General features: G+C 68.3%; 35 protein-coding genes, 1 tRNA gene and 5 pseudogenes. 16 read left to right on the forward strand and 25 right to left on the reverse strand.

Going from position 1 to position 45,103, the window contains the following annotated elements; translation table 11 throughout:
• Together MJ777_RS09920 and MJ777_RS09925 are read left to right on the forward strand one after the other, a co-directional pair.
• The coding region (locus MJ777_RS09920) for an ATP-binding cassette domain-containing protein (RefSeq protein WP_239375476.1) at window positions 1-956 on the forward strand (956 nt) is incomplete at its 5' end.
• Window positions 953-1,738: an ABC transporter permease subunit gene (locus MJ777_RS09925; protein WP_239346177.1), complete on the forward strand. Its 786-nt coding sequence runs from the start codon at window positions 953-955 to the stop codon at window positions 1,736-1,738. The genes MJ777_RS09920 and MJ777_RS09925, both read left to right, overlap by 4 nt.
• A gap of 233 nt (window positions 1,739-1,971) precedes the next feature.
• Here the strand turns inward: MJ777_RS09925 and MJ777_RS09930 are convergent, their stop codons facing one another.
• Both MJ777_RS09930 and MJ777_RS09935 read right to left on the reverse strand, forming a co-directional pair.
• Window positions 1,972-3,843 (reverse strand): hypothetical protein, encoded by a 1,872-nt coding sequence (locus tag MJ777_RS09930; protein ID WP_239310096.1) that lies wholly within the window; start codon window positions 3,841-3,843, stop codon window positions 1,972-1,974.
• Between the two features lie 64 nt (window positions 3,844-3,907).
• Window positions 3,908-5,347 (reverse strand): lipopolysaccharide biosynthesis protein, encoded by a 1,440-nt coding sequence (locus tag MJ777_RS09935; RefSeq protein ID WP_239310095.1) that lies wholly within the window; start codon window positions 5,345-5,347, stop codon window positions 3,908-3,910.
• A gap of 231 nt (window positions 5,348-5,578) precedes the next feature.
• On the opposite strand from MJ777_RS09935, the gene MJ777_RS09940 reads away from it, so the two are divergent.
• On the forward strand, window positions 5,579-7,132 hold the full coding sequence (locus MJ777_RS09940; RefSeq protein ID WP_239310094.1) for a glycosyltransferase family 4 protein: 1,554 nt from the start codon (window positions 5,579-5,581) through the stop codon (window positions 7,130-7,132).
• A 66-nt stretch (window positions 7,133-7,198) separates the two neighbouring features.
• On the opposite strand, the gene MJ777_RS09945 is transcribed toward MJ777_RS09940, so the two are convergent.
• The 3 genes from MJ777_RS09945 to MJ777_RS09955 form a co-directional block, all read right to left on the reverse strand.
• Entirely contained in the window at window positions 7,199-8,533 is a 1,335-nt protein-coding gene (locus MJ777_RS09945; protein ID WP_239310093.1) for a condensation domain-containing protein, read from the reverse strand.
• 567 nt (window positions 8,534-9,100) lie between these two features.
• Complete coding sequence (locus MJ777_RS09950) at window positions 9,101-13,246, reverse strand: alpha-(1->3)-arabinofuranosyltransferase family protein (RefSeq protein ID WP_239375478.1); 4,146 nt, start codon at window positions 13,244-13,246, stop codon at window positions 9,101-9,103.
• Window positions 13,200-14,207 carry a dolichyl-phosphate beta-glucosyltransferase gene (locus tag MJ777_RS09955; protein ID WP_239346168.1) on the reverse strand — a complete coding sequence of 336 codons (1,008 nt, stop codon included), beginning with the start codon at window positions 14,205-14,207 and terminating at the stop codon, window positions 13,200-13,202. The genes MJ777_RS09950 and MJ777_RS09955 overlap by 47 nt, the downstream gene beginning before the upstream one ends.
• 1,429 nt (window positions 14,208-15,636) lie before the next feature.
• Here MJ777_RS09955 and MJ777_RS09960 point away from each other — a divergent pair.
• Entirely contained in the window at window positions 15,637-15,933 is a 297-nt protein-coding gene (locus MJ777_RS09960; RefSeq protein ID WP_239313184.1) for a hypothetical protein, read from the forward strand.
• Between the two features lie 270 nt (window positions 15,934-16,203).
• Here MJ777_RS09960 and MJ777_RS09965 read toward each other — a convergent pair whose 3' ends face one another.
• Together MJ777_RS09965 and MJ777_RS09970 are read right to left on the reverse strand one after the other, a co-directional pair.
• Entirely contained in the window at window positions 16,204-16,686 is a 483-nt protein-coding gene (locus tag MJ777_RS09965) for a ribose-5-phosphate isomerase (RefSeq protein ID WP_239375499.1), read from the reverse strand.
• A 205-nt stretch (window positions 16,687-16,891) separates the two neighbouring features.
• The gene (locus MJ777_RS09970; RefSeq protein ID WP_370652688.1) at window positions 16,892-18,124 is read right to left on the reverse strand and encodes an AI-2E family transporter; all 1,233 of its coding nucleotides are present in this window, start codon (window positions 18,122-18,124) and stop codon (window positions 16,892-16,894) included.
• A gap of 253 nt (window positions 18,125-18,377) precedes the next feature.
• On the opposite strand from MJ777_RS09970, the gene pepN reads away from it, so the two are divergent.
• Entirely contained in the window at window positions 18,378-20,936 is a 2,559-nt protein-coding gene (gene pepN / locus MJ777_RS09975; protein WP_239375480.1) for an aminopeptidase N, read from the forward strand.
• 76 nt (window positions 20,937-21,012) lie between these two features.
• Here the strand turns inward: pepN and MJ777_RS09980 are convergent, their stop codons facing one another.
• From MJ777_RS09980 to MJ777_RS10005, 6 genes are all read right to left on the reverse strand, one after another.
• Window positions 21,013-21,444: a DUF5130 family protein gene (locus MJ777_RS09980; RefSeq protein ID WP_239310918.1), complete on the reverse strand. Its 432-nt coding sequence runs from the start codon at window positions 21,442-21,444 to the stop codon at window positions 21,013-21,015.
• The gene (locus tag MJ777_RS09985; RefSeq protein ID WP_239310917.1) at window positions 21,431-21,793 is read right to left on the reverse strand and encodes a hypothetical protein; all 363 of its coding nucleotides are present in this window, start codon (window positions 21,791-21,793) and stop codon (window positions 21,431-21,433) included. The genes MJ777_RS09980 and MJ777_RS09985 overlap by 14 nt, the downstream gene beginning before the upstream one ends.
• 119 nt (window positions 21,794-21,912) lie before the next feature.
• Window positions 21,913-24,336, reverse strand: coding sequence for a 4-alpha-glucanotransferase (gene malQ, locus MJ777_RS09990; protein ID WP_370652689.1), 2,424 nt, complete (start codon window positions 24,334-24,336; stop codon window positions 21,913-21,915).
• Window positions 24,326-25,906, reverse strand: coding sequence for a HAMP domain-containing sensor histidine kinase (locus MJ777_RS09995; protein WP_239375482.1), 1,581 nt, complete (start codon window positions 25,904-25,906; stop codon window positions 24,326-24,328). The genes malQ and MJ777_RS09995 overlap by 11 nt, the downstream gene beginning before the upstream one ends.
• A gap of 249 nt (window positions 25,907-26,155) precedes the next feature.
• Window positions 26,156-26,899, reverse strand: coding sequence for a response regulator transcription factor (locus tag MJ777_RS10000; protein WP_239310915.1), 744 nt, complete (start codon window positions 26,897-26,899; stop codon window positions 26,156-26,158).
• 186 nt (window positions 26,900-27,085) lie between these two features.
• On the reverse strand, window positions 27,086-28,354 hold the full coding sequence (locus MJ777_RS10005) for a mechanosensitive ion channel family protein (protein ID WP_239375484.1): 1,269 nt from the start codon (window positions 28,352-28,354) through the stop codon (window positions 27,086-27,088).
• Between the two features lie 322 nt (window positions 28,355-28,676).
• On the opposite strand from MJ777_RS10005, the gene MJ777_RS10010 reads away from it, so the two are divergent.
• Both MJ777_RS10010 and MJ777_RS10015 read left to right on the forward strand, forming a co-directional pair.
• Window positions 28,677-29,192 (forward strand): HNH endonuclease, encoded by a 516-nt coding sequence (locus MJ777_RS10010; RefSeq protein ID WP_239310913.1) that lies wholly within the window; start codon window positions 28,677-28,679, stop codon window positions 29,190-29,192.
• A gap of 357 nt (window positions 29,193-29,549) precedes the next feature.
• The gene (locus tag MJ777_RS10015; RefSeq protein ID WP_239310922.1) at window positions 29,550-29,963 is read left to right on the forward strand and encodes a globin; all 414 of its coding nucleotides are present in this window, start codon (window positions 29,550-29,552) and stop codon (window positions 29,961-29,963) included.
• A gap of 139 nt (window positions 29,964-30,102) precedes the next feature.
• Here the strand turns inward: MJ777_RS10015 and MJ777_RS10020 are convergent, their stop codons facing one another.
• The 4 genes from MJ777_RS10020 to ssb form a co-directional block, all read right to left on the reverse strand.
• A complete protein-coding gene (locus tag MJ777_RS10020) occupies window positions 30,103-30,426 on the reverse strand; it encodes a YciI family protein (protein ID WP_239310912.1) in 324 nt (107 codons plus the stop codon).
• 49 nt (window positions 30,427-30,475) lie between these two features.
• The gene (gene ettA, locus MJ777_RS10025) at window positions 30,476-32,158 is read right to left on the reverse strand and encodes an energy-dependent translational throttle protein EttA (protein WP_239375486.1); all 1,683 of its coding nucleotides are present in this window, start codon (window positions 32,156-32,158) and stop codon (window positions 30,476-30,478) included.
• Between the two features lie 219 nt (window positions 32,159-32,377).
• Window positions 32,378-34,282 carry a hypothetical protein gene (locus tag MJ777_RS10030; protein WP_239310910.1) on the reverse strand — a complete coding sequence of 635 codons (1,905 nt, stop codon included), beginning with the start codon at window positions 34,280-34,282 and terminating at the stop codon, window positions 32,378-32,380.
• Window positions 34,283-34,633: 351 nt separating this feature from the next.
• Entirely contained in the window at window positions 34,634-35,272 is a 639-nt protein-coding gene (ssb, locus tag MJ777_RS10035) for a single-stranded DNA-binding protein (protein WP_239310909.1), read from the reverse strand.
• 405 nt (window positions 35,273-35,677) lie between these two features.
• On the opposite strand from ssb, the gene MJ777_RS10040 reads away from it, so the two are divergent.
• Window positions 35,678-35,750: transfer RNA gene (locus MJ777_RS10040), tRNA-Arg, on the forward strand.
• Window positions 35,751-35,907: 157 nt separating this feature from the next.
• On the opposite strand, the pseudogene MJ777_RS10045 reads toward MJ777_RS10040, so the two are convergent.
• Window positions 35,908-36,060, reverse strand: a pseudogene (locus MJ777_RS10045) (site-specific integrase); the annotation flags it as partial.
• 270 nt (window positions 36,061-36,330) lie between these two features.
• Complete coding sequence (locus MJ777_RS10050; protein WP_239346164.1) at window positions 36,331-36,708, reverse strand: hypothetical protein; 378 nt, start codon at window positions 36,706-36,708, stop codon at window positions 36,331-36,333.
• 166 nt (window positions 36,709-36,874) lie between these two features.
• On the opposite strand from MJ777_RS10050, the gene MJ777_RS10055 reads away from it, so the two are divergent.
• Window positions 36,875-37,057: an AlpA family transcriptional regulator gene (locus tag MJ777_RS10055; RefSeq protein WP_239346163.1), complete on the forward strand. Its 183-nt coding sequence runs from the start codon at window positions 36,875-36,877 to the stop codon at window positions 37,055-37,057.
• Between the two features lie 6 nt (window positions 37,058-37,063).
• On the opposite strand, the gene MJ777_RS10060 is transcribed toward MJ777_RS10055, so the two are convergent.
• Both MJ777_RS10060 and MJ777_RS10065 read right to left on the reverse strand, forming a co-directional pair.
• Window positions 37,064-37,258 (reverse strand): helix-turn-helix domain-containing protein, encoded by a 195-nt coding sequence (locus tag MJ777_RS10060; protein ID WP_239346162.1) that lies wholly within the window; start codon window positions 37,256-37,258, stop codon window positions 37,064-37,066.
• A gap of 38 nt (window positions 37,259-37,296) precedes the next feature.
• Window positions 37,297-37,910, reverse strand: a pseudogene (locus MJ777_RS10065) (replication initiator); the annotation flags it as partial.
• A 288-nt stretch (window positions 37,911-38,198) separates the two neighbouring features.
• Here MJ777_RS10065 and MJ777_RS10070 point away from each other — a divergent pair.
• The 3 genes and pseudogenes from MJ777_RS10070 to MJ777_RS10080 form a co-directional block, all read left to right on the forward strand.
• Complete coding sequence (locus MJ777_RS10070) at window positions 38,199-38,606, forward strand: hypothetical protein (RefSeq protein ID WP_239346161.1); 408 nt, start codon at window positions 38,199-38,201, stop codon at window positions 38,604-38,606.
• Window positions 38,603-38,980, forward strand: coding sequence for a helix-turn-helix domain-containing protein (locus MJ777_RS10075; RefSeq protein WP_239313898.1), 378 nt, complete (start codon window positions 38,603-38,605; stop codon window positions 38,978-38,980). The genes MJ777_RS10070 and MJ777_RS10075 overlap by 4 nt, the downstream gene beginning before the upstream one ends.
• A gap of 469 nt (window positions 38,981-39,449) precedes the next feature.
• Window positions 39,450-39,896, forward strand: a pseudogene (locus MJ777_RS10080) (DEAD/DEAH box helicase family protein); the annotation flags it as partial.
• A gap of 392 nt (window positions 39,897-40,288) precedes the next feature.
• Here the strand turns inward: MJ777_RS10080 and MJ777_RS10085 are convergent.
• From MJ777_RS10085 to MJ777_RS10095, 3 genes and pseudogenes are all read right to left on the reverse strand, one after another.
• Window positions 40,289-40,669 carry a type II toxin-antitoxin system death-on-curing family toxin gene (locus MJ777_RS10085; RefSeq protein ID WP_239336282.1) on the reverse strand — a complete coding sequence of 127 codons (381 nt, stop codon included), beginning with the start codon at window positions 40,667-40,669 and terminating at the stop codon, window positions 40,289-40,291.
• Window positions 40,666-40,863 carry a ribbon-helix-helix protein, CopG family gene (locus tag MJ777_RS10090; protein ID WP_239346158.1) on the reverse strand — a complete coding sequence of 66 codons (198 nt, stop codon included), beginning with the start codon at window positions 40,861-40,863 and terminating at the stop codon, window positions 40,666-40,668. The genes MJ777_RS10085 and MJ777_RS10090 overlap by 4 nt, the downstream gene beginning before the upstream one ends.
• Window positions 40,864-41,172: 309 nt before the next feature.
• Window positions 41,173-41,696, reverse strand: a pseudogene (locus MJ777_RS10095) (site-specific integrase); the annotation flags it as partial.
• A gap of 696 nt (window positions 41,697-42,392) precedes the next feature.
• On the opposite strand from MJ777_RS10095, the gene MJ777_RS10100 reads away from it, so the two are divergent.
• Window positions 42,393-42,617, forward strand: coding sequence for a hypothetical protein (locus tag MJ777_RS10100; protein WP_239375488.1), 225 nt, complete (start codon window positions 42,393-42,395; stop codon window positions 42,615-42,617).
• On the forward strand, window positions 42,614-43,024 hold the full coding sequence (locus MJ777_RS10105) for a type II toxin-antitoxin system VapC family toxin (RefSeq protein ID WP_239312271.1): 411 nt from the start codon (window positions 42,614-42,616) through the stop codon (window positions 43,022-43,024). Before MJ777_RS10100 ends, MJ777_RS10105 begins: the two co-directional genes overlap by 4 nt.
• Before the next feature lie 611 nt (window positions 43,025-43,635).
• Here the strand turns inward: MJ777_RS10105 and MJ777_RS10110 are convergent.
• Window positions 43,636-43,917 carry a hypothetical protein gene (locus MJ777_RS10110; protein WP_239375490.1) on the reverse strand — a complete coding sequence of 94 codons (282 nt, stop codon included), beginning with the start codon at window positions 43,915-43,917 and terminating at the stop codon, window positions 43,636-43,638.
• 180 nt (window positions 43,918-44,097) lie between these two features.
• Between MJ777_RS10110 and MJ777_RS10115 the strand changes: the two genes are divergently transcribed.
• The gene (locus MJ777_RS10115) at window positions 44,098-44,304 is read left to right on the forward strand and encodes a ferredoxin (RefSeq protein ID WP_239312275.1); all 207 of its coding nucleotides are present in this window, start codon (window positions 44,098-44,100) and stop codon (window positions 44,302-44,304) included.
• Window positions 44,305-44,828: 524 nt separating this feature from the next.
• Window positions 44,829-45,103, forward strand: a pseudogene (locus MJ777_RS10120) (pyridoxal phosphate-dependent aminotransferase family protein); the annotation flags it as partial.

The following is a 45,103-nucleotide window of genomic DNA, read 5'->3' on the forward strand; positions in this document are numbered from 1 at the left end:
CCGTGGACCGGATCAACCTGCATGTTCCCACCGGGGCGTTGTCGGGCTTCGTCGGGCCGAACGGAGCCGGTAAGACGACCACGCTGCGGATGCTGCTCGGGCTGATCCGCCCCACTGGCGGCCACGGTTTCGTGCTCGGGCACCCTGTCGGCAGCCCCGCGGGCTATCTGTCCCGGGTCGGCGCGATGATCGAGGGGCCGACCTTCCACCCCGGGCTCACCGGGCGCGCCAATCTGCTGCTGCTGGCCCGCCTGCGCCGGCTCGGCCCGGAACGGGTCGCCGAGACGTTGGACACGGTCGGCCTGACCAGCCGGGCCGACGACCGGTTCTCCCTCTACTCGCTGGGCATGAAACAGCGACTGGGAATTGCCGCCGCGCTGTTGCCCGGCCCCGAGCTCCTGATCCTCGACGAACCGACCAACGGGCTGGACCCAGCGGGCATCCGTGAGATCAGAAGCCTGCTGAAGGACCTCGCCGGGGCACGGATGACGGTTTTCGTTTCCAGCCACCTGCTGTCAGAGGTCGAGCAGATCTGTGACCATCTGGTCATGATCCGGACCGGCCGGCTGCTCTTCCAGGGGCATGTGACCGACCTGTTGGCCGCCGAGGATCCACGGCTCGTGCTGACGCCTGAGCATGCGGGAGACACCGAACGCCTCGCCGCTCTGCTGCGCGACCACGGCCTGCGGGTGGATCCGCCGGAGCCCTCGACCGAGTCAGTGAGCGTGCACGCCCCCGAGGCGGTGGCCGCGAACCTCAATAAGATCGCTATGAAAGCGGGGATCACGCTGCGCGCGCTGACCGCGTACCGGCCCACGCTGGAGGAGACCTTTCTGGTGGCGACCGGCGGGGTCGACGGGGATCTGATCCCGCGTAGCCGCAGTTCACCGGATGCCTCGGTCGGCTTCCACTCACCCCGCGTGCCGGCCCAGGACATCCCTGGACGTGTTTCATGACGCCGATGTTCCGAGCCGAGTGGGTCAAGATCGGCCGCCCTCGATTCTTCTTCGGCACGCTCGCGGCCATCGCCGCCGTGGCAGCGCTCGGCGCGGTATTGACCATGCTGTCGGTCGGGCACAGCGATTACGACGGCGTGCCCGTCACGGCAACCGCGCTGGCCGCTGCGGACGGGGTCATGCAGGGGCTGGAGGCCGTCAGCATCCTGCTCGGGGTGATGGCCCTCGCGGTCACCGCCGCCGTGATCGGCTCCGACTTCACCCATGGGACGCTGCGTAATCAGCTCATAGCCTATCCCCACCGGCTTCGCCTGCTCGCGGGCAAATGCCTTGCGCTGGCGGCTTTCGTCGCTGTGATGGTCACCGCGGCGATGGCGGTGGCCGCCGCCATGTCGTTCGCGATCGCGCCCGCGACGGGCGTGAGTACCGCGGCCTGGCACAGCAGCGCTGGTCTGGTCGAAATCGGCAAGGGATACCTGAACGTGCTCATGGCATCCCTGGGATACGCGACCATCGGCGTCCTGGCGGGGGTCGTGTTCCGTTCCCCCGCCGCGGCGGTGTCGGTGGGCCTTGCCTACGCCCTGCCGCTGGAGATGCTGGTATCGCGCATCTGGAGCCCGGCGGCGACCTGGTTGCCCGCGCGGCTCATGGACACCTTCGCCGCGGGCGCGCACGGGTATCACATCACCTACGCCGCGGCCGGCGGCCGGATTCTCCTCTTCTGCGCGGCGGCCGTGGTGGTCGCCGCCGGGCTGTTCAGGCACCGTGACATCACGTCCTGACCAGGTTTGGAGCGACCGGCAATAGGGGACGCGCCCTCGCGGGGCCAGGGCAGGCATCTCGCGTCATCGCTCCCCGTCCATCGCCGCGCGATGCACGGGTACCCCGGCTCGTCGGTCGCCACCCACCACCTCCGGTGGCTCCCTCCGCCGCCTCGCGATCCATCCACCCGGGCGCCGCTTCCTGATCGAACGCCCTATTGCCGGAGCCTGTGAGAGGCTCCGGCAGGTCGCTCTCAGGGCAGTACGGCACGCAGGTCGACACGCATCAGCCACTGGTCGAGCTTGAACGGTGGATACGGCCAGGGGATGGCGTCGAGCACCAGCTGGTTGACGGGGAGCCACATCACTCCGCGGTGCGCGTCGACAGCGCCTCGCCGGACACCGATGTAGCGGGTGGAGGGGCCGCGCAGGCCGCGCAGGCCGATATCCACCGGCCGGCCCACCACGAAGGTCATGTGCCGTCCCTGGCCCGACGGCCGGATGACCTGCACCGTACCGTCGAGCCCGGCGAGCACAACCGCCCCGCTGGCCGGATCGAAGACGATGCTGCGGATGAGGCCGCCCTCGCCGGTGCCCGCGACGAAGTACTCGGGCGGGTTCAGCGCTCCCCAGCTTTGCGCCGGCCAGCCGTCGACCGTCGGCGTGCGGCTGACCAGGCCGCGCTCACTGCCGATCTTGGGATAGACCGCGAGGGTGGCGGCACGCAGTCCGTCCGCCCTGGTACGGGCAACGTACAGGGTGCCGTTCCCGTCGAAGCAGGCGGTCTCCATCCGGGAGTTGTCCACCGCGGCACGTATCGGGAGGCTGCGCGGAGTGATTCTCCCGGCTGCCCGGCTCCCGGTGCCCGCGGCGTAGGAGAACTCCTGGATGGGAAACGAAACGACCCGGTTGTCCGCTGTCCGGCAATCGCTGATCAGCACAAACCGTTCATCGCCGGCCCTGCTGGTAGGATCAGCGACAACCTCGCGGGGGCTCACCACCACCGGTATACCGAAGACGTGGGTCTCGGGGTACTGCCAGCTGGCGCGTACCCGGCCCGCGGTGTCGACGACCAGCAACGCGCCTTGCTCCGTGCCGAGGCTCCCAGCGCCGAAGTACTGCGCGATCACCAGATGACCGCTGGCCGGCAGCTTGCTGATCGCCGCCGGGCCACGGGGCGATCGCGGTTCGCCCCTGGCCTCACGCGGAAAGGCCCTTCCCGACGTTTCCGGCGGCGCGGTCGCGGCCAGCTGGTCCGTCGTCCACGAATGGGCCGGGTCGTAACGCCACGATCCGCCCCGCGCCGGGCGGCGGATCTGCCCGAGCGTGGGCAGCTCCCCGTAGACAGCCGTGTCCCACCCGAAATAAGGCATGGCCGATACGAACATCACCCGTTCGTCCGGACCCGCACCGATCACGGCCACGTCGGCCACGTCGGCTCCGCCAACGCCGCGGAACCTCGTTTCGGCCCGCGGCAGCTCCGTCCGCCCAGTGCTCGACGGTATGACCAGCCGGGTGAAACTCACCGAAGCCGGCTCGAACACCGCGAGCTCCATGCCCGTCCCGGTCGGCTGTGCCTGGTTGTCCGAGAAGGGCGTGGTAGCGGTGAACACCGTCCCATCGGATGTGACCGTGGACATATAGGCGGCCTGGCCGGGACCAAAGCCCCAGCCCGCAACACCGACTGTCGCAAGCTGGGTGTCCCCGGCACGGTCCCCGAAGCTGCCGGGCGCGCCGAACAACACGAGCGCGTCGGACGGAGTGGCCGGCCGTGGCCCACCCAGTAGTTTTGCCAGGCCCGTAGCCGCGAGGGCACCGAGACCACTCGCGGCGGCACCGACCACGACCCGGCGGCGGGTCGCGCCCCGGTGCCTCCCCCGGGCCCCGCCCCGGCCGGTTTCCGGCGCCGCCGGCACCGCTGCCGGGACGGGGCCCGGGACAGCACCACCAGTCAGATCCGCCGCCGGCATGGGCCACGGCGCGGCCCGCTCCCCAGCTGCCACGGCGAGCCCGTGACCACCCGCGGCCCGGTCGATGCCGCCACCCGGCCCGATATTCTGAGCGGCGTCGCCGGATACATCCCTGGGCGCGGGCGGATAGTCCCCCGACGCGGATTTCCGACGCATGGCTCCTAGTCTCCGATGAAGACCGTGCCATGGATGCTCCGGACCAAAAAAACGGCGAGGTGAGCTACCGCTCGGCGCGAGAGCTGCTGGACAGTGCCGCGGACCGCGGCGGGCGTTGCGTCGGCAGCCCGGGATCCGCGACCGGCTGGTGGGTAGCAGGCCCGGCCGGCCGCTGTGCCGCGACCGGGACGCTCAGATCCGACGCTGCCGGCCGGTGTGCCCGCAGCATCATGAAACCGGTCATGGACGCGGTCACCGCCTGGCAGACGAGCGCGGCAACCGCCGTGGCGAACAGGTCGCCGCCGGCCGCGGCCAAGGCGGCGCCGGTGATGACCGTACCGGCCGCGAGCACGCCCACCACCTTCTGCTGGCCGGCCCCCAGCAGGTAGTTGGTGAACAGCAGCGTCACGGCGAGACAGGTCATGGCGAGCGCCAGAACCCACAGCGCGGGCGCGCCCGCGATCAGGTGCGGGCCGAAGACGACCGAAAGCATGGGGGCGGCCACGACCGCGCCCAGCCCCACCAGCAGCAGGCCGGGGGCGACCACCCAACCCACCGCCGCGAGCAGGGCCGCCGTGGCGGGACGGCCGCGCTGCCGGCGTTGGGCCGCCTCCGGAAGCAGGAAGTTCGCGACCGCCAGGCCGATGAACACCGGCACCTTGCAGGCGGTCGCGATAGCCGCGTACGCCCCGGCCTCGGCGGGGTTGAGCCAGCCGACGATGACCACATCCATGTTCTGCAGCATCGCCAGCGGCACGAGCGCCCCGAGCGCGGTTATCGTGTCGCGCCGGAGAGCGTGCCTGGTACGCACCCGTTGGCCGCTGGCCCGCCGGCGACCCCCATCCGCGGGCACGGATCGGGGGCCCGGCAGTTCATGCCTGCCATGCGCGCTCAGGGCCGTACGCCGACGGGCGTGTTCAGCGGCACACAACACACCGACAATCAGCCCAAGGCCCGCGCCGTTGACTCCGAATCCGGCGAACACCAGGGCAATGGTAACGACGATTCGGCCAATGCCCTCAAGTACGAAGTTGCCGGCGAGCTCCTGGTAGGCACGACCCGCCTGCAATAGTCCGCGCTCAACCGAAAGTGAGACCCAAATCGCTGCCGCCGCAATTGCCTCGGCAATCGCGAAGGGATGCGGATAAGACAGGATCGCGGCAACCGGCCCGTCTGCCAACAGACCGAGTACGCAGGTGACGGCAGCCGCGACAGCGCAGACAACACGCAGCCGGTGAATCCAGAAACCGCGCGCGTGCTGGCTGTCACCGGAACCGGGTATGCCCCGCCGCACCACCGCGACCTGCAACGCCGAGCCGCCCATCGAAAGTATCAGGAAAATTCCGGTCTGAACGACCAGCGCACCGTAACCGGTGGCATTGAGTACGCGCGCAAGCACCAGATTGGCCAGGAGATTTCCGCCATTGACGGCAACCCCGGCAACCGCGAGCGACCCAGGGCCGGAGAGCACCCGCGCAAACAGCCCACGCCCGGCGATCGCCATCCACCTTCCTCCCGCACACTTTGGTGCCCGGCCCGGTGCCGACGTTTTGCCGCCATTTCCCGAGCGTCGTCTACCCACCGTAGGCCAACGCCACACCCGGCCGGCATCGGGTACCGGCGATCTGGCACCATCGTCGCGCGGAGTATGGCGTGCTGCGTGCGCGGCGGCGCGGCCGGACTGTGCCGAAAACAACAGGGCAAGCTGGGAGCCCAGCTGAAGGGAGTAAACCGGATGCCCGCAATTGCGGCACCCGCGGGCGGCCTGGGCCGGCAGCTGGATGCGCTCGCCGGGCGCCACGTGGTGTTTCTCAACTGGCGTGACCTTGAACACCCCCAGGCCGGCGGCGCCGAGCTGTACTGCCAATCGGTCGCGGAACGGTTCGCCGCGGCCGGCGCGCGGGTGAGCCTGCTCACCTCCCGCCCGGCCGGCACACGACGATCGCAGATCGTACGGGGTATCACCATCAACCGCTCAGGCGGGACGTTCGGGGTGTATCCAGCCACGCTGGCTCGCCTTCTCCGTGACCGGCACAGCATCGACGCGGTGGTGGACTGCCAGAACGGCATCCCGTTCTTCAGTCCGCTGGTGCTGCCGGCCACCCCGGTCGTCCAGATTCTGCACCACGTCCACCAGCGCCAGTTCCCGCTCTACTTCCCGGCGCCGGTGGCCAGGATCGGACAGCTCCTGGAGACCCCGGGCAGCCGGTGGGTGTACCGGCGGTGTCCGGTGGCCGTCGTGTCACCCTCGACGCGGGACGAAGCGTGGGAGATCCTGAGGCTGCGCGGGCCGCGTTTCATCGTGCCCGGCGGTGTCGATACGCCCCGGGATGACGGGCCGAGCCGGCCCGCTGACCGGCCGACCATCGTCTGCGTGGGCCGGCTCGTCCCGCACAAACGACTGCATCTGCTGCTGGACGCCCTTCCCGCGCTTCGCGCAGCCCACCCCGGGCTGGTCGTCGACCTGGTCGGCGACGGACCGGACCGGGAACGCCTCGGCCGGCACGCGGCCGGGCTCGGTCTCGGCGACGACGTTGTGCGCTGGCATGGCTACGTGGAGGACAGGCAACGGGACCAGCTGCTCTCCACGGCCTGGTTGACCGTCAATCCGTCCCATGGCGAAGGATGGGGCCTGTCCGTGCTGGAGGCCAACGCCCATGGCGTACCGGCGGTGGCATTCCGGGTACCCGGGCTGCGCGATGCCGTCCGCCATGGCCATACCGGCTGGTTGGCGGACGATGCCGATGGGCTCGGACCCACGATCGACATGGCGCTCTCCGCGCTCGCGGACCCGGTCACGGCGGCCCGCTGGCGTGACCGGGCGCGTGCGTGGGCCGCGTGCTTCTCCTGGGACGCCACCGCCGAGCTGCTCGCCCGCGTGGTGACCACCGAGATCGACAGGCTGAGCAGCCGTGCGCCCGGCCGTCACCCGCGCGAGTCACGACGCGCTGACCTGCTGGTCACCCGTGCGGAGTTCCCGCTGCCGTCGACCCAGGCGCTACCAGCCCTGCGCCGTACCGACCTGATCTACCGCAATGTCCCCGACCGCGACGAGCCCTGCCAGAGCGGCACAGGCCGGGCCGGGGACGGCTTCGACCGCGCGGTCGCGGTCCTCTACGGTGCGGGGCCCGCCGACGCACGTGCCGCACTCGATCGGGCCGGTGTCACCGGCCCGATCGAGGTGCGAACCGCGACCGGGGAGGACCTGCTGATCGCCGCGGTCCGCTGCGCGCTTCCCGATGCCGTGCAAGCGGACAGTCCTGTTGCCGGAGCGTCCTCATCCTTCTGACGGGCTGGTGAGCGGCGTGTCGCCGACCGGGCCGGCCACACGGGTCGATCAGCCCACACGAGTCGATCAGCTCAGCTCACCGAGCGCCGTCCGGTACAGGGCGGCGAAGCGCCGCACCGCATATAGATCAAATAAGTCACGGTGGTAGCAGAATGTCAGATACAGCTCATCGCCGTAACCAACCGCGGTGATTACCAGCCCCTGCGGCATACCGGCGAACGCCGCGAAGTGAAACGACGTGACCTGTGGGCCAGCGGTGCCCGCTGCCGGCAGGTCGGGCATCCGGCCGAGATTCGTCACGCTGGCCGCCGGCATCAGCAGCGGCCGAGCCAGGGCCACGGCGACGCGCAGGAGCGCATGGCGCACCGGGCCTGGCAGGCTGGCCACAACGCCGGCTGGGACCCTGGCGCCCGCCGGCCGATCTGCCGCCTTGCTGGCTACGGTCTGCCTGCGTACCGCGGCCAGCAGGATGTCGGGACGCTGACGCTCCCGGGACGTCGTGGCTATCACCGCCTCGCCCGTGTGGTTGCCGAGCGCGACATCCCCATCCCGCTCCCGGATGTTGATCGGCATTCGCATCCGCAGCGTCCCGGTCGCCCGCCCAGCCGCGCTGTTCCAGCGCTCCACCGCGGCCTGGGCAGCGGCGAGCAAAAGATCATTGACGGTCGCCGCCGACCCGCCGCAGGTGGACTGACGGGGCTTCGGGACGGGAAGTGTCTCGCTGTGCACGCCATACGTCGGGTGATGACGCTCGGCGAGAGCGCGGTCATGGCGGGTCCGCCGAGCGGCTGTGACGGCAACCCGGCCGGGCAACCACTGCCGCGGCACCGCGAGATCGGGCAGACGCCCGCGGGCCGGGCGGCCCGGCCCGGCGGCGGCCGGGCGGCAGTCAGCCGGGCGGACGGGGTTCGCGACAGCCCGCTCGGCCGCCTTCGCTGTCGGCCCTCCCGCTTGGGGAGCCATCTCCGGTACGTCGCTCGACGGCGCGCTGAGCTCCAGGATCGCCCGCAACAACGTCGCCACGCTCAGCCCGTCCAGAGCGACGTGATGCGCAGCGAGCGCCACCGCGTCGCCGCCGGGAAGCCGCATGTGCAGCACCCGTAGCGGGGGTGCCGCGGCCAGGTCGAACGGGCGCGAACAGAGATCCGCGAACTGCGCCCACACATCATCGCCGTCGTCACCGGTCAGTACCGCCACCGTCGCTACCGCCGCGTCGTCGGTCGAGGCATCCGGAAACCACCATCGGCGGCCGGACGGACCCGTCCGCAACCGGGCGCGTGCCATGGGATGTCGGGCCAGGACACTGTGCACCGCCGCCCGCAGGCTCTCGGGGTCGATGGCCGCCCGGGTGCGGGCGATCATTCCCAGCGAGATCGGCGCGGAGCGGCGATCCGATGCCATGATCAAATCTTCCAGCACCGAAAAAGGCCGTTCCCGCACACGGTCCGCCGATCCCACCCTGGCCTCGCCAGTGGCAAACAGCCCCAACGAGTGGGACAGCAGTGATCCGGATCGGGGGTGCGGAAGCGGCGGGACAACTGATTCCGGAAGCGACGTGGGCCGTCGCATCGCGCGGGAGTCGATGCTGACACCTTCCTTCGGCTTGCCCGCCTGGCCCGCTCGAAAAACGGCCCAGCGGTGAAATGTCCCCACGGCACACCCCACCCGCACCGGTTTCCCATCCTCACGCCTGCCGCTGGGATCCAGCTCGGAACAGCGGCGGGCGTCTCGCCTGTCACCCGAACGCACGCCGGAAACCGATAGTGCGATAACCGGCAATGCCTTTCGGGACTTCCGGCCAAACTACACCACAAAACACGATCAAACGCAAAAATAACAATTGACAGCTAACTATAACACAATGAACAATCAATCGCCCGGCTCCACCAGCCGATCACCACCATGCGCTGTTCGGCGAAGCCCGGCGCTCCGGGCCCGCGGGCTGGGTGATGGACCGTGCTGATCCCACTACCCGCGATCCATCGGGCCGGGGACGGGCGCCGGGACAAGACCGGCTGGCCGCGCGCCACGGTGGACGGCCACGGAAGCCAGTACACACCCCAACGCGGCGGCGCCGCACAGCTGGACCTGCCAGCCAAAGGCCCCCCGGCCAGACCCGGGAAGGCTGCCGGGCGTCAGCGTCACCACGGCCGTGGCGACGCCCACGCAGCCAGCGGCAAGCCAGGACAGCCCTGTCGACGAACGCCGAGCGACTGCCACGAGCGCCGGGACCACAAGCGCGGCAGGGCCGGCGACCAACATAACCGCGCACATGCCGGCCAGCATGACGCCGTAGCGGAGCTGACCGTGCGCTTGCTCAACCGGCTGGCGGCGGACGCGCCTACCAGCGCCCCACCGGCGTGATACCCGGCCGGCCCGCCTGCGCCCAACGCTCGGGAACACCGCCAACGCGGCCAGCCCAGCGACCATGGCCATGCCAGCACCAAGATCACGACGGTAGGCCTGGCCGGGGAGGTTCCTAATAACGATCTTCCCGGCCGCGCCCGCTGGAATGATCCAGCCCTGCTGCCAGCCATCCAGCCTGATCGCCCGAAGCGACACCCCGTTCATGGTCGCCGTCCACGACGCGTTGGCGTTCTCCCGGACAGCAAGGTAGCTGCGCTCCCCCGCCGCGATCTCGACCGTGCGGCGCTCCGGCGTCCAACCGGTGATGCGGGTGGTCCGGACGGGCGACGGCGGAGGCGATGCGGCGACGGCGGAGGCGAGCGTGATGGAGTCGACGGCGAACGGTGCCGCACCGGGTGCGGTCGTCAGCAGATGCGGGCCAACGCTCAGGGAGACCGTGCCGCCATCGGTGCACAGAGCCATCCTGACGGGCCGGGACGCCTCGATGTCCTCCCGCGAGGCATCGAGCCGGGTGGCGTACCGCTGCCCGTCAATGGTGACGAACGGACCCGATCCGCAGGGAAGAGCCAACGCCCGCTTTTCCGGCTGGGCCGAGCTTGCGACCACCGTGCCCCGGACGGTGAGGCCGATGGGCCGTGGTACATCAAAACGCCGGCTGAGCTGCCGTTCCTCATCGTCCTCGAACGGTTGGGACGAATCGGCCCGGTTCCGGGTGAACGCATAGACGATGCGCCCGGAATTCGCCCCGGAGAACAGCAGCGCCGCGTCGAAGGGTGTCTGCAGATACCGCTGAAACGTGATCCCGGGAATCGTCAGCTCGCGGATTCCCGCGCCCAGAAAAGGGTCGCCATCCCCGCTGACCTGTTCGAAGCTGATCCGGAACCACCGGGTCGGGCCGGCGGGTACCGCAAGCCGCTGGGCGGCTTCGATCGGCTCGACCGGGGTCACGACCGAACCGGCCTGTGTGGTTACCCTCAGCGCACGCACAGCCGGGCGAGCCTGGCTCTCCGCGAGTAGTTGCACCGTCAATGCCGGCACCTCGATCATCCTCGCGACATCGACCTGCAGCCACTGCCCGACCGAGCCTTTGTCGTCTCTGACGCTCTGCCATGCGGTGCCGGGATCACCGTCCACGGCGTTGGCTGGTGCCAGATCGGTCGCGGCCACCAGTTCGAAGCCGTACGACGACGCGGTGACCGACATCCCACCGACGTAGCCGGCCGTCGTCTGATGCCCGGCCACCGGCCGGTCGGTCCACTGAGCGGGCGGCCCCGCGGCGCCGGCGGCGTACTCATGCGGACCGAGGACGTAGGACTGGCCGCCGTGGACGAGCCCGAACCGGTTGTCACGGCGAGTGAAGGTATCAGTCACCACCCAGGTGCTCTGTGGACCGACGACCTCGGCCGCGGCCGGGTCATCCACAGTGGGAGCGGAATCAGCCATGGCGCCGCGACGGGCAGCGGCATCACCAGCAACGGCATCAGCGCTGCCGACGGCATCAGCACCGCCGGCGGCATCAGCGCTGCCGGCGGCGCCCGCGACACCGACGGCGGACGCGAGCGAGACAGCGCTGTGCCCACCGAGATCGGCCAGGTCACTGGCCAGCACGACAGCCTGGTCGGGCAGGATCCGCTGCGCCGCCATCGCCACGGTCGCCTCGGCACCGCCGGAGACGATCAGAGCCGTGTCAGCCGGGTACGCCCGCACCGGACTGGCACCACCGGGAAGCGTCCACACCTGCAGCGCGGGCACCCGCAGGCCCGGATTGCGCAGTGCCGGAACCAGCCTGGCCTTCGCCGCGGAACGAGCCGGGAGCATCGGGCCGAACACCGCGCTCTGTCGCAGCCCGGACCCGCTCAGCGCGCGGTCGATCTGCTCGGATGACGGCGGCACGTCCCAGTCCTTGTTCTGCAGGTCATTACGGACAAGCACCTGTCCGACCCCGGCTCGGGCCAGCGCCTCGGCAAGCCCTGGCGCTGACCCGAGCGTGAGTTGGCGTTCGATCCCGTCCATCCACCGGGTAACTCCGACCCCGCCGAGCGGGACCAGGCTGCGTACCCCCCAGGGTGTCCGTGCCAACCACTGCATCGGCTCGTCCAGCGGGCGGCCCCAGTCGTACTCGCCGAACGCCGTCCCCGGCAGCACCAGGGTCCGGCCGCCGGCCGGATTGCGCGCCAGCCAGTCCGCGGCCTGCCCCCAGTAACCCGGAACCTCACGAAACGATCCAGCGGGGGTCATCGTGCCCGCGAGCGCGGGGGTCATTCCCATGATCACACAAGCGGCGGTGGCGATGACGACCGCGGCCCGGCCAGCCCGCCGCCCGGTCCCCCTGCCACGCCCGCCGGTGCCGGCACTCCGCCGGGCGATCCCGCCAGCCCCGCCGGCACCGGCGGCACCGGCGGCCCGGTCGGGAAGCCGCCATGAGGCCGCGACGGACAGGGCATGGGCGAGGCCGAGTGCCATCGGCAGCCGGATCACCGGCTGGAACTTGTACACATTACGGAGAAAGCCGAACGGGCTGCCGAGAAGGTCACGGACCGTACCAGCCAGCGGGCTTCCCGGCTGCCCGGGGTAAGCGGCGCAGACAGCAACGACTCCGATCCCGAACGTGAACACCAGAAAGTGCCGGGACGGCAGATCGGCGCGGGCAAGCCCCCAGACACCGAGCGCCGCGACCAGGCCTGACCCGATCACCGCCGCGGCGGTGGTGACGTACTCGGACGCCGCGGGCAGCCACGGGCTCGGCAGGCGCAGGTAGGCCATCCAGTCGCTGGCACCCCGCAAAGCCTCGCCGACCGATGTCGTGGCGGTCGTGATGCCGGCGGTCTCGGTATAGGGAAGAAAATTGAGCCCATACCGCCTCTGCACACCCAGCGCCAGGACCCACCAGCCGGTCGCCAGCAACACCGCCAGGACCCACCAGCCCCGCAGCGCCCAGGCACGCCGGTCGGTCCCGGCCAGGATGAGCCCGACAGCCGGACACAGCAGAACGTCCAGGATGACACTCGCGTTGACGCCGCCGGTAGCGAAGATCGCAAGACCGGACAGCGCCGCGGCCCGCCGCGGCGACAACCGCGGGAGTGATCCGGGCGCATCCCGCCGCATCGCGAGCACAAGCGGCAAGACCATCCACGGCAGCATCGCGCTCCCCGTCAGCGCGACGGAACTCGAGCCGATCTTTCCCAGCACAAACGGCGATGTGGAGTAGGCAAGTCCGCCGACCACCCGGGACGCCCGGTCACCGACACGCAACGCATCGGCGAGCCGGATCACTCCCCAGGCCGCCACCGTCAGGATCAGCGCCATCCACAGCCGCTGGGTGACCCATGGTGGCAGGGCCAGCACGTTCCCGATGGCGAAGAACGAGCCCATCGGGAACAGGTAGCCGACGTACTGGTTGGGGAACAGGCCGAAATCCGAGGCCGAACTCCACAGATGAGTGCTCCCCGCGAGGAAGCGGAGCGGATTCACCGCCAAGTCAATCTTGGTATCCGCGGCGATCCTGCCGGGCGCCTGAAGCAGACACAGTAGGATGAAACCGGCAGCCATCACCGCTATGGGCCACCGTGGCGTGCGGCCGGGGCCGCCGGGCGCGGGCACGCCGCGCCGCGGGCTCAGTGACGCCCCCCGGCCCACCCGCTCCGGCGCCCCCGGCGTCATCGCAGCCGCCGGAAAACCGAACCGCGCGGTCGAGCACAGTTCATACGACCTCGCGCGGAGCCGGCTGTAGACCGATGTCCCGTCCACCCCCGCTCCTCACCGACCCGGGCTTCTCCGCCGCGCAGGCGTCCGCCGCCAGAGCGCCCGCGCCCATGCTGATCACGCGCGCGACCGGGACCCGGGATGCCTCCGCCGTCAGTTCGGGATGGGAGTCGCTGCCGGCCGCCGCCACAGCCGGCCGCCGCACCGCGGCCAGCGGCGTGGGCACCGGCGTGGGCACCGGCTGCGCGACCACCGACGGTTGCGCCTCGCCGCTTCGCAGGCGCAACGGAGTGGGCATGGCGGGGCGGCGCCGCCGGTAGCGCCGGGCCCGCAACACGTCGACCAGCATCGCCGGGGTGTGCCTGGTGACACGGAAGGTCCCACCGGCCATCTCCGACCAGCGCACGGGGACCTCGGCGATCTGGTAACCCATGGACCGCGCGATTGAGAGAACCTCGACATCGAAGCCGAAACCGGTGGACCGCGACATGCTGAACAACAGCTTCGCCTCAGCATGCCGGAAGGCCTTGAAGCCGCACTGGGTGTCCGCGACGTCGAGTCCCGCGAGCGTACGGGTGATCTGGTTGAACGCCCAGCTCCCCATCCGCCGGCCGCTGGTGCGTAGCGCGCTGTCACCGATCCGGCGCGACCCCAACGCCACCTCGGCCTCCTGGAGCGCCGCGAGAAGCAGCGGAAGATCGTTGACGTCCGAGGCCATGTCCGCGTCCATGAACACGATCGACGCGCCCCGCGCTATCGCGACGCCCGTACGGATCGCGGTGCCTTTACCGGAATTCCACGGAAGCCGCACGACACGCGCTCGCGGCAGGTCACTCAGCAGCTTCTCGGCAACCTCTGCCGTGCGGTCGGTACTGCCGTCGTCAACAAGGATCACCTCCGCGCCGGCAAGCTTGCCCACGACGGCCACCAGCCGGGGCAACGCCTCCGGGAGCCGGTGCGCCTCGTTGAAGGCGGGGATGACGATACTGACGGGAACGTGGTCCAAGAGTCACTCCCAAGCTGCGTCGGCAACGGCACGGGCGGTTACAATCATCTGTCGATCGCGAATCACCTCGTGCCGCCCGAATAAGTCCGGCCGAAAGGTCGATACGGCATCGCCACGCCGGTGAGATCGAAGCCGCCGAATCGCTATTCACCGGGCGAAGGCCAACCGAGGGCCCATTGTTCGGCCGCCAACAGGTTGTCGGCACGTACTGGTCACGCGGGATGGACAGCAGGTATCGGTACATTCGCCCACCCATCCTTTGACGGCGTTGCCCGGGGCTGCCGGTAACACGCAATAGACCATGCTCGCAGCGCCGTCGGATATTGTGCTGGCACACCGTTTCTCGACGGTGTGAAACTCGGCCGACCGCCGGCACGCCGCCGGGGGCCCGGCGCGATCCCCGAACCGACCACCGCCATCCCAACCTCACTCTCGGTTACCCAGTAGGCCGAATGGCACACGATCACGGCTCTTCCTGCGTACTCGGCGGCCCGAGGGAATCTCGCGGCGGACGTCGTACTCGAGACAACGACTGGCGAGCGCACCCGCCCGCACGCCGGTCGGCACCCGCCTGAGGCACGTACACCTCCGGCATCCTCTCGCAGGCACGCCAGCTTCCTTCGCCCGCCACCCACACGTCACTGCGACGCACATCCGACACGTGGGACTCCGTCACATCAGATCACTCTTGAGAGTCAAACGATTACCAATCGACATGACCGCAAACAGCTGCCACTCGAAAGTCAACACGAGAATCCGCCCACGCCAACACCCCTCGATAGTCGACGACCTCCACCGCCAACACCATTGTTGTTCGTATGTTGTCAACCGGTCGTTTTGCCAAGAGTGCCGGACACGCACAGCCACGCACAGCCACGAACCGCCGCGAGCCGTCCGTTCGCGCACAGCCCGCGGGAATCCGGCCGCGGGCGGGTGGCTGAGACAGCTGCCGGCAGGTCATCATGGCGCTCCCGAGAGCCCAGGCGCGTAAAAGCCCATAATCATACCTGCTGGCCGAACCCCTCGTACCCACGGGCACCTCCAGCAGCGTTAGAACGCAAGGCAGCCAGAACAGGTCCGCCCCAAATCATCTAGCCGATATCGGTGCTACCGCCGGAATACCGGGGCCAGTACCCAATGGCACGAAATCGCCGTGCGGGATCCGCGTTGTGTCCCGCCCCGACATCTACCCGAAACAAGCATGGCAGAACCTCGTCACATCCAGTTCACCACTGGCCGGAAGCTTCAACGCAACAACGCAACAGCGCGGCACGCGGACACAAGCGCCCGGTGACAAGAGGCTCCGGCAACAGGGGCGCGGCGCCGCGGGGCTGGGGCAGGCGGGCAGCCGCCAGGTACCAGCACGGCAGCCGCCCCCGTCCTGGCGCATGCTGGATCCGGGATGTCCCCGGCTGAACAGGAGCGATCGATGATCGGATCTACCGGGACAGCCGCCGGAGGCGACGGGCCGGCCGCACCGAGCCCAGTCGGCTCCGGCAGCGATCAGAACCAACGGGCGGGTCATCGACGGGATACGAACGATCCCGGGCTGCGTGCCCTGGTCGGCGCTGGCCGTTCCCGGCTGCCGCCGGGAACGGCCATGCGAGCCCGTGACGTCGCCCGTCCCGGCCTCGACGACCTGGCCGAGGCCGAACGCACCCTCGTGATTCGGCGGCGGTCCTGGACCGGCCCCGCCACCGCCCCGCCGGCACAACGCCGACAGTAGATCGCGTCCGACGGCAGGCCTGGCGACCCGCCCGGCCGTACGACGGCTTCGAGCGACCGGCAATAGGGGACGCGGCGTCGCGGGGCTGGGGCACGCACCTCGCCGCGTTGTCATCAGTCGCCACCCAACACCAGGGTGGCTCCCTCCTCCGCCTCGCGATGCACGCACCCCAGCCCCACTCCTTGATCCACACCCCTATTGCCGGGCGCTCTTCGTTCCCGCCGTCCGGCCGAACGAGGGCAGGTCGGTGCCCCGGGTCAAGACCCCAGGTCAGGGCGCAGGCCGCGCGGACGCGACCGGCACCACGCCGGACCGCTCGTAGGCCGCGAGCATGGTGAGCCGGCGAACATGACGCTGTTCAGCACTGAACGACGTGTTGAGGAACACCTCGATGAAGCCGGTGGCCACCGAGACGCTGTGCATCCGCGCACCGACGCTCGCGATGTTCGCGTCGTTGTGCAACCGGGCGAGCCGAGCGGTTTCCGTGCTCCAGACAAGGGCGGCGCGCACACTGGTGACCTTGTTCGCGGCGATGGCCTCGCCGTTGCCGGAACCACCGATGACGACACCCAGGCTGTCCGGTTCGCCGGCGACGGCCGCGGCGGCCGCGATCACATATGGCGGGTAGTCGTCGTCTGGGTCGTAGACGACAGGCCCATGGTCAATAACCGAGTGGCCCAGATCGGTCAGTCGAGTGATCAATGAGGTCTTCAGCTGGAAGCCCGCGTGGTCAGAACCGAGATGGACGCGCATGGGACGAAATGATGCCCGCCCCGGGGCGTCGCTACTCCCACCCACTCCGATGATCTGAGAAAAGTGCCCCAGCCGGATGACGCCCGCGGCGCATCCGTCCTGGCGCCCGTCCACCGGACGGTCCTTGACCGGGTGACCCAGGCCGCGCGGTCCGGGATGCACGCGGCCCTGGGGCGCGAGCCGGACAGTCCTGGTGCCGGGCGCCCTAACCCTCGGCAGCCGATGGCTGCCTCCTGGACCGGGCGAGGTAGCCGGCCACCCGGTTGACCACGGCGACAAACGGCACGGCCGCGATCGCCCCGGGGATGCCAGCCAGCACGCCACCCGCGGCGAGGGAGATCACGATCGCGAGTGGATGCAGACGCACGGCCCGCCGCATCACCAACGGCTGCAACAGATGACCTTCAACCTGCTGGACCCCAAGCGCGACCCCGAAAATGACCAGAGCCGGCACCCAGCCGTTGGAGACGAGCGTGACCAGAACAGCGGCGCCGCCGGCCACGGTCGCTCCGACGATCGGGATGAACCCGCCCAGGAAGGTCAGCAGGGCCAGCGGGGCGATGAGCGGAACCCCGACGACCACCAGCCCGATCGTGATACCCGCGGCATCCGCGAGCGCCACGAACATGGTGCCGCGGACGTATCCGGTCAGCGTCGCCCATGCCTCCCGGCCCGCGCCGCGCACCCGTTCCTCGCCTTCGGGCGGGAAACGGGTGACGATCCAGTCCCAGATCCGCTCGCCGTCGTGGACGAAGAAGAACGTTGAGAACAGTGTGAGCAGAAGCCCCGTGACCACCTCGGCCGCAACCGTGGCCCCGGAGAGCACTCCCGAGACAAGGCGGCCTCGGTTGTTCGCCAACGTCTGGGTGATGTCGTTCGTAAAATCGTCCAGCTGCTTCTGCGACAAATGCAGCGGTCCGTCCTGTAAATAGTCACGGACCTGTTCCACGCCCTTGCTGACCTGGTCGGACAAACTGGGGAACTCATCAGCCGCGTTGAAGCCGACGCCCACGCCCACGCCCACCACAATGATCAGAAAACCAAAGATGGTCAGGAAGGACGACACGAGCCTCGGCACCCCGTGCCGGCGCAGAGCCGCCGCGATCGGGCGGATCAACGCGCTGATGAGCAGCCCGGCGATCACTGGGATCACCACGACACGGAGCCGGCCGACCGCCAGCAGCAGGATGTAGATCGCCGCTCCGATGATGAGAAGGCGCCAGGACCAGCCGGCGGCCACCCGCAGCGCCGCCGGGACCTGCGGATCGACCGCAGCGGCGGGTGTCCGCCGCTGCGGTACGCCCACCGGGCCGGGCATACCCACCGGCGCGGGCGGTTCCAGCGAGCTGGGCGGTTCCGGTTCCAGCGAGCTGGGCGGGCCGGCGGGCTCCGGGTCCCTCCGATGGCCAGGACGCCCGAAGCCGGCAACACGCCTCACCGGTGCTCCCCCTCATCGTCGCGGCACTTGGCGCGCCTGGACCGGTCATGCCTCCCGAATGTTCCAAGCCCGCATCAAACCCGACCGCGGGTGCGCCGGATAGCTGTTTGTCCGTTACCAGGCTCCGCCCGGTGGAGCCGACGTGGCCGGCGGCTGGGACGTGGGAGACTGGGAGCCCCGTCGTCGCGGACCGCGGCGTCCACCACCCTCGCCCCGGAGCGGGACACTTGTCCGGCCCTTCGAAAGGACCCGCGTGTCAGCCAACAACCTCACCCGCGACGAGGCGCGTGAGCGCGCCCGGCTGCTCAACGTGTCTTCCTACGAGACGAACCTCGATCTGACGACTGGCGACACCACGTTCGCCTCACGGACAACGGTGCGCTTCACCTGTACCGAGCCGGGTTCCACCACCTTCATCGAGCTGATCGCCACGGCTGTCGGCGCGGTGACCCTCAACGGCCAGCGCCTGGACCCGGCCGAGGTGTACGACGGGAACCGGATCACCCTCGCGAATCTGCGGGAGGTCAACGAGCTTGAGGTGGCGGCCGACTGCGCCTACTCGAAGACCGGCGAGGGCCTGCACCGCTTCGTCGACCCGGTTGACGGTGCCGGCTACCTGTACACCCAGTTCGAGACCTATGACGCCCACCGGATGTACGCCTGTTTCGACCAGCCGGACCTGAAGGCGGTATTCCAGCTCTCGGTGGTGGCCCCGGCCAGCTGGACGTGTATCTCGAACGGACGCCGGCTGGAGGCCACGGACTCCGGCTCCGGGCGGACGCTGTGGCTCTTCGAGGCCACGCCGGTCATCTCGACCTACATCACCGCGCTGGTCGCCGGCCCCTACCACGAGGTCCGGGACCACCACGACGGGATTGACCTCGGCCTGTACTGCCGGCAGTCCCTGGCCGAGTTCCTCGACCCGGACGAGATCCTCACGATCACCAAGGCCGGGTTCGACTTCTACCACCGGGTGTTCGACTACCGTTACCCGTTCGGCAAGTACGACCAGCTCTTCGTCCCCGAGTTCAACGCCGGAGCGATGGAGAACGCCGGTTGTGTGACGTTCCTGGAGGACTACGTCTTCCGCGCGAAGGTCACCGAGGCTCGCCGGGAGCGGCGGGCCGAGACGATCCTGCACGAGATGGCCCACATGTGGTTCGGCGACCTCGTGACGATGCGCTGGTGGGACGACCTGTGGCTGAACGAGTCGTTCGCCACGTTCATGTCGGTGCTCGCCCAGGTCTCCTCGACGCGGTTCACCAACGGTTGGACAACGTTCGCCAACGCCGAGAAGGGCTGGGCCTACCGGCAGGACCAGCTTTCCTCCACCCATCCCATCGTCGCCGACGCGACCGACATGGAGGCGGTACGGACGAACTTCGACGGAATCACCTACGCCAAGGGCGCATCCGTGCTCAAGCAGCTCGTGGCATGGGTGGGCCAGGAGGAGTTCCTGGCCGGGCTGCGGTCCTACTTCCGCCGTTACGAGTATGGCAACACCTCGCTGCGGGACCTGCTTGACGAACTGGAGAACGCAAGCGGCCGGGACCTGTCCGTGTGGGCCGCGGACTGGCTGGAGACCACCGGGGCGAACACGTTGCGGGCCCGCTTCGAGACTGACTCGTCCGGGTTGTTCACGGCCTTCGACGTGGTGCAGGAGCCGGCGTCGTCGCCGCCCACAGCGAGCCAGACGCTGCGGCCGCACCGGGTGGCGATCGGCCTGTACGACCGCGCCGCCGACGGGTCGCTGCTGCGCCGCGAGCGCATCGAGCTGGACGTCGTCGGCGAGCTGACCGAGATACCGAAGCTCATCGGTGCCCGCCGGCCAGACCTGATTCTGATCAATGACGACGACCTGACCTACGCCAAGATCCGCCTGGACGACCGCTCCCTGGCAACGTTGATCGACTCGATCGGCGCGATCCGCGCATCGCTCCCGCGGACGCTGTGCTGGGCGGCGGCCTGGGACATGACCCGCGACGCCGAGCTCGCCGCCCGGGACTATGTCAAGCTCGTGCTCTCCGGTGTGGACGCCGAGGATGACATCGGAGTCGTGCAGTCACTGCTGGCCAAGGCTCAGCTCACGATCGACACCTATGGTGACCCCGCGAACCGGTCGGCCGCGCTTCGGGACGTGTCCGCGCGGGCCGAGGCGCTGCTACGCACCGCCGCACCCGGCAGCGACCTACAGCTGGTCTACGCGACCACCTTCGCCCACGCGGAAGGACCCGACCAGGTCAGTCGGGTCCGCGCCATCTTCGAGGGTGCCGATGTCATCGACGGGCTCGCCCTCGACACCGAACTGCGCTGGACCCTGCTCATCCAGTTGGTTGCGCGGGGCGTGTACGGAGTCACCGAGATCGAGAACGAACTTGCCCGTGACAGCACCGCGACCGGCGAGAAGCGGGCCGCTACCGCCCGCTCGGCCCGGCCCACCGCCGAGGCGAAGGCTGCCGCGTGGACGGCGGTGATGGACTCCGACACGCTGTCGAACCACCTGCTGGTGGCGACCATGGGCGGCTTCTGGATACCCAGCCAGGAGGATCTGACCCGACCATATGTGAACCGTTTCTTCGCCGAGATCGAGCGGATCTGGCAGACCCGGACCTTCGACACGGCTCAGACGATTACGCAGATGCTGTTCCCATCCGCGATCATCGAACCGGACACGCTGGCGGCGGTGGACGCCTACCTCGCCGCGCACGACCCGCAGCCGGCTCTGCGCCGCGCCCTGGTCGAGGGCCGCGACGGCCTGGTGCGCGCGCTGCGCGCCCGTGCCAAAGACGCCGAGGCCGCGGCTGGTTCCTAACCACGCCGCCGCGGCCGGTGCGAGCGCAGGATCTGCTGCCGGCCGCCACGGATCCCAAACCGAGCGGGACCCGCTCTCAGCGGGCCCCGCTCGTCGACCCGGTCGGCACGTCAACAGCCGCGGTGGACCCACCGGACGCCGACGGGCCGGCCACGTCCGCCAGCTGACGGAGTCCGTTGACGATCCCACCGACGATGTCACCGAGCGCGAAACTGGAGATCATCGTGAGAACCGTGAGCCCGGCGGCCTGATCGGAGACGCGGCTCTTGGCCGCCTGTGTCGTCATGATGCGGGCGAAGCGCTGACCGGGCGAAACCAGCAGCAGAACGGCGGAGTCGCGCGTGGCGTCCACCAGGTTGGCCAATGCCCGCTCAGCGAAAAGATCGGCGTCACCGTCGACCGTACCCACCCGGACGGTGAACCGGATGCCGGTCTGGGCCTCCGCCGCGGCCTGGGCTCGGCCGAGCCGGTCAAGCTGGTCATGAGTGAACGCATCACCAGGTGCCACTGGCACCACCCGAGCCAGGGGCCGCCACGTGCGGACGCTCATCCTCGGCGACAGCGGGAGGAGCGCCGATCCACACCTCCGGGTGCGGCCACGGGCCTCCCGGACGGTAACGGGACGGGCCGCTGCCCCGGCTTGACAGCACCGTCAGGATGATCGCGACAGCGAACCCGACGGCGATCGTCCCACCGTAGACGATCCAGGCCTCGAGCGGCGTGAGCGGGTCGGGGCTGTAACTGTCTCCGATGTCCTGCGCGAACGCGGCACCGGAAAGCGCCGGGATCGTAAGGAAAGCGAGTGCCGCTACGGTAAGAGCACGGCGAGCGGTGTGCCGTAGACGTCGACGAGTCACGTTGCGAAGGTTACCGGGTGATTGACCCAAGGTCGTCCGAGAGGGCTTCCTACCGCGGTGGCGTGGGCCCGTGCGCCCCCGGAGGGGCGAACCCACGCCTGTCCTTTCACCCGCTGTCGTCACCCGCTGTCGGCCTGGTCACGGACACAGGCGAGCAGCCGCGCAAGCCGCTGTACCTGTGGGTCCACCCGTAACCGCTCGATGGTTACGGGCCGGCCGTCAGCGTCGGTGGCCGCAAGCCGCCAGTTCGGATAGGAGTCCACCGTGCCGGGCAGGTTCGGCTGGCGCAGGTCACCGACGGCGTCGCCGGGTGCCGCCAGCACGATCCGCGACTGTGACCGGGCGAGCAGACCGTGTAGAGCGAAGGCGATCTCACGGGTCACCGCAAGGTCCGACGTGGCGCCGCCAGAGCCGCCAGAGCCGCCAGAGCCGCCGGCTAGGCCGGGGGCGGACGCCGCCGACGCGGCCAGGTCGAGCGTGGCAAGATCCGCAGCGAGCAGCCCCTCGCCCCGCAGCAACGCGATCAACGCGTCCCGTTCCCGCCGCCAAGCGGCGAGTTCAGCCTCCCGCGACTGTCGCAGCAGGCCGCGGTCGGCGCGTACCCGCACATGCTCGCCGGTAAGGTAGCCGGCGACGGTAGGAAGATCATGAGTGGTAACGCTCGCCATCGCCGGTTCCCGCCACCTGCGCGGCGCGAGCGGGTCACCATGCGCGTCGCGTTCGAACCACGCGACAGTCGACCCGAGCACACCGGCCCGGTCCAGCGTCGCCGCCACCGAGGATTCGACCGTGCCCAGGTCCTCACCGACGACGAGCGCACCGGCCCGGCTCGCTTCCAGCGCGATGAGCCCGAGCATGGCCTCGGCGTCATAGCGGACATATGTACCGGCCGAGGCCGGGTTACCAGCCGGGATCCACCACAGCCGGAACAGCCCCAGGACATGGTCAATCCGCAGGCCACCGCCTCGACGGAGCACAGCGGCAACCAGCTGCCGAAACGGCGCGTAGCCGGACTCGGCCAGCCGGTCGGGCCGCCACGGCGGCAGCTGCCAGTCCTGGCCCTGCTGGCTGAACCCATCCGGAGGCGCGCCGATGGTCGCGCCGGTCGCGAAGACGTCCTGGCAGGCCCAGACATCCGCACCACCGGGATCAACGCCAACAGCAAGATCGTGAACGATACCGATGGTCATCCCAGCATGACGGGCAGCAGTCTGCGCGGCCATGAGCTGGGCATCACAGCACCGTTGCAACCAGCGGTGGAAGGCGATCCGTGCCCGCAGTTCAATCCGGGCCTCGGCCACCGCGGACCCGGCCGGGTCGTGGAGGTCCGCCGGCCAGCGCCGCCAGTCCCGGCCGTGCCGTTCCGCAAGGGCGCACCAGGTGGCGAAGTCGATGAGACCCTCCTCGCCTGCCCGGTCGGTGTCCACCCAGGCGCTGTCCGAGTCGCTGTCCGGGTCCCTGCCCCGCTCGGCCGCGACGGTGAACAGCAGCTCCAGCGCGGCGCTCTTGGCCCGCCACACCGCGTCCCGGTCAAGCAGATCGGGATCAGCCTCCGTGCGGGCAGCGGCGGCGAGCTGATCGACCCGCGCCCGGGTAGCGGCGTCCGCCAGCTGATATTCAGGCAGGTCCTCGGGACGCAGATACAGCGCCGAGGCGAACCTCCGGCTGGTCGGGTAGTACGGGGACGGCTCGACCGGAACCGTCGGCGCGACCGCGTGCACCGGGTTGACCAGTACAACGTCGGCGCGCCGGCCGTCAGCCGACCCGGACCACTCGGCGATCGCGGCGAGGTCGCCGTAGTCGCCCATCCCCCAGGAAGCCGCCGACCGCAGCGCGTACAGCTGGATCATCCATCCCCAGCCGCGGGCGTGGGCCGCGCCCGCTGGAGCGGGAAGCGCGTCCGGCACGACGACGACCTTCGTCGCGATCAGGGTCGTGCCGACCGCGATCCGCAACAAATGATCACCGAATGGCAGCCCGGCGGGCAGGTTCAGCGGGAGGCCGAGCATGGCCACACCATCGACCGTGCGCCGTTCGACCGCCTCGCCCCAGTCCGTCAGCTGACGTTTCCCGCCGCCTTCAAGGGCCAGCTCGGCGCTGCGGACCGAGCCGGCTGGCACCCGTAGGACGACCGGTGTGGCCGCGGAGCGCCGCACCACCACACAGGCGGGCAACGGACGCCGCCACAGCGCGTCGCGCGCCTGGGCAAGGGCCGTCGCCGGATTCGCGACGTCGACGTTGAGCAGCCCGAGCACGGTCCGCACGACGTCCGGCGCGACGGTGACCTCCTGGCCGTCCGCGTCGATGTAACGGGTAGCGACGCCATGCGCCTCCGCCAGCTGGGCGAGCACCTCATCGACCGGGCCGAAGCCGATCGTGGAGCCCGCGGTGACAGGGCCCGCGGCGGCGGGACCAGCAGGGGCCGGCAGGGGCCCAGCAGGGGCCGGCGCGGGACCGGGAGGAACGGAAGCGGGATCGTTCGCCGGGCCGTTCAGGGGGGCGCCGCCCGAGCTGACGGCGTGATCGGTGCTGTCAGAGGTCACGACCGGATCCTCTCGTCCACCAGGAGCGACGGTAAGCAGGCCGGGCTGGCGGCGATGCCAGTACGGAAGTCTCCTCCCGCAGCTGGGGAACGAGACTCGGCTCCCGCGGAACGGCCGCGCCCGGCTGGACCGCCGACGGCGCGCCTGCTGAGGATGGCCATGCCTCGTCCGGGGGAACCGGCAGCGACAGGCGCAGAAGCGCGCCGCCGGCCGGGCCTTCCTCAGCCCGCACCCAGCCGCCGTGCGCGGCGGCGGCATCCGCCACGATGGCCAGGCCAAGCCCGGACCCGGGCAGCCCACGCGCGGACGTCGCCCGGTAGAACCGGTTGAAGACCCGGGAGCGGTCCTCCGGCGCGATCCCCGGGCCCTCATCGGTGACGACAACCTCGCCGGGAGCCACGGTCACATGGACCCGCCCTTGTGCCGGGGAGAATTTCACCGCGTTGTCCAGCAGGTTCGTCACCGCCCGTTCCAGCATGTGCGGGCGTCCATCCACGGGCGACGGGACAGCGGTCACCACGATCTGCACGTCCTTGGCTTTGGCGCGCCTGCGCACCCGGTCGGCCGCGACATGGACGATCTCGGTCAGATCAGCGGGCTCGACGTCCTCGGCGGGCGCCTCATCACGGGCCAGCTCGACCAGTTCACTGACCAGTCCGCTCAGTTCCCGGATCTGCGCGTCCACGTCCCGCAGCAGGGCGTCCCGGTCGGCCGCGGGCAGTGCGCGCGCCGGATTGGCCTCGGCCCGCAGCAGTAGCTCGATGTTGGTCCGCAGACTGGTCAACGGGGTGCGCAGCTCGTGACTGGCATCGTCGACGAGCTCCCGCTGACGCGCGCGGGAGGCCTCCAGCGCCCGCAGCATGCTGTTGAGGCTGTTGGCCAACCGAGCTATTTCATCACTACCGGTCACTGGGATCAATGCGGAGAGGTCCTGTGTACGGGCGACCTCCTCAGCGGCCGCGGCGGCGGCATCCACCGGCTTGAGAGACGCGCGTGCGATCAGCCGACCGAGCAGCACCGATCCGGCCACGCCCACCACGCCCACACCCAGCAAAACCAGACCAAGATCGCGTAGTGTCTGATCGACGTCGGACATGTCCCGGGCCAGTTGCAGCGCGCCCAGGCCGACGCTGGGAATGCGGATGGGAACGGTGGCGACGCGATAGCGCCCCCCGCCGACAGTGACCGTGCGCAGTTGCTGGCCGACCACCCCGTGTGCCACGGCGATATCGGCGGAGTTGACCGGCAGCATCACCACCTGGTTGTCCGGCGCCGTCGGGGTGCCGTCGGTGCTGATGACCTGCGCGGGCAGGCCGAAGTTGAACACGATCAGCCCCTGGTCCCACTCGGGGCCCCACTCTTTCGGCTTGATCGTCTGAGCCGCCGTGTAGGCCTGTTGGATCAGCTGGTGGTCGATGGACCGACCGAGCACGATCCCGGTCGCGCCGAGTGCCACGCCTGCCACGACCGCTACCGTGGCGGTCACCGCAAGACCGATGAGCAACGCCATCCGGTTGCGCAACGGCAGATGCACAAGTGACAAACGAGGGTGGCGGGGCCGCGCTCTCATCCGGAGGCCCTCACAACGGGACCTGCTCCCGCCCGCCCTCGCCGGCTCTCCTAAGAGCGACCGGCAATAGGCACGCGGCGTCGCGGGGCTGGGGCACGCACCTCGCTGCGTTGTCGTCAGTCGACACCCCAAGGACCAGGGTGACTCCCTCCTCCGCCTTGCGATGTACGTGCCCCAGCCCCGCTCCTTGATCCGCACCCCTATTGCCGGGCGCTCTAAGCATTCCGATGATGGTCATGGGCAGAACGGTCACGAAGCCGCGTCCCGCAGAACATAACCCACCCCGCGGACCGTGTGCAGCAGGCGCGGCTCGCCACCGGCTTCCAGCTTGCGACGCAGGTAGCTGACGAACACCTCGAGCGAGTTCGATGACGGCCCGAAGTCGTATCCCCAGACTCGCTCCATGATCATGGAACGGGAGAGCACCTGCCGCTGGTGGACGAGAAACAGCTCCAACAGGTCGAACTCAGTCTTGGTGAGCGTCAGTTCCCGTCCCCCGCGGGTCACCTGCCGGCTGCTCTGATCAAGACGGATGTCCGCGAAGAGCAGCGCGGGGGGCACCCCCGGAGCGATCCCCGCCTGATCCGTTCCCGTGAGACCCGCGGCAGCCGACGCCGCGGCCCGGGCGGACAGCGACGCCCGGCGGGTCAGCGCGCGCAGCCGGGCGAACAGCTCCTCGAGGGCGAAGGGCTTGACCAGATAGTCATCCGCCCCCACGTCCAAGCCGTTTACCCGGTCGGCCAGCCCATCACGGGCGGTGAGCATCAGAATCGGCAGGTCGTCGCCACGGCCACGCAGCTGGCGACACGTTTCCAGGCCATCCACCCGGGGCATCATCACGTCCAGCACGACGATGTCCGGCCGGTCGCGAGCAACCGCGTCCAGCGCCTCCATACCGTCACGCGCTGAACTGACCTCGTAACCCTCGAACCGCAGCGACCGCTCAAGAGACTCCCGGACCGCCGGCTCGTCATCGACCACAAGTACGCGCACACCACACAGTCTGCCCCCCGAGTCACGCGGCGCAGGCCGTCCGGAAGGACTCTCAGCATCGTCTACCGAGATCCTTATTCACGGTTCAGCCAGGGCAGGCCTGCTGGATCTTTCGATCGCGCGCCTGGACCCCTGGACGCCGCCGTATCGGGCGATATCAACCGGGTGCGATATCAACCGGGTGCGCTAACGCGCCACCGACGCGGGGCCAGTTGATCGGCCGACCGGTGACGGAGCCGGCCCGTCGAGTTCGGGGAGGGGAGCGCTCTCGATCACACGGATGGCACCCGGAGCGGAACCGTCCTCATCGTCATCGCGATCGCTCAGCATCACGTCGTCATCGTCGTTGTCGACCATGACCACCTCGCTGCGCTGAACGCTGCCGAGCTCGATCCCCTCGGCGTCCAGCGCCGCCCGGACGCGCTCGCGCAGCGCGCGCGCGACATCCCACTGTTTAAGCGGCTGGGTCTTGGCGACCACCCGCAACGCGTACCCATCAGCGGTCATCGATTCCATGCCCCATATCTCGGGTTCGGCGATGATGATGGTGGCGAACTCCGGTTCCGCCCAGAGTTTGTCCGCGGTCGTCTTGAGAATCCGCTTGGCCTTGGCGACGTCGGTGTCGTAGTCCAGCGGGATGTCGAGCACCGTACGGGCCCATTGCTGGCCTTTGTTGCCCACCCGTGCGATCTCGCCGTTACGGACGTACCAGACCGTACCTTCGATGTCGCGCAGTCGTGTGACCCGCAGGCTCACCGCCTCGACGTTCCCGCTGACCGGTCCGACATCGATGACGTCGCCCACGCCGTACTGGTCCTCGAGCAGCATGAAGATGCCCGACAGGAAGTCCCGGACAAGATTCTGCGCGCCGAAACCAACAGCGACGCCAACCACTCCGGCGCTGGCCACGATGGGCGCGAGATTGATGTCCAACTCGCCGAGAATGGTCACGAACGCGATCCCGAACACAATCACCGACGTGATGCTGCGCAGCAGGGAACCGACCGTCTCGGCGCGTTGGCGGCGTCGCTCCAGCAGCACAGTGGGATCGCCGAAGGCGCCGAGAAGTATGGCGCGCCCGGACCGGAACAGCCCGCTCGGCCCACCGGCCGCGGCCCGCCGAGTTGTCCGGAAAATGAAGCGATGCAACATCGAGCGAACGAGGAAAGCAATCAGAAGAATCAACAAAATCTTCAGCGGCATGCCAAGAAAGACATTGGCGCCACCGGCGAGATACTCGCTGTGAGTCAGATCAAAAACCGTCCTGCACAGCACACCGGGCTTTTGCCCGCATGCGTTCTGGACCGCACCGAAGATCTGATCAAGACTGGGAGTGATGGGAGCGTCGGACGGGCTCGGGGTCGGCACGGGCGCCGCGGGCGAGGGTGACGCCTCGACCGCCGGAGTCAGTAACGACCCCAACGACTGAGCGAACACAGAGACGGAGTCGGCCACGACCGGATTCAGCTCCTCACAGATAATCGATCCTATAATTGATCTTCAAGCGGGACCGCATCCGCGGGCACCGCACGGTGCCCAGTCTTACCGACGCGCGACAGCCGCGGGCCAAGAGGTCGACGCCCGGAAATAACACGCAGCATCCGAACAGGCACGCAAAGTAGATCAAATGCGGGCAAAGTTGCGCAGTGTGTCAACGATTACCTGACGACAATCGCGAACCCACTCGCGTTCGGGCCCCGAAGGCGGTTGACTGTCTCAGTGTCACCGGTGGCTAGCTTGTGACGGCCGCCACCCGGTAGGGCGAGGAGGTCGGCGCGTGACAGAAGCGCTGGTTCTCAATGCCACGTATGAACCGTTATGCGTGGTCTCACAGAGGCGTGCGCTGGTGCTCGTGCTCACTGAGAAAGCAGTCATGGTCGAGGCCGGAGATCGGGTTCTCCACTCCGTGACGTACACGGTCGAAGTGCCCGTGGTAGTGCGCTTGGCCCGATTCGTCCGCGTGCCGTACCGGTCTCAGGTACCACTCACCCGTAAGGGAGTACTGGCGCGTGACCATCACCGCTGTGTCTACTGCGGTGCGCCTGCGACATCACTGGATCACGTCATCCCCCGCTCTCGTGGGGGCGCGCATGTATGGGAGAACGTGGTGGCGGCCTGCGGCCGCTGCAATCATTTGAAAGCCGACCGGGCTGTAGCCGATCTTGGCTGGCGGCTTCGCACGGCTCCCAGAGCGCCGAGCGGAGCCGCTTGGCGCATTCTTGGCAGCCGCCGGATGGATCCGCGCTGGTCGCGCTACCTCAGCTCGGACGGTGACGAAGCCGCATCCGCCTGACTCCCGCTCCTGCCTCTGCTCCTGCCTCTGCTCCTGGCCGGCCGGCCATGGGGGCGTGGCAACCGCCCGCCCCGCACGCCCCTCAGCACCGGCCCGCGGCCAGTCATCCCCACCACACGATGGGCGCGCAACGCACGATTGCTTCAGCATGCCGTACCTGCCGCTGGTCACCGCCGTGCTGACCAGCGGCAGGGCTTCACCGGCACGGCGGGCGGCGCGTCGCATGGCGGCGAGATCCCACCGGGGGACGCTCCGAGCGACCGCCATCGCGCGGTCCGCCCCAGCGAGCCGAACCTCATGGTCCGTACGGATCCCGTTCCCCGTATCACGCCGACGGCCCGCGATCCGGCGCGCAGAATAGTCAACGTGACTCAGCGACCGTCCATAACCCGCCCGACGGATACCTTCTACGACGCGGTCGGCGGTGAGGAGACGTTCCGCCGGCTGGTGGCCCATTTCTACGCAGGGGTCGCCGAGGACCCGTTGCTACGGCCGCTCTACCCCGACGAAGACCTGTCCGCGGCTCAGGAACGGCTGCGGATGTTCCTCGTCCAGTACTGGGGTGGACCATCGACCTACAGCGATCAGCGTGGTCACCCACGCCTGCGGCTGCGTCATGCCCCCTTCGCGATCGGCCCGGCTCAGCGGGACGCCTGGCTGATCCGCATGCGTGCCGCCGTCGACGAGCTGAAGCTGTCTCCGGAGTACTTTGAGCCGCTGTGGGATTACCTGACGATGGCGGCCAACTCACTGGTCAACCGCCCGGAATGAGCCGGCGGCCCCGGCCCCGGCCTTGGCCCCGATCCAGGCCCTGCCCGGTCTGGTGTTCGGGTGGCCGGGGCCGGCCGCGGTGCACAGCAGCATTACGTCACCGCACCATTACGTCACAGCACCGTCGCGGCCGGACCGCTCAGCCGGACCGACGCGGGGCACGGAAGCCCGAGACGAACGGGATGACCTCGATCACCAGATAGCCCGCCCGCACCAGCGGATCCGCCTCGGCAGCGGCACGGGCCTCGTCCAGCGAGCCGGCCTGGAACAACAGCACCGCCCGCAACCGCGTGCCAGGTTCGGCTGACCCGCCATACAGCACGAGCGACCCGGCGGCCCGAAGCGACTCCAGGTACTCCAGGTGCTCGGCATGCCGCCGGTCATACTCCGCATCCTCACCGGACGATGGATGCGCTCGCCCCTGCGTGAGTACGACCAGTTCGTAGCGGTTCAACGCGGCCATGGCTTTGCTTCGCGGCCAAGCGGTGGAACGACAGGCAACAGGGGCGCTCCTACTCGCGAGTGAGCTTACGGTAGGTCATCCGGTGTGGACGGGCCGCCTCAGCGCCAAGGCGTTCGATCTTGTTGACCTCGTAATCCGCGAAGTTCCCCTCAAACCAGAACCAGCGAGCCGGGTCGGCCTCCGTCCCCTCCCAGGCAAGAGTGTGCGTGGTGACACGATCCAGGAACCACCGGTCATGCGAGATCACAACCGCGCATCCCGGGAACTCCCCCAGCGCGTCCTCCAGCGACCGCAGCGTCTCGACATCAAGATCATTTGTTGGTTCGTCGAGCAGCAGAAGATTGCCGCCCCGCTTGAGGGTCAGCGCAAGGTTCAGCCGGTTACGCTCACCGCCGGACAGCACTCCGACCGGTTTCTGCTGGTCCGGTCCCTTAAAACCGAAGGACGACACGTAGGCCCGGCTCGGCAGCTCGATCTTGCCTACCACGATGTGGTCGAGCCCGTCGGAAACGACCTCCCATACGTTCTTCTTCGGGTCGAGGCCCGCGCGGCTCTGGTCGACGTAGGCGATATCGACCGTCTCACCGATGACCAGCTCGCCGGCATCGGGTGCCACCGCACCGGTCAGCATGGTGAACAGGGTGGTTTTTCCGACACCGTTCGGGCCGATCACGCCGACGATGCCACCACGCGGCAGGGAGAACGACAGATCATCGATGAGGACCCGGTCGCCGAATCCCTTGCGCAGCTTCTTCGCCTCGATCACCATAGCGCCCAGGCGCGGGCCCGGCGGGATCTGGATCTCCTCGAAATCGCGGGGACGGGCCTTGTCCGCCTCGGCCGCCAGCTCCTCATAGCGGGCGAGACGTGCCTTGCTCTTGGCCTGGCGGGCCTTCGGGTTCGACCGCACCCACTCCAGCTCCTGCGCGAGGACGCGCTTACGCTTCGCGTCCTTACCGCCTTCGACCTTGAGGCGGGCGGCCTTCGTCTCCAGGTACGTCGTGTAGTTGCCCTCGTAAGGGTAGGCATTGCCCCGGTCGAGCTCGAGGATCCAGCCAGCGACGTTGTCGAGAAAGTAACGGTCGTGCGTGACCGCGAGAACCGCTCCGGCATAGCGCGCCAGGTGCTGCTCCAGCCAGGCGACGCTCTCAGCGTCGAGATGGTTGGTGGGCTCGTCCAACAGCAGCAGGTCAGGGGCCTCCAGAAGAAGTTTGCACAGCGCGACGCGGCGGCGCTCCCCACCGGAGAGCCTGGTTACGTCGGCATCGCCCGGAGGCAGCCGCAACGCGTCCATCGCCTGATCCAGTTGGCTGTCGAGCTCCCAGGCATTGGCCGCCTCGATCGTGTCGATAAGCGCCGCCTGCTCGGTCAGGAGCACATCGAAGTCGGCGTCGGGCGCAGCCATCTTCTCGTTGATCTCCTCGTACCGCGCGAGGACCCCACGGATCTCCCGGACCGCGTCCTCAACGTTGCCGCGAACGTCTTTTTCCTCGTTGAGCGGTGGTTCCTGCGCGAGCATGCCGACGGTGAAACCGGGGCTCAACGTCGCGTCTCCGTTACTGGGCTGGTCAAGACCAGCCATGATCTTCAACAGCGACGACTTGCCCGCGCCGTTGGGACCGACGACACCGATCTTCGCGCCGGGCAGGAACGACAGGGTGACATCGTCGAGGACGACCTTGTCACCGTGGGCTTTGCGCACCTTGCGCATCTGGAAGACATACTGCGCCATGCGGTCAACCTTACGAGTCGGGCAACCTGACAGGTCAGGCGGCAACGCGGGTCAGGAGCAAACGCGGGTCAGGAACAGGAGTCTCCCCGGTGGGAAGACCGCCGAGGAGCGTTGGATCTTCCCGGCACGGGGGCCACTATCCGCACGGGTGCGACACCAGGGTACGAGCCCGCTTCCCGGCCGTGTCCCGGGAACCTCCTTCCCACAGGACACCGACCATCAACCGACGCTCAGCCGAATGGCCGGCGCAGGCCCCGACCCCACCGCCCCGACCTGGCCGTCGGGGGCCACAACGCTGACACCCGCTCCTCCGTCGACGCGGACCGGAAGGTCCTGACGATCGAAAAAACGCTCGCCGCCACCGGCGGACGGAGTGTAGAACAACGCCAATATCACCGAATGGTCCGTTGCCGCGGATACCTGTGCCGTGGGAGCGGCAATGACCGTGGGAGCGGAACCGAGACCGGCCATCGTCACCCCGTCAGGGCTGACAGTAATCTTTCCGGTCACCGAATGGGACGGATCAACCGGATAGGACACCCGACGCCCATCGGCAGTCATCTCCAACCGGGCCGAGCGGGCCCCCGGCGGAACCGACGCGCGGACGACGACACCGACGCTCGGGCCGTCAACCACCCGCAGGCGCTCCAACCGAGCGGCCGATGATGACGCAAGTGTTCGATTGTATCCCTCCGCTAAGCGGAGCAGGTAGGCGGATCGGTCCGGATGATCGGCAAGAACCGTGAAGTCCGCACGGCCTCGTGACACCGCGTACAAGATTCGCGTGTCCATGCCAGGCGGGTTGGCCACCACCGACGTGGGATGCATGAGAAAGGCCGGATCCGCCGACACCATGACCAGCACCCGCCCAGGTTGAACCGCGACCATGTTCGCAAGATTTCGATCACGTCGGGTGAACGACATATTATCCCCGACCGCGAAAACAATTACAACGACACTCAGCCCGAAGCAGGCAGCGGCGGTAAGCCCACCGATCCGCGGCCGCGCGACAGTGAGATCGACCAATCCCCGAGCCCCGAAGAGAACAAGTGGAATGAGTATCGGCATGAGATAGAAAGGGCCGATATACCGGATTCCACCCCACAGCTCGGCCGCGTTCCAGGCACCCCAGAACACGATGTAACCGAGGATCAGCAGCACCGCGCCGGCCCCGAGCGCTAAGGTCGCCGCGGACAGCCGTCGGCGGATAACCGCCGCGACCGACAACGCCGCCAGGAACACCCCGCCGAACGCCCAGAGACCGAGAAACCACAGATGGTCACCGATCGAGGTGAGCCCCTCAGCCAAGCCGAAACGGTGCGGAGGGTCGCCGGGAAAGAGACGCCGATCCCCGAACCCCAGCTTGTCATCGGGCTCAAGCAGCGCAAAGGGCAATCTGAACGGGTTACCCGTTGCCATGGAGTTATAACCGAGCAATGCGGCAATCGGGACCACCAGCCCCGCGCCGAGCCAACGCAGCAGCCACCGCCGCCGGCCGCGAGCTCCTCGGCTCACCGCCCACAGCACACATGGGCCGAGCATCAGGACGGTGTCGTAGGGCCGGACCGCGGCAGCCAGCCCCATCGCCAGCCCTGCCGCGGCAAGCGGCGCCCCGCGCCTGGTCCGCAGCCCCCGTAGCAGCCCGACAAGCACGCATTCATACAGCACAAGGACTGGCAGATAGGACAAGAGCAACGCGCTGTGCAGGATGATCAAAGGTGACAGCGCCAGCAGCCAGGCCGCGACGGCGGCGACCCGCCGATCGTCCAGCAGCTCGATGCCGGCATGGTAAGTGACCCCCACCGCGGCAGCGGCGAGGAGCCCGAGCCCCACGGCGGTGCCACCGGTGAGCACGAGACTCAACGCGTACAGCCCAGCAACCACAGGGGTGTACTTCAGGACGTAGTGGCCGTCAACGACCGCCGCCAGCCACGGTGCGTAGGAGGCGGCCGACCGCGGAGCCGGCGGAAACAGATGGCCATCCGCCAGCGTCTGGGCTTGCAGTCGGTAGAGGGCCTCGTCATTGTTGATCGACAAATACGGAAACAGGTAACGATTGATCACGATTGCCGCGACCGCGCTGAGCAGAGCCGCGACCACCACCGTCCGCCCCGGCACAGACACCGCGACCAAACGCGACCGCAAAATCACCAATGGCTGTCGCCCTGCCGCTCGTGGGATGGGCGAGGTGGCGGGCGGAGAATCGAGGCGGCCATTCGGCTCGTCCGAGCCGGGCAGACTCCTCCTACCGCCCGCTCCCCCGGATCCCGAACCGTCGCCAAGGCTTGCCAGCCCGTCGACGCGCCCACCCGGCACCTGAATGGAAGCCGGCATATCGGCGCCCCGCGCGCTGGTCACGGGCTGACGCTACCCACCGGCCGGACCCGGGCCGGGCCTGCACCCACCTCCTGGCCGTTTCGACAACGGTGGGCGCCCGAGCCACCGGCAACCCGCGGACCGCCGACTACCGTGACATCACACCGCCGCCGGACGCTGAGCCGGGATGACAGAAGGCGAGCCGTCGGGCTCCAGCGCCGTTGGCATCCCGCCGGGCACTGACCCGCTGAGAAACTCGTCCGCGCCCGCATGGGTGAAACCCCCGTCATGATACTCGGCACCGGTTCCGACGCCGGTCTGGCCATTGTGCACATCAGCCCTGCCTTCCTCGGCGAGGGGCTCGCATCCCAGCATGTTCCCGTCGCCTTCCGTAACCTCTGTGCTCTCTGCGCTCCCTGTGCTCTCCCGGTTCACGCGGACGACCCGCCGGACCGCGGCCGACTGGCGGGTCAGGTCAACCGCGACCGCGTCCGCATCCACTTCGTAGACGACTCGGCGGCTTCCGTCCTGGGTCTCGAACGACCTCTGGCGGAGTCGCCCGACCACGAGCGTCCTGTCCCCTTTGTGCAGCGAAGCGCCGACATTCTCAGCCAGGTGACGCCAGCAGGTGACGGTGACAAAGACGGTATGACCGTCCACCCAGCGGTTCTGCGACCGGTCAAACCGGCGCGAGGTGCTGGCCAGGCGCAGGGAGCAGACAGAGTTCCCATTCTGCGTGCATCGCACGTCAGGGTCGTCAACGAGGTTGCCGAGCAGCGTGACCGATGCTTCGATCATGGTCCCTCCAGGATCATGGTTGCTGACCTGCTTCCGTGGCGGACGGTCCGGCGGAACCCAGCGATGGCGATTGCCGTCTCGTCTCATGTCACACTGTGACCGTTGGCGACCGGTTCGACCTGTTCCCGCGATCAACTGTGGACAACGGGATGCCCCTCCACAGCGGTGACGCCAGCGGCGTGCACAACAGACCCATGTTGTGTCACATTGGACTTTTCCAGATGGCCGCCTCGACAAAGAGATCATCACGGTGACAGACGCAACCAGCTGACGACGGTGGAGCACGCTTCTGTCTCTGTCGGTAACCAGTTGACACGGGACCCGCGACGATCGATTATTCCCCCGCAGCCTGGGTCAGAACCGCGCTGCGCGTTCGCTCCGGGCGACAAGCACAATAGGCGGTAAGCGCCCGTAGCTCAGCGGATAGAGCGAGTGCCTTCTAAGCACTGGGTCGCAGGTTCGATCCCTGCCGGGCGCACGAGCCGGTTGAGTGCGCTCGTCGACCTTCGGTTGGCTTCGTCACCAGCCGCGCTGTCTGCCGGGGGGCCAAACTCCCCGAACCCTCCACGATCACAGACGCCGTCCCGACACTGATCGGGACGGCGTCTGTGTAGCAACGGGTACAGCAACAGCCGTCAGAGTCGGGGCTCGGTCAGGTGGCTGTCGAGCTTGCCCAGTGCACGCCGTTTCTCCCCCATCGACGCATGCGCGTAGATCGTCATCGTGACCTCGATCGCCGAGTGGCCCGCGATGTCCCGGACGATGTGCGGCGGCACGTCAAGATCCAAACTGGTAGGCAGAAATGTTCGTACCGCGTCGAGTTCCTCGGCGGAGCCTTGGTCGATTCCGGGTCAGAGCGAGACTCGGTGAGGTGACGTCCGACGGTCGGGACTGTCCCGGTCCTCTGGGCGCGGGAGGGTCTGCCGGGGAACCGGCCGCGTCCAGGGCACTGACGTGTCACTGCATGATCGGCTTTCGCCGACCCTGGACCCGTCCGGCCCCCGGCAGATCAGGCGCCTACCAGAGGAACGGAAGAAAAAGTGCCCCTATGTCCTTCGTCATGCCAGGTCCGGAGGCCGGGAGCCCCGGCGGGGCCACGAAGAAGGTAACGGGGGAGAAACGAACGACCGCGACGACCGATCAGGACGGTTGGGTCTGCGCGGGAACCCTGCGGTACGAGGCGAGGTCGGGCGGGGTGCCGGCAAGGCCGTGCCCGGGATCGCCCGGAACACCAACACGACCTCGACATCCCCGAGCGCTTCGATGAACACCGCGTCGGTAGGAATCCTGACGGCGGTCCGGGCGAGGTCGAACGGGTCGGCACCCGGCTTGACGGTCATCTCGTAGTAGCCGTGGCCGGGAGTGTCGAGGCGAACGAAGGGTTGTCCGTCCGAGGGGTCGCGCGGCGGGTCATAGGCAGGCGGAATGATGGGCATTGGGTCTCGCTCCCTTGTCTGTGAAGGGTCGGGATCAAGGTCCCGGTGTGGTGTTCGAGCACCCACCGGGACCACTTACCGCGACTGGACGATCGTCCAGCCATGAGAAACGATATCCACACTCTGGACGGTCGTCCAGTAATGTCGGGCTATGTCGGATCACCTCATGGGCGCGGCGGAGATCGCGCAGCGGCTCGGAGTAGGCCGCACGCGAGTGAACCAGCTGCTGAAGGAAGACCCGACCTTCCCGAAACCGACCGCCACCCTGGCAGCCGGCCACATCTGGAACACCGAAGACGTAGAAGCATGGATTGCCGAACACCGGCCCTCCACCGATGACCGGACCTGACCGTCATCACGCCGCAGCCCCCGTCTCCGGGAGCCCCCGGAGCCGATCCACGTAGGCAACAAGCGCCGCCCGCGGGATGCGCCGTGCCCGGCCGATCCGGACGGATTCGAGCTGTCCGGCGTTGAGCAGCTCGTAGACAGTGGTGCGGCTGACGCCGAGCAGGTCGGCGGCTTCCGTGGTCGTGAGAAGAAGCGTGTGCACGGTTCCTCCTGTGATTGCTGTGATTGTCAGGGTCGGGTTCAGGCCGCGCGGGGCATGCCGGGGTCGGCTGCCGAAACCGGGCCGGGATGCCCGCGGGCCGTCCGTGCGGCACGTGCCGCGTCCAACTGGGCGCGTCAGTGGTGACGGTCCGCGACTGCGCGCAGGAGGAGATGTTCCCGACGTAGGGCGGCCGGATCACCCGGTCGGACGCGCCGCCCTGACCGCCGCGTGCCTCGTTGCCGGTGTGGCCGAGGACCGCGAGCTGTTCCCGGACCCACGTCTTGCGATCTTCCCGATGGTCGGTGAGGGTCTTACCGGACCGCTTCCGGCTGACGAGCACGCGGCGGCCGCCGAAACCGAGGGTTTCCCGCCGGTGGGCCTTGCCCGTGCACCGCCCCGGCACCAGCCCGGCCTTCGGGTTCTTCGGCTGCACGCCGTAGCGCAGCCAGTTCGCGCACGTCGGCGCGCACGGCTCGAACCGCAGGGCGTCGGCAAGCCGCTCGACATGCGCCCGCTGCGCGTCGGTGGTGACGTCGTGACAGGTATCCAACGACTTGGTCGGATACCTGGTCAGGTAGCCGATCAACCGGCCGGTGTTGCGGCTGGTGGCGGTCACCCCGTCCGCGCGGACCTGCACCCCGAACCGGACCACAGGCGACCTACGCGATCATGCTGGCCACCGCCAGTATCGGCAGATTCCGGCCACAGCCCGTGTCCGTTGGGCCTGGATGCCTGGCTGCCCGCGAGTTCCCGGCGGCCGAATTTCCGGCCGGCCACTCTGGCGGTCCAGAGCTGCTTCAGCACGCCGCCCGGCCTGTCGATGCGACCCATCACCTCCGTGGACACCCTCCGTCGCCGAACATGGGCGTGAGGTCGAGTCCAGGTCAATCGACACACCCATGCCTTGCATAGAATATCTCCTTGATGTAATACTGCCGCGGTGGACATTGACTGGCCCGAGGACTTCGGCCGGTGGCTCGACCGCCTCGAGGAGGAGGCGCGTGCAGGCGACGAAGGCTCGCGTCTCCTGCTGGCCTACGCCGCTCGTGCCCTCGACCAGTTGCGGAACCTGACAGATCCGCCCACCCGGGACAGCGAAACGGCCACCCTGCGCTGGGTACGGCAGTCCCGCCGCTACCCGCTCTGGCGGGTCTCGCACGCCTACGACCCACGGGTAGCTGTCCGGCTGATCTGCTGGTTTCCTCCCGGGACCGGCACCGTGGTCGTCACGCTGTTCGCCGCCGACAAGGCCAGGTTGGGAGACGTCTTCTACGACGGAGCAGCCGCCAGAGCCGACCCCCTGATCGACCAGTGGAAGCGCGAGACCTCCTACGAGGAGAAGCCATGACAGAGAACGCCCCGCAGCTGCCGTCGAAGTTCGTCCGTGGCAACGACCACCTAAACCGGCTTCTAGCCGACCCCCAGCTCGCCGCCGACGTCGCCGAGGCCCACGTGGCGGCCGAGGAGATGGACCGGGTCCACGCCATGAACCTGGCGATGATCCGCAAGGCCGCGCAGATGACCCAGACAGAGGTCGCCAAGAAGCTCGGCGTCGGCCAGGCCGCTGTCTCGCGCCTCGAAAGCCGCGAGGACATGCTCCTGTCCACCCTCTACGACTACCTCACCGCCACCGGCGCCGACGCCGCCAGCATCGTCGTCACCGTCCACGGACGCCGCATCGAACTCGACCTCGGCATCATCCACGGCGCCCGGACCGCCTGACGACACGGACACCTCGACTGCGCGCGCCGAGACAGGGAGACGTGGGCCCGCGGGCGACGAACCAGCTCCACACCAGGAACGGCTACCCGACGTGGGGGCGGTTACGGGGAGCGCCCACCTGCGTCCGGCGCTCGATCAGGGCGCAGATCGGGAACGTTGTGGGCGGGCCTCGGTCCGGACGTGCCAGAAGGCCGCCGACGGTCCGCTCGGGTGATCGCCCGCGTCATGGCCGGCGCGAGCCCGGCCGTCGACCACCGTGTGTGGGTATCTCATGGCGGTCGACGGGGGATCCAAACACGGAAGCAATCGCTGGGTGCGGAAGAACCGAGACGCCAGCCGCCCACGGACACGGGGTTCAGGGCCGTGCCTCCACCAGCTTGCTCTCTGAAAGCGCGGCAGCGAAGCCCCCGAGGAAGTGAGCCTGCAGGACCCCGTACTCGGCGTTGAGCGGGCGTGGGAATTCCAGCCTGAAGCGACGCACGTCCTGCCGTTCAACATCGGCCACGACGGCGGGGCGGGCAACCCGCCTGGTGCCGAGGGGCGGTCGGCGACGGCATACCTGTGGGAGCGGGTCTGGGAGAAGAACGCCTGGCTCACCATCATCGGACGGCTGATGATCGTGGAGACCAGGGAGGAGTGGGACGTTACGGCGGGGACGTCGGTGCGGCGCGCCAGCATGCTCTTCCCGCGGTTCCACCAGTGGGAGGGCGTGACGACCATCGTCGACGCCGTGCGAGAGGAGGGCGTCGGCAACCGGTACCTGATCGAGCACTCGGCCGGGTCGGGGAAGACGAACACGATCGTCTGGACCGCGCACCGGCTGGCGCGGCTGCACGTGGACGACGAGAAGGTCTTCGACTCGGTCATCGTGGTCGTGGACCGGACGGTGCTCGACGGGCAGCTCCAAGAGCCGCTCACCCCCGACCATAGACGCAGGTGGGAAGCGGGTCGCTGGTGGTGCCGGTTCAGCCCAGCTCTGGTGTAGCAGCGGCTGTGTACGTCCGCGGACGACTGCAGACACCGGTGCGACGCCGCGATCTGGACCAGCCTTGATACCGGGCGCACCCAAGATCATAGTCAAGGACGTGAGCTGCGAGAACGAGTTCGCGCACGATTCTGACGGCGGACGATGGCCGCATCGTACGCCGCTGGTCACAGCGGCCATGGGCCGTCAGAGCGAACCGAGGAACCCCAGGGCAGACATGCGGTGTACGCGACGACCATGGGCAGTGTCGGTCACGTCTTGGGTACAACCTCCTCGATTCGAGGCAGGAGCAGAGTCCGATACGGCGAGGCATGTCCAGGTCCTCACCGACGGCTCCGGGTCGCCCCTTCAAGGATCTTGGCGATGTCCTCGACGGAATCGATGGCGCCGGAGGCGATGCTCATCATGAGGTCGTAGGCTTCATCGTTGGTCAGCGTCAGGCGACGGCCGTTGACACCGTAGAAGGCGATCAGACCGGCGAGCGCGAGCCGCTTGTTCCCATCGACGAGGGCATGGTTGCGAGCCAGCGAATGCAGGAGCGCGGCGGCCTTGCCGTCCAGAGAGGGATAGGCGTCACGGCCGAACACCGTCGCCCGCGGGCGCGCGAGAGCGGATTCGAGCAGGCCGTGGTCCCTGACCACCGGTTCGGAGCCGATGGCCCGCTCGGCGATGTACAACAGTTCGCGAAGCGTCAGATAGATCATTCGCCGAGCCGACGGAGCGCCTCCGCGTACCGAGGCAGCTCCTCGTCCAACACCTGATCCAGCAACTCCGCCCGGCTGTGCGCCTCGACGTATTCGCGGATCGCCTGCCGCGCGATCTCCTGCATCGACCGCTGTTCCAGCTCAGAGCGCAGACGCAGAGCCTCTGCCTCATCATCCGTCAAGCGCAGTGTCATCGCCACAACCTCACGGTATCACCATTGATACCATCGTGGGGTCTCACAGCGTGGTCGCGGCGATCGACTCCTAGCCGATCTTCCTGGCGTTAGCGTTGCCGGCGTAGCCGGCCCGACGGATCTTCGCATGGGCAGGTTCGATGGAGACGGTCGGGCCGTTGACCTGCAGGTTTAGGTTCGCATTAGTGCTGGTTGGGTGCACTCGGGGATCAAGCCCGTATGCTGGGCCTTTCGATCCCCTTGTCATGCCTGCCAGGCGGCCGAGCCCCCCGGAACCCCCATATGTAGCAACGGGTGCGGCAACGGCTGTCAGGGTCGGGGCTCGGTCAGGTGGCTATCGAGCTTGCCCAGCGCACGCCGCTTCTCCCCCATCGACGCATGCGCGTAGATCGTCATCGTGACCTCGATCGCCGAGTGGCCCGCGATGTCCCGGACGATGTGCGGCGGCACACCAAGATCCAACAATAGCGTGACGCAGGTATGGCACAGCCCGTGGAACACCACGCCGTCGAGACCGGCCGCGCACCGTAGCGGCATCCAGAACCGCCGCAGGCTGTCGGGTTCGATCGGTGTCCCGATCGTCGTCGTGAACACGTGGTCCGTCGTGACCCATCGTTCGCCGGCCGCCGCACGCTCGGCGTTGTGGAGCTTGCGATGTTCCGCGAGCGCATCCGTGACCAGGCCCAGGAGCGGCAGGGTCCGTTCGGAATCCTCCGTCTTCGGCGGGAACAGCCGCAGTTCCCCGCCGACCCGCAGGAGTGTGTGACGAACCGTCAGGGTCTCCGGTCGGTGTCGATGTCCGACCACTGGAGACCAAGGAGCTCCCCGCGACGCGTTCGGTACCGAAGCGGATGTGTGCCGTGCCGCCGGACTCGGTGATCTGGTCTGTGCTCAGCGCGGCGATGCGAGAGAGTTGCTGGCCGAAGAGCAGCAGCAGGGCCCCGGCGACGCGGTCGGTGCGCTCGAGGGTGCCGTCGTGCAGGAGCCGGGTGAGTAGCGTGATGCGTTCGGTCTCGCTGGTCGCCGGTCCGGTCCGCCGCGGCCGGGGCGGGACGTTCATTCGCTGGATGTGACCGCGATCGGCCGCCCAGTCGAGGAAGTCGCGGATGTCGGCGGCGGCGGGACCGGTTGTGGTCAGCCAGATCTCGATGGTGGCCTGGTCGAGGCTGGTGGGCGTCGTGTCGCGGTCGTAGAGCCAGCCGAGGAAGCGGATCGCGAGGTGCACCCTGGTCTCGGCGTGTTGGGTCCAGGGCCGTGGGCCGTGGGCCGTGGGCCGTGGGCCGTGGGCCGTGGGCCGTGGGCCGTGGGCCGTGGGCCGTGGCGATGCTAAAGGGAGCACATTCGGGTTCTATTCCCGCCACGCCCTTCACAAGATCAGGATTTCCGGCCGGAGCGGCGGTGAAGGTTGAGCGCTGCCGGGGTCTGTGGATGCCTGTGACCGCCAGGCCGTAATGAGACGTCGGGCTTCCCGGGATGGAGACCACGTGTGTGGTACGGCCGGAGGCAGGCAAGGCTCCTACACCGGCTGCATGAGCGTGCGCGAGGAAGCACATCGGCTGCTTGACGCGCTGCCGGAGGACCGGCTACCCGAAGCCGTGGAGCTGCTGCGGCAGTGGGCTGCCGTGGAGCGCGGCGAGCGCCCCCGTCGTCAGTTCCGTACGACGGCTCTCTTCGACGGCGAACCAGATCTGGGCGAGCGCGCCAAGGAAGGCATGCGCGAGGCCTGGGGTGACGAGAACCGCCGCAGCGCGTGATCGTCGTCGACACCGGCCCCGTGCTGGCGCTCGCCAACCGCAAGGACGACCATCACCGGCAATGCGTCGACCTGCTCCAGAACTTTCCCGGGCCGCTTCTGCTCCCAGCCCCGCTCCTCTCCGAGATCGGCTACCTGCTCTTCAGCCGGGCCGGAACGAAGGCCGAGGCCGACTTTCTGCGCGATGTGGCGGACGGTGTCTACGAGCTGGTGCCCGTCACGCCTGCCGACGCCCGTCAGGCCGCCGTTCTGGTCGAACGGCATGCGAGTCTTCCACTGGGCACCGCCGACGCCTTCGTCGTCGCGGTCGCTGAGAACTTCCAGGCGGTGCACATCGCGACGCTGGATCGCCGCCACTTCAGCGTGCTCCGTCCAAGCCACGTCCCCGCCTTCACTCTGCTGCCGTAGCCTTGGCGTTTGTATTGTCGGCGTAGCCGGCCTCGCGGATCTTCGCATGGGCAGGTTCAATGGACACGGCCGGGTCGTTGACCTGCAGGTTCAGGTTCGCATGAGAGCGACCGGCAATAGCGGTGTGGATCAAGGGGCGGGATTGGGGTGCGTGCGTCGCGAGGCGGAGGCGGAGGCGGAGGCGGGAACAATGCCATCACCTTGAGCTTGATCGCTGACGGTAAGCGCGCCCGAAGCCGGTGACGGTTGGTGACGGTGTTCGGGATGTCGCGACTCGCGACCCCGGCCAACGGCCAGTCTGATTCGAACACCAACTGTGCCGCCTCGTCTTTGTACTCCTGCGTGTGCTTCCGAGGTGCTGCCCCCATGACGCCTCTTCCTCTCGGGCAGTGGACTTCAGGTCCGCTGTCCACGGAACCGGGACCGCTCCAGAGCGGACTCTCGCTGTCCGGCCGGGCCGCCACAGGCTCAGCGGCCCATACCGAACCCCGCACAGGTCCTGCCGGAGCGAGATATCCGCCCGTCTCCTCACCAGGAATTGGATCCGATGTGACGGCATGACTGGGCACGTTCGCAGCCGCTTCGATCGGCCTCATGTTTCAAAGCGGTAACTAATCGATGACGAGACCACCGATAATCGACGGAATACCATCCAGGTAACGGAACAACCGAATCACCGCAACCTTCCAGAGCAACCTCACAAGGATGCCCGGGACGTTGGCCGGCCTCACACCGGCTGCCCGGAGAGCAGCGACACCGCGGTACGCCGAGGCCAGCACCTGCACCTTCGGACAGGCCTGGACGATCCGCCATGCCCTGGCACTCCTCCGCACGCCCGCTGTCACCACGGCGTCTCGCGGGAATCCCGCCATCCGGCCGTCGGCCCCGGCCACGGCGGGCATTCAGACCCATGGACTTTCCGGTCAGAATGGCCACGCCGAGCACCTGTCAACATACGTGAAGCGCGACCAGCCCGGCAGCCGGGCTGGCGGATAGAATCGTCCGGGTGGCTGCAACCAACGCTCACAACGAACGCGAGGTGTGATGTGGCAAGCGAAAAGAACCGACTTCCCATGAATGCTGAAGGCCCCTTCTTCGTCGACTCCGAATGCACTGACTGCGAAAACTGCCGCGGCGTTGCCCCGGATTTCTTCAAGCGCGATGACGCTCGCGAGGTCTACTACATATGCCGGCAGCCGTCGTCCGAGGAGGAAGAGGAGATGTTGTTGCAGGCCCTGGAGTTCTGCCCGGCTGAGGCAATCGGGCGGATCGCGGCGTAACCCACCGCGAACCACGAAAGTCGTGATCACGCTCTTCTCGCGGCGGGGTTCCTGTGATCGGACGGCTCCACGGAACCCCGACCGAGATCGTTAACAGCCGAGCCACGACCGGCCGCGACAGAACCGTCACAGCACGACTCGGCAGGCATACACCGCGCCCCGGCAAGCCGGCCGTACTCCAGCTGGCGCACATAGCAGCTGATAATGGATCCAGCCCACCACTCCCTCGAACACATACAATAAAAATATTGAACCATTATTACCAATAAAATAGCATTTGCCCGAATCGGCCAGCGGGGCAGCCGACCCGGCCACCCGCCGATAAATACCCAAAAACAACGTCGCCCCGGAAAGCCACGCCGTAATGTGGGACCCTCATCTTTCGAGGAGGGGCGTTGTCCACAACTCCGGGGAAGCCACCCGCACGCCAGGCTTCGCCAGATCAACAGGGGCTCTACGACCGCATACTGGGCCGACCGCTCGGACCCCTGGCGGAGCTCGCCGGGCTACGAGACAGCCATCCGATGGTGGACTCGATTGTCGATGAAATCAATGGCCGCCGGATTCGCATAGGCGATCATTGGCTGTCGGATTTTGCATCCTGCAACTATCTTGGTTTCGATGTAAACTCAGAGATCATTGCGATGGTGCCGGAGTACCTGACCAAGTGGGGTACCCATCCGAGCTGGTCACGTATGATCGCCCATCCACGGCTGTTCACCGAGATCGAAGAAGAACTCACCGAGCTCCTCGGCGCCGAAGACAGCCTCACGATTCCCACGATCACGCACATCCATAT

It is taken from the genome of Protofrankia sp. Cj5 (assembly GCF_917627405.1).
Classification (GTDB): domain Bacteria; phylum Actinomycetota; class Actinomycetes; order Frankiales; family Frankiaceae; genus Protofrankia.

What these genes read in the sequence shown, in the direction of transcription:
- MJ777_RS10020 (WP_239310912.1), bottom strand. Translation starts at nt 30,426, where the DNA reads ATGGCCGCGTTGAACCGCTACGAACTGGTCGTACTCACGCAGGGGCGA.
- MJ777_RS09925 (WP_239346177.1), top strand. Translation starts at nt 953, where the DNA reads ATGACGCCGATGTTCCGAGCCGAGTGGGTCAAGATCGGCCGCCCTCGA.
- MJ777_RS10115 (WP_239312275.1), top strand. Translation starts at nt 44,098, where the DNA reads ATGAATGCTGAAGGCCCCTTCTTCGTCGACTCCGAATGCACTGACTGC.
- ssb (WP_239310909.1), bottom strand. Translation starts at nt 35,272, where the DNA reads ATGATCGAAGCATCGGTCACGCTGCTCGGCAACCTCGTTGACGACCCT.
- MJ777_RS10100 (WP_239375488.1), top strand. Translation starts at nt 42,393, where the DNA reads ATGAGCGTGCGCGAGGAAGCACATCGGCTGCTTGACGCGCTGCCGGAG.
- MJ777_RS10075 (WP_239313898.1), top strand. Translation starts at nt 38,603, where the DNA reads ATGACAGAGAACGCCCCGCAGCTGCCGTCGAAGTTCGTCCGTGGCAAC.
- MJ777_RS09945 (WP_239310093.1), bottom strand. Translation starts at nt 8,533, where the DNA reads ATGGCATCGGATCGCCGCTCCGCGCCGATCTCGCTGGGAATGATCGCC.
- MJ777_RS09960 (WP_239313184.1), top strand. Translation starts at nt 15,637, where the DNA reads ATGATCGGATCTACCGGGACAGCCGCCGGAGGCGACGGGCCGGCCGCA.
- MJ777_RS09995 (WP_239375482.1), bottom strand. Translation starts at nt 25,906, where the DNA reads ATGAGAGCGCGGCCCCGCCACCCTCGTTTGTCACTTGTGCATCTGCCG.
- ettA (WP_239375486.1), bottom strand. Translation starts at nt 32,158, where the DNA reads ATGGCGCAGTATGTCTTCCAGATGCGCAAGGTGCGCAAAGCCCACGGT.
- MJ777_RS09930 (WP_239310096.1), bottom strand. Translation starts at nt 3,843, where the DNA reads ATGCGTCGGAAATCCGCGTCGGGGGACTATCCGCCCGCGCCCAGGGAT.
- MJ777_RS10055 (WP_239346163.1), top strand. Translation starts at nt 36,875, where the DNA reads ATGGGCGCGGCGGAGATCGCGCAGCGGCTCGGAGTAGGCCGCACGCGA.
- MJ777_RS10050 (WP_239346164.1), bottom strand. Translation starts at nt 36,708, where the DNA reads ATGCCCATCATTCCGCCTGCCTATGACCCGCCGCGCGACCCCTCGGAC.
- MJ777_RS10090 (WP_239346158.1), bottom strand. Translation starts at nt 40,863, where the DNA reads ATGACACTGCGCTTGACGGATGATGAGGCAGAGGCTCTGCGTCTGCGC.
- MJ777_RS10085 (WP_239336282.1), bottom strand. Translation starts at nt 40,669, where the DNA reads ATGATCTATCTGACGCTTCGCGAACTGTTGTACATCGCCGAGCGGGCC.
- MJ777_RS09935 (WP_239310095.1), bottom strand. Translation starts at nt 5,347, where the DNA reads ATGGCGATCGCCGGGCGTGGGCTGTTTGCGCGGGTGCTCTCCGGCCCT.
- MJ777_RS09940 (WP_239310094.1), top strand. Translation starts at nt 5,579, where the DNA reads ATGCCCGCAATTGCGGCACCCGCGGGCGGCCTGGGCCGGCAGCTGGAT.
- MJ777_RS09965 (WP_239375499.1), bottom strand. Translation starts at nt 16,686, where the DNA reads ATGCGCGTCCATCTCGGTTCTGACCACGCGGGCTTCCAGCTGAAGACC.